The sequence below is a fragment of the Paraburkholderia sp. DHOC27 genome, from assembly GCF_003429005.1.
Taxonomy (GTDB): domain Bacteria; phylum Pseudomonadota; class Gammaproteobacteria; order Burkholderiales; family Burkholderiaceae; genus Paraburkholderia.
This window is the reverse complement of the sequence record NZ_QVQV01000001.1, coordinates 1,736,617-1,794,287: the sequence shown is the minus strand read 5'-3', so window position 1 is coordinate 1,794,287 and position 57,671 is coordinate 1,736,617. Positions and strand designations below refer to the sequence as shown.

Sequence of the window (57,671 nt, the reverse complement as noted above, 5' to 3'; positions counted from 1 at the left end):
CGAGCGTGATCGGCGTGGCGTCCTGCATGTGCGTGCGGCCGATCTTCACGATGTCCATCCAGTCGCGCGACTTCGCGCCGATCGAATCCCTTAATGCCGTGACTGCTGGGATCAGGCGCTGCTTCACGTTGATCGCCGCGGCCATGTACATCGCGGTGGGAAACGAGTCGTTCGACGATTGCGACATGTTCACGTGATCATTCGGATGCACCGGCGTCTTGCTGCCCAATGGCGTGCCCGCAATCTGGCAACAACGGTTGGAGATGACCTCGTTCACGTTCATGTTGAACTGCGTACCGCTGCCCGTCATCCAGACGTGCAGCGGAAACATGTCGTGATGCTGGCCAGCCAGAATTTCATCGCATACCTGAACGATGAGACGATGCTGGAGTTCGCCCAGACGCTTTTCATCGAGGTTGACGTTGGCCGCGGCTTTCTTCAGGATCGCGTAAGTGGTGATCATCTCGCGCGGCATCAGGTCGGGGCCAATGCTGAAGTGCTGCAACGAGCGTTGGGTTTGTGCGCCCCACAGTTTGTCGGCGGGTACGCTGACAGCGCCGAGACTGTCCGTTTCTTCACGAAAGCCTACCGCTGCATCCACGCCCGCGCCGGAGGCCGGGTCGGCGCCGCCGGCCGCGTCGGCATCGGAAAACGCTGCGCCGCTCGTCATGGCGAGCGAGGCAAGCAGAGTCGACTGCATCATTTGCCTACGGTTCATCTGCTTCCCCTCTTTGAATCGACACAGCACAACGTTGCCATGCGCGGTGCTCAGCGCTCGCCACTGTTCATCACGCAACCGCCCGCGTGTGCACCACCGGAAAGTCGATCACGGTCTGTGCGACCACGTTGAGATAGTTCGTGAGGATATTCAGCGCGACGTTCTGCACGATCTCGACAATCTGCCCATCGTCATAGCCGGCTGCCCTGACCGCGTTCAGGTCGGCGTCACTCACCGCGCCGCGCTGCTCCGCCACCTTGCGGGCGAACTGCACGGCTGCATCGGCCTTCGGGTCAGTGGAATGACCACCGCGATTCGCTTCCAGCTCGGTGTCGCTCAGCTTGTCGACGTTCTTGCCCAAAAAGGTGTGCGCCGACATGCAGTAATCGCAACCGTCGAACTGGGCGATGGCAATGGCAATCCGTTGACGTGTGGCGGACGGCAACGCACCTTTGGCGAGCGCGGACGCGAGGCCCAGATATCCTTCGAGGGCAGCCGGGCTGTTACTGACCATGCGGAACATGTTCGGCAATACCCCTAGCTGCTGCCTGACCTTCCGCAAGATGGGCTGCGAGGCTTCCGGGGCGGCTTCGATGGTTTCGGGCGTGGCGATTCTCGACATGGCAGGGTTCCTTTTCGTGGTTCAGGGGATCGTCGTCAATACGATGCACTGCGATGCGCAGTGGGCTCCGCCCGAAGCCGCGCATCACGATCCGGGCAAGCGCTCGATATGCACGCTACTTTCCGATAGAAATTTCCGGGTGTCTTGCACCACAGCATGGTAAATTTCACAAGGAAACGAACGGTCAAAGCCCTCCTCGTTCATGGCGGCGTAGTACACCGCTGCCGTCCGACACGCGCCGAATTTGCAGAAAAAGCGTGTCATCCCGCAAGACCGGGCCGCACCGTTGTGTGACACTCCGCTGGCGTTCCACGCCATGTCCAACCCGCTCACAGGCCCGCGTGAATAACCCTCTCATTTACGGCTTTGCGATTGTCGCAATCGACGCGGTAGTCTGGTCCCGCACCATGCCCCGCAACGAATCGGTGCGCCTGTTGTTGCGGCTGTGCCTGTATGCGGCACTCAGTGTCGTGCTGTTCGCGTCGGGGCTGAGCCCGTTTTCGCAGGCGCCCTACGCCGATTCACGCACGCTGCACACGCTCGGACAGGTGCTCGAAATCATCTGGTGGCTGACAGGTGCGCGGCTGCTCAGCATGGTGCTCGACACGCTGTTGCTGCCGAAGACGTGGCGTCGTCAGCGGCTCTTCGAAGATGTGTTCGGCGCGCTGGCGTTTCTGGCGGCGATTGTCGCCTCACTCGGTTTCGTGCTGGAGCTGCCGGTGCGCGGACTCGTCGCCACCTCGGGCGCGCTCGCCATCGTGCTCGGCCTTGCGATTCAAAGCACCCTGAGCGACGTGTTTGCGGGCATCGTCATCAATACGACCGAGCCTTATCAGGTTGGCGATTCGGTGTCCATCGACGGCACCGACGGCAAAGTGCTGGAAATGAACTGGCGGGCCACGATCCTGCTCTCGGGGCAAGGCAACATTGTGATCGTGCCGAACGCGGTGGCGGCCAAAGCCAAAATCACCAACAGCAGCCGGCCCACCGCACTGCACGGCGTGAGCATCACGCTGGAGGTCTCGCCCGAGGCGCGTCCCGGCGTCGTGCTCGAGGCGTTGAACCGGGCCCTCAAGGGTGTCCGCGCGGTGCTGCCCGACCCCGCGCCCTACGCGCTCGTGAAATCCGCGGGCACCCAGTCGCTCCAGTACGAAGCCACCGCCTACGTGGACGACATCGGCAAGAAGCTGGCGGTGACCAACGAACTGTACGATCTCAGCTACCGCCATCTCGAAGCGGCGGGCGTGCGGCTGCGGCCGCTCGGCACGCTGTCCGCCGCGCAGGACAACCCGGTAGCTGCCGCCGATGACGCCCGCGTCCGGATCTTGCGGCGCGTCGATCTGTTCGCGGGCCTGTCGCCTGACGAACTCGCGCAACTTGCGCCGCATCTCACCCGCCACGGGTTCGAGGCCGGTGAAGTGCTGGTCATGCCCGAAGTCGTGTCCGACAGCCTGAGCATCGTGGATTCGGGCGTGCTCTCCGCGGTTGCGCAGGAAGCCAGCGGCCCCGTCGAAATCGGCCGGCTGGGTCCAGGCGAATCCATCGGCGAGGCCGGACTGCTGGCCGGCTTGCCCGCGCGCGTCAAGGTGAGCGCGCTCACGGATGTGGTGATCTATCGCCTGAAAAAAGACGACCTGACGCCGATCCTCAAACGCAATCCAGAGATCGCGACCATGATGTGCCAGCTCGTGTCGCGCCGGCAGAAGACGCTCGACAAGATCGGTGCACCTACCCCTGTCGCGCATTCGGAGGAATCGCTGTTCGACTGGTTGCTCGATGGCGTGCGCAAGCTGCACGGTCTGACGCTTTGATGCTGGCGGTCTGATGCATGTTTGCGTGGGACGCAGGCTGACGCACCGACACCACGTGCGGCGGTCTCCGGTCCTCTGGCGCCGCATGACAAAGCGGGCCACGCCCGCCGCCGATCAGATCGACGCTTGACGTGGCCCGTTTCCAGGTACAACGCAGCTTCAGCTCGCGACTGTCTCGTCCAGCGTTTTGTAGTCGGTGTAGCCTTCCGCGCCGCCGCCATAGAAGGTTGCCTGATTCGGTACGGCCAGCGGCGCATCGCGGCGCAGACGCTCCACCAGATCCGGATTGCTGATGTAGGGCCGGCCAAACGAAACCATTTCCGCGTGCTCCGATGCCACCGCGTCGATCGCCATCTGCCGGTCATAGCTGTTGTTGGCGATGTATTTGCCGCCATACGCGGCATGCAGCGCCTTGAAGTCGAACGCGTCTGCTGCATTCACGCCACGCGTCTGCCCCTCGATACAATGCAGATACGCCAGCCCCAGCTTGCCGAGGCGTTGCACGTAAAACCCGTAGGTGCCCTGCGAATCGCTGTCCAACGGCGTGTCGCCCGCCGAGCGCGTGAGCGGAGAAAGCCGCACACCGACCCGCTCGGGACCCCAGATTTCAGAAACCGCCGTGATCACCTCCACCGGGAAGCGCGTGCGGTTTTCGAGCGAGCCGCCGTACTGGTCCGTGCGCTTGTTGGTGCTGTCGCGCACGAACTGATCCAGCAGGTAGCAGTTCGCGGAGTGCACCTCGACGCCGTCGAAGCCGGCCTCTTTGGCGCACCGCGCGGCGTTCTTGTAGTCCTCGAGGATGCCCGGTATCTCGTCGGTTTCGAGCGCACGCGGCATGGAAGGCGGTGCCTGCTTGCCCGTTTCCAGAAAAATCAGTTCTCCTGCCTGAATCGCGGAAGGTGCCACGGGCGCCGCGCCGTTTGCCTGCAGATCGACGTGCGACATGCGGCCCACGTGCCACAGCTGACAGACGATCTTGCCGCCCGCCTCGTGCACCGCAGCGGTCACCGGCTGCCATGCTTCGACATGCGCGTCGGTGTAGATGCCCGGCGTGAACGCGTAGCCGCGCCCCTGGCGAGAGATATTGGTGGCTTCGGAGACGATCAGGCCGGCGCTCGCGCGTTGACGGTAATATTCGATCGCGAGGGGCGTATGTACACCGTTTTTGTCTGCACGCGATCGCGTCAGCGGCGCCATTGCAATACGGTTGGCTACTTCGATCGCACCAATCCTCGTAGGAGAGAACAGGGCAGGTTCATTCGTCGTCGGCATGATAGGGGTTCCTTGCTCAGGGTTCGGAGAGTTGCAACGCGTGCTTACGCGGAGATGACACCCGCAACGTCCACCGCATGTACGACCGTAGCGGTTCGCTCAGCGAGCGTGTTGATGCGCGAGAGATAGTGCTGGAAGTGCGGCGTGGCGCGGTGCGCGGCCACCGCCTTGCCGTTCTGGTACAACTCGTCGAGCACGAAGCGGCGCGGAATGTCGATGTCCTGCCACAGGTCGTAACGCAGGTTGCCGGGTTCGGCGCGCGACGGCGCAATCATGCTGCGCAGCAGCTTTTCCAGTTCGCCTTGCAAGCCCTCTTTCGCCTCGAACACAGCCACGGTTTTTACGGGTGAAGTCACTTGGTTTTCTCCTCGAGAAAAGAGCGCGCTGGCCATCTGCGGCGTTGATCCGCAATGACGCGTCGCGCTCGCGCTAGTCGCCATGCAGTTGCATCATCAGCCTGCTCGTCACGTCGGTGACACCGGCAACCTGGCGGGCCGCGTCGACCGCCGCCTGTTCCTGCTTCTCGTCGAACACATAGCCCACCAGCACCACCGTGCCGGTTGCCGCGTTACCAAAGACCGAGATGTCGGCGTCGCCCACGGTTCGGTTGTCGTAAATCGCGCGTAGCACCGTTTTTGAAAAGCGGTGATTTTCGGCGCGCGTGGCCCGCTTTCCGCCTGCATTCATCATGGCAGGGTTGTTCATGGCAGCATTCGCGGCTACGTTCGATGAAGCCGGAACCTGCGCAGATAGCGTCGTTGACGTCAGCACCGCCACGACCGTTAGGCCTGCCAGGAGAAGCGTTTGAATCTTCGTCATCGCATTACCTTTCACGTGGCAGCGAGATTCGCGTTCGAACGACCCGCTACCTTTGCATGATCGTTCTGGTCCGGTCAATCCTGAAAGAATCGCGCTTTTGCAAACGTGCACGATCTCGCTTAAAGCCTGGCGTAACGAGCGCCGTCTGTTTAGCGGCAGGTGCGCCTGTCAATTGCGTCTGTCAATCGCGCCTGTCGCCGTGGCTTATAAGATATCAACGCCAACGCAGACGGGCGAGACCAACAATGGTTTCAGTTTCATTAACAAAGGTCGCCTTACCCTATACCTACGTTTAAGCACCCTCGACGCGCTCACAGCGCTTAGCGTGCAATGCGCGCCCCGGTCAATCGCCGTGCAATCCGAAAAGAAATACTGCCGAACAAACCTGACAATGAGAGCCGAGTCCAGAGCAAAAGGACCGTCCACCGTTTTCGTGTGCGTTCACCTACATATCAAGGAGCGTTGCAATGTCGCCAATCAAATATTTCATTCTCGCTGGACTGGTCGCCACGTCGCTGACGACCGTCACGTATGCCAATGCGCAAAGCAACGATGCATCGTCGAACGCGCCCGCTGCTGCGCCCAGCAAGAAAGCTATCCGGCAGCAAAATCACCAGTTGGAACGCAGCGTCCGGCATGCGCTGGCGAAGGCCAAGAACCTCGACACTTCGAATATCACTGTGCTGGCACGTAGCGGCGCGATCACGCTAGACGGCAGCGCGGTAGACGATGGGCAGATCCAGTTGGCGGAATCCACCGCCGCGTCCGTGAGCGGCGTGGCATCGGTCAAGAACAATCTGCACGTCCGCGAGGAAGGCCATTAATCCAGCCGTGGCGGCCTAAATGGCGTTTGGTGGTCCGTCAGCAAGACTCGCGGACCATCCCCTCTCATGTCTTTTCTCAGACTCCCGCCGTCGTTGATCTTGCATTAATGGGTTGGCCCGCTTCGTTAGTGCGTTACAAGCGTTCAAGACGCAGGCATCTTTGCGAACGAATGCGACGCAAACCCGGCCCTCAGCGTATCAGCGGCGGCGTGGCTCACTGTCCACGCCGCCGCATTCATTGGCCAACGGCCCGGATAGCACCAGGCCGTACGCGCTAGACCTTCTTCACCCACACGCCCTGCGCGTTGACGAACTCACGCAGTCCGAAGTGTGAAAGCTCTCTGCCATAGCCGCTCTTTTTCACACCCCCCACTGGAATGCGCGGATTCGACGCCGTGTATCCGTTGATAAATACGCCGCCGGTTTCGAGGCGCCGCGCAATTTCCCGCGCCTTCGTGAGATCGTTGGTCCAGAGATTGCCGCTCAGTCCAAATTCACTGGTGTTGGCCAGCCGAACCGCGTCGTCGAGATTCTCCGCCACCGTAATGGCCGCCACGGGTCCAAACACCTCTTCGTCGAATGCGGCCATGCCCGGCTCGACGCCGCCCAGCACAGTGGGCTGATAGAAATAGCCTGGACCGTCGATCTTGTTGCCCCCCAGCAGCAGTTTCGCGCCGCCGGCGATGGACCGCACCACCTGGTCATGCACGCCGTCGCGCAGATCACCCCGCGCGATGGGTCCGATGGTCGTCGCTGCGTCCAGTGGATCGCCCGCCTTGATCTTGCTGGCAGCGCTGACGTACTTCTGGATAAACTCGTCCGCGATGGGCTTCTCCAGAATGAAGCGCTTGGCAGCAAGGCAGACCTGTCCGCAATTCTGGAAGCGCGCCTCGATACCCACTTCCACGGCCTTGTCCAGATTCGCGTCAGCGAGAACGATGAACGGATCCGCACCGCCGAGTTCGAGCAAACTGCGCTTGGCGGCCCGGCCCGCAATCGACGCCACCGCCGACCCGGCGCGCAGGCTGCCCGTCACCGTCACGGCAGCAACACGCGGATCTTCGATCGCACGGGCCACGGTTTCGTTGTCAGCCACCATATTGATGAACAGGTTCTTCGGAAAGCCGCTGGCCTCATAGGCTTCCTGTAGCGCGTAAGCGCAACCAATCACATTGGGCGCGTGCTTAAGAATGAAGCCGTTCCCCGACAGCATGATGGGACCCGCGGCGCGCATGGCCTGCCAAAAAGGAAAATTCCACGGCATGACCCCGAGCACGGTGCCGATGGGCAGGAACGACACGTAGACCTGATCGGGTCCTTCCACCGGCGCGGGCTCGTCCGCCAGAATGGCCGGCCCATGTTCGGCGAACCATTCCACGGCAGAGGCGCATTTCTCGACCTCGCCCAACGACGCCTTGAGCGTCTTGCCCATTTCACTGGTGGCCAGCAAGGCAAGGCTTTCGGATTGTCGCCGGAAGGTGGCGGCAAGACGCCGGTAGCAGGCCACGCGCTCTTCCATTGATGTGGAGCGCCAGATCCGCGCCGCCACTGCGTTGTCCGCCAACACTTTTTCGACCTGCTCCGGCGACTGGAACGGATAGGTCTTGATCAACTCACCGTTAGAAGGATTGCGTGACACTGCCTCCATCTTGAGCTCGGATGCCTGATTCTGCATAACCACCTCCAGATCGTGAATGCTGCAACTTGTGCGTGTTGATACAGATTATTCAGGTATCCTACTTGCCAAGTTGCTTGAGTTTGGCCAGCAGAGCTTTCGCACCCGGCCCCGACGACGCCGGGTTCTGCCCTGTGATCAGTAACCCATCTTCCTGCACATAAGGTTGCCAGTCGGCGACGCTCGAATATTTCCCGCCCTTGGCCTTGAGTTCATCCTCCACCAGAAACGGTACGACCTTCGTCAGGCCCACCGCTTCTTCCTCGGAGTTGGAGAAGCCGGTGACCAGCTTGCCTTTGACGAGCGGCTCACCGTCCGCCCCCTTCACATGACGCAGCACGCCCGGCGCGTGACAGACGAGCGAAACCGGTTTGCCGGCCGCAATCGTGCTTTCAATCAAACTGATCGACACGGGGTCTTCGGCAAGGTCCCACATCGGGCCGTGTCCGCCGGGATAGAACACGCCGTCGAACGCGTCGTGAGTCACGTCCGCGAGTTTCACGGTGCTCGACAGCGCAGCTTCCGCCTCTTTGTCCGCTACGAAGCGCCGCGTCGTGTCGGTCTGGTTGGCCGGTTCATCGCTCTTCGGATCCAGTGGTGCGCGCCCGCCCTTGGGCGACGCCAGCGTGAGTTGCACGCCCGCATCCTTGAACACGTAGTACGGTGCGGCCAGTTCTTCCAGCCAGAAGCCGGTCTTGCGACCCGTGTTGCCCAGTTGGTCGTGTGAAGTCAACACCAGCAGAATCTTCATGACTACCTCCTTGCCTTGGTCGTTTAGGAGCGTCGAGGACTGCCCGAATGGAACCGTCTTTTCGACGCGATGATCGGAACTTCGTAACGAACGTCTGCCGCGATGGCTGTGTCCCATGCATACGCATGAGTGCCCTTACGCATCAGACGGGAATGTCCGCAGCAGCGTTGGGATAACGGGGATACCAGTGATGTTCGACACCAAGGGTTCGAACGTCGTATTCGACGTCGCCCTGATAGCGCGGTGCGTACTTCGCGAAGGCCGCCTCGATCTCGCGCCAGCGCGCGCCGATCCGCACGAAGTTGAAGGCGTGCGACACGATGTAGAACTGGCCGGCCAGCAACTGCTTCATGACGATCTCGGCGTAGGTGTCGGTGGGCATGCCGTCCTGCGTTTCTCTCGCAAGTTCGGAACGCACGAGGCCCGGACAGATGAGCGCCACCTCGATGTGCTTCGGCACCTCTTCGCGTAGCGCCACCGTCATGGCCAGCACGCCGTGCTTGCTGACCACGTATCCCGCGCCTTCGGGAATTGCGTTGAAGAACGCGTTTTCCGAGCCAATGTTGTAGATGGCCGCCGGCGTGCCCTGCGCGATAAAGCGCTTGCCGAACACGGAGACGCCGTTCCATACGCCGAACAGGTTGACCGCAAGCACCTGTTGCACGTCCTCGGGCTTTGCGTCGATCACGGTCGAAGGAATCGGCCCAACGCCGGCATTGTTGACGATCACGTCGACGCGACCGAACTTCGCCCATGCGTATTCGGCCAACGCCTCGACCTGATCGCGCTGCGTGACATCGCATTCGAAAATATCCACTGCGGCGGCTTCCGGCTTTAGCGCCTGCGCAGCTTCCTCGAGGCGATCACGGTGGATCGCCGCGATCAGGATAGAGGCCCCGTGTCGGGCGAATTGTTTGGCGAGGGCGAAACCGATACCGGTTGCGCCGCCTGTGATGACCACCACCTTTCCATTGAAATCCTGCACAGCGTGTCCTCCGCGAGACCAACGGTTGCGGTTTCAGAGTCGCGGTGTCAGGGCCGCGAGCTCGCTCCGCACAGTGCATGCGTTGTTGCCGGGGCAGCGACGCACTGTATGAAGCAGGTCTCATTCTGGAGCACGAGGCGGGGACGCTTCTTTTCAAAAAGCGGGGAATTTGTTGTTTCGCACAGAAGGTATTGAAAGAATTCGTGGCATGCAGCGCGTCCCGATTGCGGCTGGAGACGCGCACCACTGCGCTACAGGCTGGCGAGCGCTTCGTTGATAAGCACACTGCCGCCGGTGAAACCGATCACCTTACGAGCCAGGTCCGCTTGCAGCGCGCGCAATACGACTGCGGCAACGTCTTCGCGCGCCAGCGCCTGATGCCGGGACGCCGCGTCCGACGTGATCTGGATGGTGCCGACGCCGGGGTCCATGGTCAATGCGCCAGGCCGCAACACAAGGTAGTCGAGTCCGCTTGCCACCACGTAGTCGTCCGATTCGCGCTTCATCTGGGCGTAGTGCCGCAGCGCTGCGGGAGCCTGTTCGGGATCGTACGCGGCCAAGGCGCTGATTACGATGAGGCGGCGCACGCCGAGCCGTTTCGCGTAGTCCGCGGACGCGATGACCGCATCGCGATCAATCTGGCGTTCCTGCTCCGCGCCTTCGGATTCCGCCGAGCCCGCGGCATAAATGACGGTCTGCATGCCTTCGAACGCCTGCGAGAGATCGGACGTGAAATCGCCAATCACGGGCGTAGCACCGAGCTGCACGAATTCGTCGCGCTTCGCCGCGTTACGAATCAACGCACGGTAGGGCATGGCGGCGGCATGCAGTTTTTCAGCGATCAGCCGGCCCGTGCGGCCGCTTGCTCCGAGTAACAGGATGCTCATGTTCTTTCTCCTTTAACGTTGTGGGACCGTATGGTCATGTCACATGGTCCACACGCGCCGCCGCATTGCATGCAGGAACGCGCCAGCAAGAACTTTAAAGCATACCGTGACAAAGAGAACCGCAAACCGTCGTGCCTGCCCGGCGTGGTTTAGCATCGACCGTCGAGACTGGAATTCGCGGAGGGGCTTTCACACGTCGCCAGCAGCAAGCACAACCGCAGCCACATTCAGACCGTCACGACCTGCCCGGCCCGCTGCAAGCTCACGACGAACACGATCAGACCCGCCAGCGTCAGCACAAAACCCACCCACACCGTGGATAACAGGCCCAATCCTGCCCCGACCGCCGCGCCGCCCGCAGCCGCGCCGATCGCATTGGCCACGTTCAGCGACGCGAGGTTCATTGCTCCCATCAAGGTGGGCGCTTCCGGCGCGAAACGCGTCAGGCGAACCTGAATGGCGGGGATGGCCGTCATCATCGTGAGGCCGACGCCGAACAGCATCGTCATCAGCACCCACTCATGCGCACCGAAAACGGCCAGCACAGCCAACACCACGAGCGCGCAGCCATAGCCGAGAATCAGGCCGGCCGCAGCATGCAGATCTGCGAGCCGGCCGCCGATCAGATTGCCGATCGTCATACCGACGCCGAATAGCGCGAGCGCCACCGGAATGCGTGACGGGTGCAACGACGCCACATCCGTTACCAGCGGCCCGATAAAGGTGTAAACAGCGAAGATACTGGCCACGCCAATCGCCGCGACCAGCATGGTCGTCCACACGCGGGGTTTGCGTAGCGCGCCGAGTTCCTGCGCGAGCGGCCCCCCATTCAATGCCTCCGTGCGCGGAATCCAGGCCCACAGCGCGAGCAGCGCCAGCATGGCGAGCACGGCGACACTCACGTAGGTTTCGCGCCAGCCGAGATGCTGGCCAAGAAAGGTCGCCAGCGGCGCACCCACGATGGTGGCCACCGTCAGGCCGAACATGACGATGGCAAAGGCTTTCCCCGCACTGCCCTCGCCGACGATGTACGACGCCACCACCGCACCCGCGCCAAAATATGCGCCCTGCGGCATGCCGCTAATGAAACGTGCGACCGCCAGCATGCCGAGATTCATCGCTGCCGCAGACAGCAGATTGCCCGCGACGAACAGCGCCATCAGACACAACAGCAAATGGCGTCGATTGAGTTTCGCCGCCATCAGCGTGACCAGCGGCGCACCGATCACTACGCCAAAGGCGTAGGCAGTGATGGCGTCGGTTGCTTTCGCAAGGCTCAAATCCAGACTCGCCGAAAAAAGCTGGATGATGCCCATGCTCGCGAATTCCGAGGTGCCGATACAGAAACTGCCCAGCGCCAGGGCAAATAACGTCAGGCCACGCTTGCGCGCTTCGGCTTCTTTGGTGCAATGGACAGTGACGTGCTCGCACTGCATTTCGTAGGCTTTTTCGAGCATGGTCTTTTCCGCTTCGACGTGGGCACGTCTTCAAGATAGGCAGGCGGCCCTGAACGTGCCGCAGGCCGTTCGCATTGACAAGGCGCTCGATCGAGCAATTGCTGCGCGCCCGCTCGCGCGTTGCGCGCAAACGGCGCCCACCTCATTCAAATCATCCCGGTGTAACCAGCAGTTCCTTCGTCAAGACCTGCAGGAAATCCAGAAAGCAGCGCGTGCGCAGCGACAGCTTGCCGTGGCGATAGTAGACAGCGTGCACGGCCTGCAGATTTTCGGTCTGCAGATGCGGAATCACTTTGACGAGTCGCCTCGCGGCCAGATCGTGCGCGATCATGTAACCCGGCAGGCAGGCAATGCCCATGCCCTGCAACGTCAACTGGCGCAGCGTCTCCGCGCTGGAGGCGCTGAGCGTCGGCCTGACCGGCAACGCGCGGCCGCGCTCGTGCCGCACCGGCCACACATTCAGACAGTCCGGCTCGGTGAACCCCAACAGCGCATGAGTGGCCAGCGCCGCGACGGATTCGGGATATCCACGCAGCGCGAGGTACGCAGGACTCGCCACCACATGCGACTGACTCGCGCCCAGCGGACGGGCCCGCAAGGTCGAATCGCTCAGCGTGCCGATGCGAATAGCGATATCGGTATTCTCCGCGAGCAGATCCACATCGAGATCACTCGTGTTGAGTTGCAGCTCGATGTCGGGATACAGGCGGCTGAATTCGCCCACGCGCGGCGCGATGACGTGCAGCATGAACGCCGTGGCCGCATTGATGCGCAGCTTCCCCGCGGGCACGTTCAGGCGCGAAGCGAAGCGTTCCTCGAAGTCGCCCATGCGCTTCAGGATGTCGCGGGCGTCTTCCAGAAACACCACGCCCTCTTCGGTGAGGTGCATGCGGCGCGTGGTGCGGTTCAGCAGGGTCGTCGCAAACTTCTCCTCCAGCCTGGACAAGGTGCGGCTTACCCCTGAAGCCGCGATGTTGAGTCTTTGCGACGCGGCCTTGATCGAGCCCGATTCGACCACGCTCACAAAGACGGTCAGTTCCTCCGAGTTGGCCTTCATTGACGCGTCCCGTCGAGTCTAGCCTTCCCTGTCGATGGGCAGCGGCGCGTTGGCGCCCACCATGCCCTGCGCACGCATTTCGCGCCAGAAGTCGGCTGGAATCACTTCCTTCACTGCGGCCTGATCTTCCGCGATGCGATCAGGACGGCTCGCACCTGGAATCACCGCGGCGACCGCGGGATTGGCGAGCGAAAACTGCAGGGCCGCCGCCTTGATGCTCACGTTGTAACGCGCCGCAATGGCCTTGATCAGCGCTACCTTGGCGAGAATTTCCGGCGAGGCTGCCTGATATTCGAAATTCGCGCCGCCCGCCAGCACGCCCGAACTATAAGGACCGCCCACCACGATTTCCGCCTTGCGCGCCGCGGCGGCAGGCATCAGGCGCTGCAATGCGCGGTCGTGATCCAGCAGCGTATAACGGCCTGCGAGCAGAAAACCGTCGGGCTGTGCTTCTTCGAGATCCAGCGCCAGTTCGCAAGGCTCGACGCGGTTCACGCCAAGCCCCCAAGCCTTGATCACGCCTTCATTGCGCAGACGCGTGAGCGCACGAAACGCGCCTTTGCGCGCGGTATCGAAGACGGTCAGCCATTCGTCACCGTAGAAATCCTGGGCTACGTCATGCACCCAGACAATTTCCACGTGATCGGTCTTCATGCGCTTCAGGCTGTCGTCGATCGAACGTAACGTGGCGTCCGCCGAGTAGTCGTTGACGATCTTGTTCGGACGGCCAAATGCAAACACGCCGCTTTTCTCGCCCAGATTGCGGGCGCTGACGTCCTCGACTTCATCAAGGATCACGCGGCCCACCTTGGTACTGATCACATACTCGCTACGCGTGTGCTGCGCCAGCGCTGCGCCTAGACGGATTTCCGCGAGACCCGCGCCGTAGAACGGTGCGGTGTCGTAGTAACGCACGCCCTGCTGCCAGGCCGCGTGGACCGTCGCCTGCGCTTCTTCTTCGGGGATGTTGCGGAACATGTTGCCAAGTGGCGCAGTGCCAAATCCAAGCAAGGTTCCGGCGGGCAATTTATCCTTGATGCTCATTTAGCTGCTCCTGAGATTCAAACATACGCGCATTGAATGGCAAGGCATCGGCGACCCTTCGTGGATTCTCACCACCTGTCGCGCCGCTTTTTGCCGGCTGGTCTCGCCGCGCGAGCACCGGTGCGCTCACGTCTTCTTGATGATCTTTGGACTCCGAACTAGCCGTAATGGTCTAACTGCGACGTCAGAGGTGATTGTGGAGCAAGGCGGCACACACGCGTATTCTGTTTCCGCGACGATTTGCGCGTCCGCACGTTTTTGCAGGCCAGACGTATTAAATCGCGCGCGAGGCGTGCATGAGGCGTGTATGCGAGAAGTCAGCGCCCCGAACCCGCCACCGTCAGTTCGAACTGGAACGCCGCGCCGCGCGGCTCGTTCGGCTGGACGCGCAGCGTGCCGCCATGCGCTTCGATAATGGAGCGGCAGATGGACAGGCCCATGCCCATGCCGGTTGCCTTGGTGGTGTAGAACGGCTCGAACACCCGCTCGACGTCGGGAACGCCGATGCCTGGCCCCGTGTCGCTCACCGCCACGCGCACGCAGTCGGCACCGCACGCGCTCGTGGCGATCGTCAACTCACGCGCACCGTCGGGCGTACTGTCCATTGCTTCGACGGCGTTCAGCATCAGGTTCATGATGACCTGCTGCAACTGCACGCGGTCCCCTTCCACGGCAGGCAACGAACGCTCCAGCTCGGCGTAGACCGATACGTGCCGCTTCGCCGCTTCGCCGCGCGTGAGCGCAATGACTTCGCGGATCGCGTCGTTGATCCCAAAGTGCTCCTGGCGGGCCGGCTGTTTCTTGACGAGCGCCCGCAGTCGGCGAATAACGTCGTCGGCGCGATTGCCGTTTTTCACGACCCGTGCCAGCGAAGCACGCACTTCTTCGAGATTCGGCGGTGACGCATCCAGCCAGTGCGATGCGGCCTGCGCGCTGAACACGGCCGAAGCAATTGGCTGCATGATTTCGTGGCTGATCGACGCAGTGAGCTGGCCTAACGTGGCGATGCGGTTGGCGTGGGTCAGTTCGATTTCGATCTCATGGAAGCGCCGTTCGTTTTCGCGCGCAATCGCTTCCACGCGTTTTCGCTCGGTCAGATCGACGACGAAGGCCACCAGTTGCTCCGGCGTGCTGGCGAACGTCGCCGCGCCGATCATCACCGAAACGCGGCTGCCGTCCGCGCGGAAATATTCTTTTTCGAGCGGTTTGAGCACGCCGTTCTTGCGCAGCTCGGCAATCGCGCGCGTGTCCTCGTCGTGCCATTCCTCGGGGGTGAGCCGTGCGCAATCCACGCGGCCCGCCGCCAGATCGTCCCTGCTGTATCCGATCATGCTCAGGAAGGCGTCGTTGGCCTCGTAGATGGGCCCTTGCATGTCCCAGATGAACACGCCGACGATATTCGCGTCCACCAGCCGCCGAATCCGCGCTTCCCGCTCGGCGAGATCACGATACAGTCGCGAATTCTCCAGCGAGATGGCCGCTTGCGAGGCCAGCGGCTTGAGCACCGCCATGCGGCTCGTGGTGAACGCATGCGAGGCCAAGCTATTTTCCAGGTACAGCAAGGCGATGGGTTTGCCTTGATGCACCAGCGGCATGCACGCCACTGAATGCGTGGGATGATCGACGAAATAGCGGTCTGAAGAAAACTCGTGCTGCACCGATGCGTCGTTGAGGATCACATTCTCGTGCGTTCGCAACGCATACTGCGCCATCGAGACCGGCAAGCGGTCGAATTGCAGCGGTTCCCTGCGCAAATTGACCCTCACCATATCGCCCACCGTTTCCGCTTCGGCTTCGATATGCAAGCTGGCGTCATTCCCCACGATCAGCAGGCCGCGCCCCGCCCCCGCATGGGCCACCGCGGTACGCATGACGGTCTGGATCAGATTCTCCAGCACGATCTCACTCGAAATGGCCTGCGACACCTTGAGCACCGTCGCCATGTCGAGGTGTTCGACCGGTGCTTCGATGCTGCTCACCACCGGCTGCTTGTCGTTCTGGTGCGAAACATGCGGGTACAGTTCGTCGAGTTGCTTGAGCTTGCCCCGTGCACCCCAGCGCGAATACGCATGGCGCGCGTTTCTCAGGTACATCTCGGCGATTTCCGCCAACCCACGTTCCGCGTAGAAGCGTGCCGCGACCTGACAGGCCACCCCTTCGTTGTGGACGAAACCGTTGGTGCGGGCGGAACGGATGGCGAGATCGTAGAGTTGCTCCGCCTCGCTGAAGTCCCCCTGAATGCGGGCGATTTCCGCGCCAACCAGTGCGGCGCGGTTCTCGAAGTTTTCCGCGCAATGAAATGCCCAGATTTCCAGCTGCGCATGATGCGCGGCAAGCGCGCCCAGATGCGCGCGTTTGCCTTTGGCGTCGGCACTGTTCCAGCACGCAGCGTGACTCAGCGCGCCATAAAAATGAAACTCCGCGGTTTCGAACTGCGAAGTCGCGACCCACAGCAGGCGCTCGGCCTTCGCTTTGGCTTCCAGCGCTTCGTCGTATCGATCCGCGAAGTAGCGGGCCTGCAACTTGCGCGTCCAGTAGTCGAACGCAGGTAGCGCCAGACTGGCAGAGCTGGAGAGATTCAGCTCGAACTCTTTTTCGTCGAACTGCGCATCGTCGAACGAGCCAAAGCGCGGCGTGCAACCCGTCAGCGTGCGCACCAGCCCACGATACGTCGCGAGCATATAGCTCACCAGACGAAAGCGGATGCGGTCTGAAATGGCCACTGCCTTTTCGACTTCCACTTCCACGGTCCCGAGTGCATCGCCCACGGAGAAGAAGTTCTGGATCAGATCGCAGCAGGTATAGAGCGTGTAGGTGAGATCGCCCGTCTCATTGGCAATCTGGAACGCACGCTGTATCGGCTCACGGCCCTCGCGCACATGTCTCGCCCACGGCACCACGATGTTGCCAAACGAGGTATACGTGCGCGCCTTGAAACGCGTGAGATTGTGTTTTTCGACGAGACCGTAGCCCACCCGGCCGAAGCGATAGCCGGCTTCATATTGATCGAAGACGGGCCCCGCATACGTGGCGAGCCAGACGTAGGCGTAGCAGGATGCGTCGCCGTTGCCGTATTCGAGGCTCAGGTTGACCATGCGGCACAACACCAGCGCGCACAGGTTCTGATCCGTAAAGAAGGCGGGCGTGACGATTTCCGTCAGCACTTCCAGGGTATCGAGCACATCGGGATCGGCCAGCAGGGGTAGATCGATCAGGTCCTCGATCTGACGCCCGCCGAGCAACGCCGTGGTCCGGCCATATTCTTCCTGCACCGTCTGTTTCGCGGGATGCGGCGACCAGTCCGTGCCGGCTCGCCGCAGAAACTGCAGACAGATTTCGACGCTGCGTTCGCTCTGATCCAGCGTGGTGTACAGCGTGATCCGCAAACGCGTGACGAGCGCGCGGTCGTGATTCGTGTTGGCGCGCTGCTCGAGTTCGGACAGGCGCGTCTCCGCCGCCTGCATGCTGGCACTCAGCAGCTCGCACTCGGCCAGCAGATATTCGATGGAAAAGATCAGTTCGTAGTTCTGCTCCCAGTCCCGCTCCGACAGCAGCGCGCGCCCGGCCAGCAGATAGGTCAGCGCCGACGCATAGGCTGTCGAGGCCTTCGCGCGCCGTCCCGCGAGCAGGTTCAACGCGGCCACCTGCAAGCGTTCGGCACGCCGCGCAATCAGATGCGCCGCGCGATTGAACTGACTGACGATTTCGAAAATCGACTCCTCCAGTTGTGCGGCCGCCGTGTGCAACAACAGCAGCCGGCCGATGCGCAAGTGCATCTCGGCGCGCGCCTCCTCCGCGATCAGCAGGTAGGCCGCTTCCTGCACGCGGTCATGCAAAAAGCGGTAGGTGTTCTCCTTGCTGAGCACGAGTCCGCTGCGCACTGCATACGAAATCTCTTCGCGAATGTCTTCGTGCGACGCTTCGCAGATCGTCGCGAGCACGTCGAGCTTCGAGCCGTTGCCGATACTCGCGAACTTCTGCAAGGTGGCTTGCGTAGCGACCGGCAGACGAATCAGCTTGCTGATCATCAGGTCTACTACGTTCTCCGTATAACCTTTGGCGTTGATGCGGTTGAGGTCCCACATCCAGCGTCCGGCCGCGTGATCGAAACTCAGCAAACCCTCGTCAGCCAGTGAAGAAAAGAACTGCAAGGCAAAAAACGGATTGCCGCCGGTCTTTTGATGCAGCATGCGCGCGAGCGGCACGGCCTTGGTTGGCGGGCAATGCAGTGCGTCGGTCAGCAGTTGCTCCAGATGCGCACTGGCAAGCGGTGCGAGCAGAATCTCCTGCACCGGGGTGCCCGACGCGCGGATCGCTGCCAGCTTGCGCATGAGCGGATGCGTGGCGCTGACTTCGTTGTCGCGATACGCGCCAATCACCAGCAGATGACGCAGATCGCCGAGACTCAGCAGGTCTTCAAGGAAATCGAGGGTGGCTTTGTCGAGCCATTGCAGATCGTCGAGGAACAGTGCCAGCGGATGCTCGGCACGCGCGAACACAGAGATGAAACGCCGGAACACCAGATGAAAGCGCCGCTGCGCGTCTTGCGGCGAGAGCACCGGAACGGGCGGCTGTTCGCCAATCACCATCGTCAACTCGGGCACGAGATCGACGATCAGCAGACCGTTCGGGCCCAATGCTTCGCGCAGCGCCTCGCGCCACCCTGTCAATTCATGTTCACTTTTGCTGAGCAGCAAACGCACGCCCGCCTGAAATGCCTTGGCGAGCGTCGCATAAGGAATGTCGCGTTTGAACTGATCGAACTTGCCCACGAGAAAGATGCCGTTCTGTGGCACGAGCACCTTATGCAGTTCGTTCACCACTGCGGATTTGCCGACACCGGAATAGCCGACCACGAGGACGAGTTCGCTGGCACCGCCTTTCACGACACGCTCGAACGCGGAACGCAGCATGTCGAGTTCGACCTTGCGTCCATAGAGCTTCTCGGGCAACAGCAAACGGTCGGGGATATCGTATTGCCCGAGCGTGAACTCGACGATATGGCCATGCGCGTCCCAATCCGCCAGACAGTGCCGCAGATCGTGCGCCACGCCGCCTGCCGTCTGATAGCGGTCCTCCGCTGTTTTCGCCAGCAGTTTCATGACGATGGCGGAAATGGCCGGCGCCAGCGCCGGCAACAGGCTTTTCGGCGGCGCTGCCTGCCGTGCGATATGACAGTGCACCAGTTCCATCGGGTCCGTTGCGCTGAACGGCAGGCGCCCCGTCAACATGCGATAGAACACCACGCCAAGCGAATAGAGGTCGCTGCGCAGATCGATCGAGCGGTTCATCCGACCGGTCTGTTCCGGGGCCATGTAAGCGAGCGTGCCCGCAATGAACTGCGGCGGCTCCGGTGCCTGCCGCTCGCGTTGCAGCAGCGACGCGATGCCGAAACCGGTCAGACGCACGGCGCCACTCGTCCGGTTCACCAGAATATGCGTTGGATTGATGTCGCGATGCACGAGACCGCGCGCGTGAATCCGGCCCAGTGCCGTTGCGATGTTGACCGCGAGGCGCAGAAATTCAATGGGATCGAACGGCACCGCCAGCGATTCGAGCGGTTCGCCGTCCCAACCTTCGAGCATCAGAATGGTCTGGCCGCGATCGTGCAGCAGTTCCATCGGCCGCAAGGCGGCGGGACAATTCAGCACCTGCGCGAGGGAGCATTCGTGGGAAAGACGATCCATCACTTCAGGCGGTGGATGCGCCCGCGCGGGACGCACCAGCAACACCGATTCGTAGGTGCCGCCCTCCACCCGGCGACGCCCTCTGCAAACCACGTATGCGCCGTCCTCCCACTCGACCTGAAGCGGTTCGACTGCCACTGAATCCGGGGGCGAGGTCAGGAGGTTCAACGAACGATCCCTCAGAAGAGCGGGCCTCTTTTCAGATGGAGGCCGACCAGTCAATCAGCCGGCGGCGACATCCGTGCTTCGGTTAGAAGCGAAGAAGGAACCCATGCCGGTCGCGATGAAGTCATGCGGCTGCCGCAGCACGATGGAGGCAGAGTACACGACGCGACAGACTTTCGCGCCGCGTTTCGCAAACGCATCGCAAACGCATCGCAAACGCATCGCAAACGCATCGCAAACGCGTATTGCAAACTTACCGCGCCCGCAATCAACGCGCAACCAATGCCGCACGCGTGATGTGTCGCACGCTGCGAAGCCAGGGAAGTTTTGACGAAGCGCCGAAGCGGACGTGTTAGCGCGGCACGTGGAATGATGAATTCATCAGGAGAATAATGTGTCCTGTGCAGATGTACTGCACGCCGCCACGGCCTGGTCCGGCCTCACCCGCCATTGAAGAGCGCAAAGCGCTTCTGGCGGAACGCGCGAAGCCCCTCGTGCAGGTCGTCTGAATAGCGCAACCGGCTGAACTGCTTGCCCTCCAGTTCGATCGCGACGGTGGGCGGTGCATCCTCGATGTCGTTCAACAGCCGCTTGGCGGCGCGCTGCGCATGGGGCGAATAGACGAGCAGTTCGCGAACCAGCGCATCGGTCATGTTCTCCAGGTCGCTGTCGACGACGAATTCCGACGCGATGCCCCAATCGTAGGCGTGCGGTCCGGCAATCCGCCGTGCCCGCATGACAATGTCCTTGGTCCGTGCCATGCCCACCATCTTCTGCAGACGTGCCGTGCCGCCCCAATCCGCGACATGCCCCTGCTTTTGCGCGGGCAGCGCGTACAAGGTGGTCTCCGTGGCAATGCGAAAGTCGCAGGCGAGCGACAATTCGAAGCCCGGGCCAAAGCAGTAGCCGCGATTGGCGGCAATCACCGGCTTGCCACAACGCGCCGGGGCATCCATGTGCCAAGCCTGCTTCGATAGACGTTCCGCCGAACCCTCGCCCAGATCTTCGACGCTACCGCCGCTCGAGAAGTGTTCGCCTTCCGCGCGGATCACGATGACCCGGACCGCCGGATCGTCGTCCAGCGCCTCGAACGCGACACGCAACTGTTCCCGTTGAACCAGCGACACCAGATTGAACGGCGGCCGATCCAGAACGATGTCCGCGCGTGCATCGGTTTCGTCGAATTCGACGCGAAAACCGTCCAGGTCGGGCATCAGTCTGTGAGCGAGATGAACAGGCGGGGTCATCAATGATCCTCGTATGGCGTTTGTTGATCTATTTATCCGGACGCGCCACCGGGACGTAGCATGGCACGCTGGTATTAGAGTGGCATGCTTTGACGCAGGGCGGTCATTAAGCCTGGTTAATCGCGGTAAATCGGCCTGGCGCAAAACGGGCCGGGCACGCATCGAGGTGTGAACTCGCCCTGTGTTGTGCGAGGCCCGTTTCGCTGAACGGGCGCGCTGCCGTCTGCCGTTGGTTCGATGCGTGAGCGCTGACGTTCCCACATCGTGGGTAGTAACTGGACGTGCTCGGCATGGAAGGCTTTACTTCGCGCTTATTTCGCGTTTATTCCGGGTTTATTCCGTGACGCTCAGCGGACAGGTGCCCGTGCGCACACGCGATATCTGCGTGGTGGTTCGCAGCGTCACGCTCGTATTGGACGGTACGTCTTCGGTGATCAGGCAATGCGCGCCGACGAACACATCGTCGCCAATCTGGATGTTGCCGAACACGCTGGCGAACGCGCCAATCTGGACGCGATCGCCCAGGGTGGGATGACGTTTCGCTGCCGGATTGGCGGCAATGCCGGTCGCCCCGAGCGTGACCCCGGCCATCACGTAGCAATCGTCGCCAATGTGGGTCGTTTCACCGATCACGGTGCCCCACCCGTGATCCAGCACGAAGCGGCGGCCAATCTGGCAACGTGGATGAATTTCCGCGCCGGACAGCAGTTTGCCGCGACTGGCGACCACCAGTGCATGGAGGGCGAGTTCGTCGCGCGCGGCGGGATCCTGTTCGGACATGACGATCAGCGCGTGGGCGAGGCGATAGTGCAGCACCGCTTTGTATGAGGTGTATCCGATCAGGATGGCGACTGAAGAATGGCGTGCGGCGGGATCTTTCTCCAGGAAGGCGGCGAGGTCTTCCTGTGCGCTTGCGCAAGCCTGCTGGATGCAGGCATGGGCCCATGCAGTTTCGGCAAAGTGAGGCGGCGTGCATGCCATGAGCGCGTCACTCAGCAGACTCTCGACCGAAACGCCGCGCTCAGCGGCCTCACCTTGCGGCGCCTGCCCGATGGCGGGCGGATTTACAGGCGCGCTTGCAGGCAGATTCGCAGGCGGATTTACAGCCGCATCTCCAGGCGGGCTAGCCGGTGCATTCAGGCGAGACCAATCCAGCGCTCGCGGCCCAGGCTCTGGTGTAACGCATGAGACTTTTCTCATTTATTTTCTGTTTGAATAGGAAGTTATTTTTATATTTTGCATTCAAACATTCATGCCTTGGCCCGTGAAATTTCGCAAAGTCACGTAGGTGCTTTTCAGGCACGTCATTCCGCCCCGCGTGATGTTGATTCGTTCGTCTGATGAGCCCCCGGCGGCGTCAGCGTGATCGTGCAGGTCATGCCCATTGCCAGATGGATGTCATGCGGCACGTGGTCGAGATGAATGCGTACGGGTACGCGTTGCGCGAGACGCACCCACGTAAAAATCGGATCGACATTGGCGAGCAGTTCGTTCTCGCCCGTGGGGTTATCGCGATCCACGATACCGCTCGCGATACTGTCCACATGTCCTTCAATATCGACATCGCCGCCAAGCAGACGCACTTTCGCGCGATCGCCGACATGCACCCCCTGGATCTTCGTTTCTTCGAAATAGCCATACACCCAGAACGAATTGGAGTCGATCATGGCCATTCTCGCCACGCCGGCGTTCGAGAAATCGCCAGGGTAGAGATTCAGATTGGTGATGTAGCCGTCCGTGGGCGCCCGCACCTCGCTGCGCACGAGATCCAGACCCGCGGTTTCCCTGCGCACCAGCGCGGCTTTGAGGCTCGCCTGCGCCGCGACATACGCGGCCCGCGCGGCATCCAGCGCCGATTGCGACTGCTGCGACTGGAAGCCATAGTCCGAGCGCATTTCCTCCGAGACGACGTCGCCCGAGAGCTTTTCGCGCCGCGCTGCCTGATCGCGGCGCATCTTCGATTCGTACAGACTCGCGTTCATCAGCGACTCGCTCTGCTGCAACTGCCCGCGTGCCCGTGCGACGTCCGCATCGGCCTGGTCGATGGCGTAGCGGAAGCGATCGGGATCGATCACGAACAGCACATCCCCCTTGCGCACCCATTCGTTATCCTTCACGCGCACTTCTTTCACGAGCCCCGATACGTCCGTGGATAGGTTGATGACATTGGCGCGCACCCGCCCGTCACGCGTCCAGGGCGAGTACATGTACCGGTGCCAGATGGCGTGCATGAGGACGAGCGCCAGCGCCAGCGTGACCAGCGTCACTGCGATTCGAATCAAGGTCTGCCTGTTCATCTCCCGTCCCGTTGGCTCGAAGCAGGTTCCGGCCCGCATCCGGCGTTCATGTTCTATGCACCACCAGCGCTGCGCCGCAAAACAGCACGGCGAACAACGCCACCCTGAAAAGCCCCGGATGCCACGCGAAACGGTACGCACCCAGCCGCGCCAGCAGTAGATCCAGCACGATGAAAATCAGCACGCTCGCCACCAGCACGAGCAATAGAACCGGCGCGAAAAAGCCGAATAGATTGATCTCAACGGGCATCGCGTTCCCCTGACATCAAGTCCGCGGGTCGCGCGTCGACATTCGCGCCGCCGCCCAAGTCCTTCATCAGCAGGACCCACGCATCGACCCGCTGCGCCCGTATCAAGGCCACGTCCTGTTGTTGTTGCAGCATGACTTTCTGCGCGATCAGCACGTCGAGATATTCGGTGATGCCGCCCTTGTAGCCGAGCGCCGCCAGTTCATACGAGCGTTTTGCCGACTCCAGCGCCGCGTCGGCGGAGCGCTGCTGCGCTTCGACGGACTGCAGCAAGGTCACGTCCTGCGCCACGCTCTTCATGGCGGAGAGCACCGTGTCGTTGTATCTGAGTACCGCGTCGTCGTATTCCGCTGTGGCCACGCCGAAGTTGCCGCGCCGCCTGCCCGCGTCGAAGATGGGCAGCGAACCCGCAATGCCGACGCTATGTCCCACCGCGTCGCTGTTGATGAAATTGAAGAAGCCGCCGAACGGCGTCAACGACGCCAGCGACGCGCTCGCCACCAGATTGATGTTCGGATAAAAGTCGGCGTGGGCCGCGTCGACCTTCTTTGCGGCCTCGGCCGCGCGCCAGCGTTGCGCGACGACGTCCGCGCGATGGCCGATGATTTCCGCCGGCAAGTAGCTCGGCAAGGGCACACCCATGTCCGGCGGCAGCGAGGGACGCGTCAACGCATCGCCGAAACCCGGCCCTTCACCGACGAGGTAAGCGATCTGCAGACGCGCCACGGCGATCTCGTAGCGGGCGCGCAGAATGTCCGTCGTGCCGGCCTGATACTGCGACCTCGCCTGACTCGCGTCGATATCGCCGCTAATCCCTGCCTTGCGGCGCTGGATGGCAATCTCCATGTCGCGCCGCTCTTCTTCGTTGATCGACAGGTAGATATCGAGCAGCGTGTACTGCAACGCCAGTTCGGTATACGTGCGTGCTACCGCGGTCTGCAATTCGACCCGCGCAAACTGCGCGTCTGCCGCCGACGCCTGCACCTCGTTGAGCGCGCCCTCCTCGATGGCGCGGTTTTTCCCCCACAGATCGAGGTCGAACGACAGTTGCACGGCCGCCGAATTGTTCCAGACCGTCGTGCCACCCGGCGGTGACGGTGTGGCGTAACGCGGGAAACGCGAGCGTTCCAGATCTGCCGTGCCTTCGATCTGCGGCAGTTCGTCGGCGTGCAGCGCGCGGGCCTGCCAGATGGCCGCGGTGACGCGCGAATGCGCGATCGCGAGCGTGGGATTGCCTGCAACAGCCCGTCCCATCAGCATGTCGAGTTGCGGGTCGTGCCAGGTCTGCCACCATTCACTGGTCGGCCATTGGGCATCGCTCGTGGCTGCGCGCAACGCGTTGCCGGAGTCGAGTTTCGCCGGGTCGACGAACGAAGCCTCGGGTTTGATGCCCGCCCCGCTGATGCAGCCCGCCAGCACCGTCACCGTGATCCACGAGAGCAACGCCAGTCCGAGCCGACCACGCACGCATGCCACAACGACCTTCATGATGCGAGCTCCGGAGACCTCGCCGCGTTGCCTTCCAGATCAGTCAGCGCGGCGCGCGTCGAGTACAGCCTCGCGCGGACCTTCAGAAGCGTCGTACTGGTAGCCGGTGTCTGCGCCGGGTAATCGCCTGCGGGATTGGCTGCGGTATTTCCCGCGCTTCCGCGCGCGTTTTCATCAGCGGTTTTTCCAGCCTCATTGACAGCGGCATGCGTGGCGAGCACCGCGAGGCCACGCTCAGTGGCGGCGAGCGCAGCCTCGATGGAGGCGCGCTCCGGCTGCTGGGCGACCCGGTCCATCGCTGCCAGCCAGGCGCGCTGCGCGTCGTCCCATGCCGGCGGCAACGCATGCGTCTGCGGCGCGCCGAGATCGCGCACCTGCAGCAGCGTGTTCACCATCCACAACTGCCCGAAGGCCCATTGCGTCAGATTCGCCAGGTAGTCCTTCGAGACGAGCGGCACCGTGGTGATGCGCACGATAAGATCGCGCATCGCGGTTTCTATTTCGGCCGCGTCCTCGCGATCGACTTCGCCTTCCGCCGCATCCTGCACGAGTTCGCGAATACGCGTGGCGTAACGCTTCGCCAGCCGCTCGCCTTCGCGCGGCACCACCAGTGCGAAGGCAATCGCCGAGATGCCAATGCCCAGCAGCAGCGCGAAGGCGCGATCCAGAAATGCCGGCGGGTCGTACACCGCCACATTGGTCGGCGTCAGCACATAACAGAAGTAGATGTTGATGCTGCTGCCCAGCGCGACGTAACCCGGTATTGCCGCGAGGTAGCCGCCAAGAAATATCACCACGCCGAAACACAGTGCGAGCACGCTGACATCGCCAAACAGCGGCATCAGGCTGAAGTTCACGATGAACGCGACGATGCACGCGATCAGACAGCCGCCGAAGGCCTGGCGGCTCGCGGATGCCGGCGACGGGATGATCGAGAAAAAGCCACTCGTTATCCCCGCCGAGACGACCGCGCTGTAGCCGGCGGTCCACCCGGACAGCAGCCACGCGGCGCCCACCACGGCAACCGCTGTCGTGGCCCGCAAGCCGGATGCAAGCGCCATGATGCCGCTGGTATGGATTCGCACGCTGCGCATGAAGGCAATGGCGTGCACAATGGATTGCTTGAACGGCACACTGGGTGGATCGAGCACGAGCCTGCATGCGCCACAAAATTCAAGCAACGAGGAAGTGGCCAGCCAGGCTTCCGCACCGCCCATTTCGATGACACGGTCGTTTTCCGCTTCGTCTGCGTGCGCCTGTACCTCGGCGGGCAGCGCTCGTTCAAATGCCTGCAGACGCGCTTCGAGATGATCCAGACCATCTTCCGTGCCCGGCGCATCCGTTGCGGGATCGCCCACCACGTCGGCCAGTCTGGCGAAAATCGCCTCGACCCGTTCGCGGCCTTCGAACTCCGTCGTCGCAGCGATCTGCCTCGCGCGATACACCGCATAGATGCTGGCGATCGTATTGAGGAAGGTGCGATCCAGCGTCAGCAGCGCCTCGTCGCGCAGCCGCATATCGGGCTCTTCAAACACGGCCGCCGCGCGCAGCCCTTCAATTGCCACGCTTTCGTTCACGAGACTCAAATAGCGGTCCATCGGCGCATTCAACGGAGCGCCCAGCGCGGCGGCGCGCAATGCCGTGACGAGCGAGGACAACGCGGTATCGCGCCATTTCGTGAGGGACGGTACGACTTTTTGCGGAAACACCAGCGCGCTGACCAGACTGCCGGTGCCCACGCCGATCACGACTTCGCTCAAGGTCTCAATGACATTGAAGATGACGTCATAGGGGTTTTGCCAGTCGGATAAGGTCGTAATGCAGGCCACGTACCCGGACAGCACGAACGCATACGACTGATAGTTCTTGTAGTACGACGACCCTGCTACGCAGAAGCCTATCCATAGCGCGAGGCCCGCGAGGAAAAACGACGGCGCCTGCGCAAACAGGCCGATCAGCATGAGGCCAATCAGGCTCCCGCCACAGAAGCCGATGCCGCGATAGAACGCGCGGGCGATCACCATGCCGCTTTGCTGTTGCAGCGACACGATGACGGCGGAAACCATCGCCGTACCCGGACCACGCAACTCCAGCCGCATGCTGATCAGCATGGCGAGGATGACGGCGAGCGCGCCCTTCAATGCGTGCAACAGGCGTGGAAAATCCTCGCTTCGATAGACGACGAATTCTTCACGCAGACCCTGCAGGTTCGTAACCATGTCTGTGGACCTCGATCAGTCATCCGTCTGTTAGTGTTCGTCGATGCCGCCAGGTGCCCACCGGAAGCCGCAGTGTGTTCGATACTACAGCGTAAGGACGCTGGCACTCTTTCGACAATCAACGGGGAATTGCCGATGCAAACTATCCTCCTTAGCGGGTGGGACATGCATGGCCTGGCGCCTGAATTGTTGAGTGCGTGGCAATGAGCCGGCGTGCGATCAGGAAAGACAAGCGTTCGCGCCAACCCGACAATGCGGTGACACTGCACGGCACCGGATAGACGGGCCGGCACCCCGTTGGCCGCGCTGCCAACGGGGCTGTGGTCTGCGTCCCATCGAGGTGTGGCGTGGTCCGGCGTGGTCTGCGCGTCAACTGGAGGTGCACCATGAAACGAACGATTGCCGCTGTGCTGTTCGTCACAGCGTCGGCCTCCATGATGTCGTCCGCGCAAGCCAGCGGCTACGGACCCGCGCCGTTCTATCATCCCGATGCGGGTTCGACCTTCCCGCGCCATCGTCATTGTGCGAAGACGGTTGGTACTGCGAATGGTACGCAAAGCGCGACGGATACCGGTGGCGTGGCCGGCTGGACGGCACAGTCCGGCGAAGCTGCAACGCCGCCTGTTGGCGTGTCGAGCGGGCCAAAGCAATAACGTGGCGCACACGTGATGCACGGCAATAACCCGTAGCGTCTTCGTCACGGGTTCGTCTGCAAATCAACGTATTGCGTGTGCCTGGGCCTGGACACAGCGCAGACACGCTGCGACCTTGCAGGGCCGCGCGGGCCTGGCGACAGCCGCTCCGTGCCGCTGGCGAAACATGACGGCAGCGCTGCTCCAATGCAACAAGGTTTTTCCGCTCTCGCAAACCTGAAAAAATAGTTGTACCGTTAGACATTTAGCGACGCATCGGAGCACGGCGACATGTCGAGTGAGAAGAAGGCGCGCGCCATCGCGCATCCGGCCGTGACTTCAGAGACGCCCCGCGAGGCCGACCTGCGTGAGGTGCAGTGCGCACTTTCCCAGGCGTCTCGGGTCGCCGCCATCGACGCGCTGGTGGCCTCCATCGCCCATGAGATGAGCCAGCCCCTGAGCGCCATCGACGCATCGTCCAGCGCCGGCCTTCGTTGGCTTCAGCGCGATGCACCGAACTTCGAAGAAGCCATCATCAGTCTGGAAAAGGTGCGCAGTTGCGCGATGCGCGCGCGCAAGATCATCGACGAGCTGCGTTCGCTGACGAGTCATCTGAAAACACCCGCCGAGACCTTCGACCTCCATTCCGCCATCCGCGAAGTGGTTCAACTGTCCCGTGCGCGCCTCGACGAGCTGGATGTCGAAGTGGTGTTCGCCGGCATGAGCACGCCGTGTTACGTGATGGGCGACCGCGTGCAGATCCAGCAGGTGGTCGACAATCTGCTCGTCAACGCGCTCGAAGCAATGGCTGGAATGAGCGGCCGGGCGCGTGTCATTCACATCGCGTCCGTGGAGGCGGACAACGAAGTCGTCATCTCCGTGACGGATTCGGGACCAGGTCTCGCGCCAGGTTGTGAAGAAACGCTGTTTCAGCCCTTCGTCACGAGCAAGCCCCACGGCGTGGGCATGGGCTTGCCGATATGCAAGCGAATCGTCGAAGCGCACGGCGGCACGATGTGGGTCGACAAGATGCGCCCATTCGGTTTGCGGTTTACTTTCACGCTCGACAAAGTCGCCACAGATAGCGGCGCCGCTTGAGTGTGCGGTTATTCGCGCAGGCCTCGCGCGCTGCTGGGCGAATTCGAAGCCCGCATCGATCAGCCCTGCAACGGACTCGCGCTCACCACTTCGAGTCCAAGCAGCTTGGCTTTCTGGAAGAACTCAGTGAGCGTCCTCGCGCCGAGCCGTTTCATGCTCTCGCCGCGATAGATCTTCACCGTGATTTCGCTAACGCCCAGTTCATCGGCGATGTGGTTGACCGGCATGCCGCGCGCGAGGCACTGCATCACCTGTTTTTGCCGTGGCGTGAGTGCCAGCCAGCAATCGCGCAGGTCCTGCAGCGCGCTTGCATTGCAGAGCCGCAGCCGGTCCTGCTCGACCGCTTCGGCAATGGCTTCCAGCAGGTCCTGATCGCGCAGCGGCTTGGTCAGAAAATCCACCGCGCCGGCCTTCATCGCCTTGACGGTCATGACGATATCGCCATGACCGGTAATGAAAATGACCGGATGCGGCACACTGCGCCGCGACAACTCCTGTTGCACCATGAGGCCGCTAAGGCCTTTGAGTCGAACGTCGAGCACGATGCACGCGGGCCCTTTGCTGACCGGACCATTGGTCAGGGCTTCGATCAGTGCTTCACCATAGGAATAGATATTCGCCTGCATGCCGACGGATCTCAGCAGTTGCCCCAGCGAATCCCGCATGTCTTCATCATCATCCACGACGAAGACCGTCGGCGCTTCGCAACTCGCTCGCTCAGCCAGATTGCCATTCACTGTCGTGTCCTCGAAAACCCACTACCTATAATATAGTCGCGCGCCCACGGCGAGGACATTCGGCTGCGAAAATTGACGACAAATAACGCGGGTATTGCGGATATTGTTTGAGCGTCTTTTTAAAAGCGCTTTGCCAGGTATCGCATCATTGCGTGCGGCCGCGCATGCCATGCCATGCCATGCCATGCCATGCCATCGCCGTTCCGGCGGCGGGTGGCTGATGCCGGCGCGAGGGCGAGTCATGAAGAGCGGGGATGACGGCGACGCAGCGACGCAGCGGCGCAGCGCGTGTGCTGAGCGCTAGTCTGCTGGTCGAATATGACACGCCTTCGACCGACTATAGTCCATATTGTCGCCACCTGCCGAAAGGTTCGGCAGTTCGCCATTTGCCATTGCGGTGGCGTGCACGCAGCCGGTGCATTGTTCGCCTGAAAGAGGCTCACGCGGGTAGCGCAGCTAGCGCAGATGCCGCATGCGAGTGCAGCACCTGCGCCCCTGTCACTCACTCACGCTTCGCGCAGGTCCTTGACCAGCGGCTCCGCCACGGCCAACGCCACCTCGCTGTCGTTGCATTGCACGCCACGCGGCCCGTAGAGCGTCTCGCACGCCACGTACGCATCGACCGCGGCGGCCAGCACCATCGCGCTGACGTTGCGCGGCGCGGGACGCGCGGGACGCGGCCGGAAGATGTCGTCGCCGGGAAGGATCGGCGCGCCGCTCATCGCACAGCGGCCCGACACGCGCGCCCGGCCGGCCACCCACAACTGCTCGCGATAACAGCACTTGGTCGAATCGCGCCAGTCGAGTGTCACGGTCAATGCGCTGGGACGATCGACCACGCGCACGAACGGCCCCCAGCGCGAGGAGCACTTCTCCGTCAGCGTTCTGTGTCTGGCCCAGTCGACCGCTTCGTCGATGACGGGTCGAACACCTGCGGGTAAAGACAGAAGGTCAATTGTGCGCGTCCACGGGTCGACGGCGTTTGCATCTTGCAGCATCTGCGCCTCCTTTCAACAGATACGTTTCCCACGGCTATCCACCCCGACCTGCGCATCGAATGGCATGCGTCGAGGGGAGCAGCAGGTTCACGATATCGCTGTGTGAGGCGACGGACCAGCCCTACAATGGGTTGCGACTCGGTGAAAAAACCTCGCGAACCCTATACTTTGGTTTAGGGTGAACGCGTCCTGCGAGGAGACGCGGCGCTCAGGTTCATGAGCGACGTGACGGCGTGCGCGGCTTGAGCCCGAGCAACTGCGCCTGGCCCACCAGATCCACCACCGATTGCGCGCCCAGCTTGCGCATGACCTGGCCGCGATGCAGCTTCACAGTGATTTCACTCACATGCATCTCGTAGGCGATCTGCTTGTTGAGCAATCCGGCGAGCACGAACTCCAGCACCTCACGCTCTTTGGGCGTCAACGATTCATAGCGGCCGCGCAGTTCGGCCGTGGACGACTCGAACGAGAGACGCTCGGCGTCGCGCCGCAAGGCCTGCGTGACGGCGTCGAGCATTTCCTGCTCGCGCACCGGCTTGGAGAAGAAATCCATCGCGCCCGCTTTCATCGCCTTCACCGACATTTCGAAGTCGGGATAGCCCGTAATGAAGAGGATGGGGATATGCGGCGCTATTTTCGTAATGGACTGCTGAAACGCGAGACCGCTCTCGCCGCGCAGGCGCACGTCGAGAATCAGGCAGCTTGGAATGTTCTCGCGTCGGGCGTCGACGAATTCATGCGGCGAGTTGAACACCTCCACGCGATGACCGACCGAGCGTAGAAGGCTGCCTAGTGATTGTCTGACGTCTTCGTCGTCGTCGATGATATAGACGATTGATGGGGGGAGAGACCCATCGTCACCCGAAGCCGTTTTCGTCGTGGTTGTCATCCGACTCCTCGTTAGCCCACGCCTGGTGTTATAGAAAGCTTACCGGTCAAGCATGACAGGCAGCGCATGCAAGCTCCGCATGTAGCCTGCGCGCCCCTGCTCTCATTGTAACGGCTGCACGAAACCGCGGCCCGCTTTCGCGGCCTGCGGCCCGATGCTTCGTTCGACTCATTTCAGCGCGCTCGCTGCAACGTTGGGTGGCCCACATAACTTATACCAACGTATGGTTATCCCCGTGATTCTTTGGAATTATCCTGAAGAAAGAAAATCTCATAACCCACCGGGTTGCCGCGGTTCGTTCGCGGGGCCTGTCCGAGGGACCGCGTGACTCCTGCCGCTCTTGTGTCCATAGTGGAAGACGACGAATTGGTTCGGGAGGCAATCGCAAATCTTATCCGGTCTATCGGATGGGAAGTGCTGTCGTTCGATTCCGCCGAAGCATTTCTCGATTCAGGCGCCGCGCGCCGCACGCGGTGCCTGATCTCGGACGTCACCATGCCGGGCATGTCCGGCATTGCCATGCATGCGCATATGCTGGCCACCGGCCACGCTCCGCCGACCATCTTCATTACCGGCTACCCTTCCGCGCAGGATGAGACGGTGGCGCTCGCCAACGGCGCGCTCGCGTACCTGCCGAAGCCCGTCGATTCCAACGTAATACTTGCCATCGTCCAGCAGGTAATCGGGCCGCCCTGAAACACGTATCGACACAGTGAACACGTTACGCCATAAAACGTTTGCGTGGCAATCGCCGCAGGGCAAATACAAAGGAACCCTATACATCGGTATAGGGTGCAGACAACCGCTTGGGCTTTAGCGATACCGCAGTAGGATTTCTTCAGTGGACGGCTCCCGCTAGTATGCGCCTAGTGAGAGCACCAGCTTGCCCGCTGCACCGATGGCGCGATCGCCGTCTCCGCCCTCATGGAAAGTCCCGCATCGAACCTTCGCAAAACCAGGCGCGGGCAGCTCAAGCCGGTTTGCGCCTGACTATAAAAGGGTGACCCTGATGGATGCCAATGCGCTTGATCTGTCACGGCTGCAGTTTGCCTTCACGGTAGCCGTTCACATCATCTTTCCGGCGCTCAGCATCGGGCTTGCCAGTTTTCTCGCCGTTCTCGAAGGCTGCTACTTCAAAACGGGCAAGCCGCACTACAAGGTGCTGTGCATGTACTGGGCGAGAATCTTCGCGGTGGGCTTTGGCATGGGGGTGGTGTCGGGCGTGGTGATGGCGTATCAGTTCGGCACCAACTGGTCCGGCTTTGCGCGCTTTGCCGGACCGATCACCGGTCCGCTGCTCACCTACGAAGTCATGACCGCTTTCTTTCTCGAAGCGGGCTTCCTCGGCATCATGCTGTTCGGTTGGGAAAAAGTCGGACCGAAGGCGCATTTCGCTGCGACCCTGCTGGTCGCAACCGGCACGCTGATCTCGACCTTCTGGATTCTCGCGTCCAATAGCTGGATGCAAACGCCACGCGGTTTCTCGATCCAGGACGGCCATGTCGTTCCCGAAAACTGGCTCGCAATCATCTTCAATCCTTCGTTTCCCTACCGCCTCGCGCATATGACGATGGCCGCGTTCATCGTGGCCGCGATGGTTGTCGCCGCGACCGGTGGATGGCATCTGCTGCGCGGCCGACGCGACCCCGAAGTGAAGACCATGTATTCGATGGCGCTGTGGCTGCTGCTGTTTCTCGCGCCCATCCAGGCTTTCGTGGGTGACCAGCACGGTTTGAATACGCGCAAGTATCAGCCTGCCAAGATCGCCGCCATTGAGGGACTGTGGGAAACGGAAAAAGGCGGCACGTCCCTCAATCTGATCGGCTTTCCCGACATGCAGGCTGAAGAAACGCGCTACGCGATCAAGGTGCCGCATCTGGGCAGCCTGATTCTCACGCATAGCTGGGACGGCGAGATTCGCGGCCTCAAGGAATTCCCCAAAGAAGACCGCCCGAATTCTTCGGTGATTTTCTGGACCTTTCGCATCATGGCGGGCCTCGGCATCGCGATGATTCTGCTGGCGTTGCTCGGCGCACTGCTGCGGCGCGGCGGCAAACTGTATGAGTTTCGCCCGTATCAATGGCTCACGGTCATCATGGGACCTGCCGGCGTCGTTTCGCTGATTGCCGGCTGGATTACCACTGAGGTGGGGCGTCAGCCGTGGGTGGTCTATGGCGTGCTGCGCACCAGGGACGCCGTATCGCCGCTGACGGCGCAAAGCGCGGGCGTCTCGCTGCTGATCTTCGTCATGGTCTATTTCCTGGTGTTCGGCACCGGGCTTTACTACATTCTCAAACTGATTTACGCGGGCCCGGGTGTCGCCACGGACGAGACGCCTGTGTTCACACCCGTGGACCCGGCGGACGCCAGCGGCCGTCGTCCGCTCGCTGCCGCGGCCCGGTAGACAACCGCAGGCAACCGCAGACAGCCACAGAAAATCGCAGACCACAACGCACATAACGCTTCATCCACCGAGGAGTGGGACATGGATGTCACCGTGGTATGGGCTTTCATCATCGCCCTTGGCCTCTTTATGTACATCGCGCTCGACGGCTTCGACCTGGGCGTCGGGATGATCTTCCCGTTCTTTCCGGAGAATCACGAACGCGACGTGCTGATGCAAAGCATTGCCCCTGTATGGGACGGCAATGAAACGTGGCTGGTGCTCGGCGGCGCGGCGCTGTTTGCCGCTTTCCCCACGGTCTATTCCGTCGCGTTGTCGGGACTGTATCTGCCGATCATTTTCATGCTGGTGTGTCTGATCTTTCGAGGTGTGTCGTTCGAAGTGCGCGGCAAGGCGAACCGCACGAAGAATCTCTGGAGCCTTTCCTTCATTTGCGGCTCGGCGGGTGCTGCGTTTTTTCAAGGGGTGATTCTGGGCGCCTATCTGCACGGCATTCCCGTCACCAACAGCGTGTTCTCCGGCGATCCTTTTTTCTGGGTCTCGCCTTTCAGTTTCTTTACCGGCATGGGCCTGATGGTGACGTATGCGCTGCAAGGCGCGACCTACCTGGTCATGAAAACGGATGGCGATCTGCAGGAGCGTCTGCGTGCGCTGATCTGGCCGCTCACGCTGGCCTTGCTGGGTTTTGTCGTCGCCGTGAGTATCTGGACGCCGTTGACGGACGCGCAGATAGCGGCACGCTGGTTCGATTCGTCGTTCCGCTACCGGCTTTACCCCATTCCGGTGCTGGTCGCGCTCGCCACGTTTCTGATGTACAACGCGACGCGGCGCAAGCTGGATATCGCGCCCTTCGTGCTGTGCCTCGTGCTCATTCTGCTCGGCTACATTGGTTTGCTCGTCAGCATCTGGCCGTTCGCCATTCCGAACAGCATGACGCTATGGCAAGCCGCCTCGCCGCATTCCAGCCAGGTTTTCGCACTGGTGGGCGCGGTCGTCATCATTCCGGTCATCGTGGTGTATACGACTGCCGGCTACTGGATCTTTCGCGGCAAGGTGCAGCCGGGCAGTTCGTACCATTGAGGGAGTAACGCGTTATGGCCAGTTCGTCGCCTGATTCTGAACTCACGGTCGGCAAGCGCATGATGTGGTTCGTCATACTCTGGCTGGTCGGCTTTGCGGGCACTATGCTGCTCGCCCTGCCGTTTCATTTGCTGGTCGCTGCGGCGATGCATCACTGATGTACGTCACTACAGTGCGTGAACCGCGCATCTTCGCGGAAGCGCGACCGTGGCGTTGCGGTGATGTATGTGACTAGCCCCCTTTGCTTCCTGGCCCTTGCTTTTAGCCCGGTTGTTCGCACGCGTCTCGTATAACGCGTCGTCTCTTACGCGTTGCGTCACACTCACCGCCAACGCAAATTCGCCCGCGCCGCTGCCCTCTTCGGGGCAGTCAGGCGAGCGTCAGCCACTCTGCAGATTTCTTGCCTCACAGGCTGAAGCTGCTGGTATCGCTTTTCCACGGTGACACCGAGTACGAATCCGGCAGTGACACATCTGCGCGGCTCATGCGCCGCCCCGGCATGCTGCGCGTGGTGGCATGCTTGGCACGCCAACGGTGCGGCGTATCGTCCACATGGCGGCGAAACACCGTCGTAAAGTGCGCCTGGGTGCGAAAGCCGACGCTGAAGGCGATATCGGCCACGGTCGAGGTGGTCGTGGCGAGCAAGGTCTGCGCGTGTTCGATACGTCTGCGCAGCACGAACGTGTGCGGCGAGATGCCGGTGGCTGCGCGGAAACGCGCGGCAAAATGCATCGGCGAAAGACCCACGGCCGCGCCCAGTTCAGCCAGCGTCAGACTTTGATCGATTCGCTGGTCGATAAACTCGACCGCCAGCTTCACGCGCCATGCTTCGAGCGGCGACACGGACGACACACGCGCCGGCTTGACGTTCGCACGCGACGCCATGATTTCCAGCACCCGAGCGAGGATGGAAAGCGTAATACCGTCGGCGTACATCGAACTCGTCGAAGTGCGACCATGTACGGTGCGCAGCAACGTTGCCGTCAGCTTGGTGACCACTGAATCGCGCACGTGCAGCGGCGCCGCCGAGAGCAACGCCGTAATGCCCGTCACGTCACCCTGATCGAGCCATTCGGTCAACCAGTGCGACGGCACGTGGATATGCAGAAAATCAGTGGGCGTCTGGAACGCACCGCCAATGGCAAAACCGGACGGCACGACGAGCGCCGCACCACGATCGATGATCCCGTCAAAAAAGGCCTCGCCGTTCGCCGACAGCGTCACCAGAGATTGACGCAGACACAGTGCCACCAGAATCTGTTCCTGCTCGATACGGGCATCCCAACTTCTGGGCGCTTCACTCGCCCACCGCGACACCGAAATCATTTCGGCGCGCACGCGGTCCTCGCCGCTGAAGTGCCAGTTCAAACCCGGCGCGCGCATTGGCTGCTGGGCGCCGGACACAACGGAACTGTCCGATGCGGTTGCCGCAGCCGCGGACTCTGAAAGTGCGGGCCCCGGATGGGCAGCCGCTGATGCTGGTTCGGTATATCGACCAATGACAAGAGACTCTTGCATGGACCCTCCCTCGCTCACCCAATAGCGCCAGTTCGCCTCGCATGTGCGAGGCACGGAACACCTCGCGGGCCGCATTCGCAGAGCGCAGCAGGAACGCGAGGATGTCTCCACACGATAGCGTCCGCGGGATGGGACCGGTAGTCTACGGCGGTATGGGACGGTGCAGCAGAATCTTCCGCATACTATACGAAGGTAGGGGGTCGACGCCGTGGCAACGCAGGCGAGGCATTCATGCGGGTGCCTGAGCGGTGGTTGTTGTGGTAGTGGCGGTGGCGCTGGCGGCATCGGCACGCTCGAAGCTTGCCGCCTGCTTTTGCGCGTCGTAGCGGCACACGATGCGCATGCCCTCCGCCACCTCGCCGCTCAACATCGCCTTGGCGAGCGGATTCTCGACCTGCTGCTGAATCTGCCGGCGCAGTTCGCGCGCGCCGAACTCCGGACGATAGCCTTCGGTTGCGAGGTGCTCGACAATCGAATCGTCGAACACCAGCGCGATATCCTGACTGCTGGCGAGCCGCGCCACGCTTTCCAATTGCAGACGCACGATATGGCGCGTCTCGTCACGGCCCAGCGAGCGGAACAGAATGATGTCGTCGATACGGTTGATGAACTCCGGCCGGAAATGTTGCCGCAGCACGTTCATCACGCCGCCCTGCAACGATACCGGGCCCGCCTGGCTGAGAAACCCGGGACCCGAGCGGCTTTGTCCGGCAATCACGTCCGCGCCCAGATTGCTCGTGGCGATGATGAGCGTATTGCTGAAATCGACCACGCGGCCCTTGCCGTCCGTCAAACGTCCATCGTCGAACACCTGCAGCAGCACGTTATACACATCGGGATGCGCTTTCTCGATCTCGTCGAGCAGGATCACGCTGTATGGCCTGCGGCGCACGCGTTCGGTCAACTGGCCGCCCTCGTCATAGCCCACGTAACCCGGCGGCGCGCCGATCAGGCGAGCCACGGTGTGGCGCTCCATGTATTCGCTCATGTCGAAGCGCAGCATGGCGTCTTCGTCGCCGAACACGACTTCGGCCAGCGCCTTCGCAAGTTCCGTCTTGCCCACCCCCGTTGGCCCGAGAAACAGAAACACGGCCGTGGGCCGACGCCGCGCCTGCAAGCCGGCACGTGAGCGGCGCACCGCGTCGCTGACGGCCACCACCGCCTCGTCCTGGCCGATGACCCGTTGATGCAACCGCGCTTCCATCTCGAGGAGCCGCTGTTTCTCTTCCGCCGTGAGTTGCGCGACCGGGATGCCGGTCAGCTTCGCGACGATCTCCGCCACCTGCGTCACGCTCACGTGCGACGTATTCGTGCCCACGCTCTGCTTCCACGCGTCCGTCGCGTTGTTGAGCGCCTGTTCCTTCGCGCTGATTTCGCCGTCGAGTTCCTGCGCGCGCGCAAACTGCCTGCGCGAGGCTGCGTAGTCCTGTTCGCGACGCAACTGCTTCAGTTCGGCTTCGAGTTCGAGCACCGCGGCGGGTCGCGAGGTCGAGGCCAGATTGACGCGCGCGGCCGCCTGGTCGATCAGGTCAATGGCCTTGTCGGGCAGAAAACGCCCGGAAATATAGCGGTCCGAGAGTTCGGCCGCGCCCACGATCGCATCGTCCTGAATGGTGACCTTGTGATGCGCTTCCAGCTTGTCCCGTAGCCCTCGCAGAATGTTGATGGTCTGTACCACGCTCGGCTCGGGAATCAACACCGGTTGAAAGCGCCGTTCGAGCGCCGCGTCCTTCTCGATGTGCTTTTGATACTCGGCGAGCGTCGTCGCGCCGATCAGGTTGAGTTCACCACGTGCCATCGCCGGCTTGAAGACATTAGCTATATCGAGGCCGCCTTCATTGCCGCCCTGTCCCGCCCCGACGATGGTGTGCACTTCGTCCACGAACAGCACCAGCGAGTCGCGGCTCGCCAGCGCCTCGTCCACGACCTGTTTGACCCGCTCCTCGAATTCGCCGCGATACTTCGCGCCCGCGACGATCGAATTCACATTCAATTCCACGAGCCGCTTGTTACGCAACGACTCGGGCACGTCGCCATTCACCATGCGTTGCGCGAGACCCTCCACCACCGCCGTCTTGCCGACGCCCGGCTCGCCAATCAGGACCGGATTGTTCTTGCGACGGCGCGCCAGCACTTCGACCATCGTCTCGATCTCGCTCGAACGGCCGATCACCGGGTCGAGCGTGCCCTCACGCGCGAGCGCAGTCAGATCGCGGCTGTGTTTGTCGAGTTGCGGCGTGCGTGACGGTGGCCGCGCCGTTGCCGACCTTTCGTCCTGGCCGGACGCGAGCAGCGTCTGCTGCGTCAACGCCTGAGATTTGACGCCCAGCCGCGCGAGCAACTGCCCCGCAAAACTGTCGGGCACTTCCGCGAGACCAATGAGCAGGTGCTCCGCCCCGACATAACTCTGGCGCAGCAGCCGCGACACCACGAAGGCGCGTTCCAGTGCGCTTTTCAGGCGTGGCGACACGCCGAGCCGCTCATTGGCTGGCGGTGCCGCGCGCTCGATCTTTTCCGCGTTCGCGTCGATATAGCCGCGAACCTCAGCCGCCTTCACGCCCAGCGCATCCAGCATGGCCGCCACGTTGGCGTTATCCGCCAGCACATACAGGAGATGCTCCGTATCCACTTCGCGCCGCCCCCATTGCACCGCCACTTCCGCTGCACGCTGCAACAGTTCGCGCGCCAGATCGCTGAAGTGCTGTTCGATGCTGACGGCCTCCGTACCTTCCACGGGCTCGTGCGAACCATCAGGCGGTGGCTGCGTATCGCCCAGTCCGTCCGGAACCTGACCGCGAAACAAAGCCTCCAGCGGCGAGATCGAGCGCTGGTGCCGCGTGATCTGCGCGTAGTGGTAATCGCAGACGTCGAGCACCTGGCGTCTGCCGTTTTGCAGCACCGCCAGCCGTACCGACGCGGGTCGCACCCCGCAGATATCGCAAAGTAAGCGTGCCATTGTCCAGTTGTCTCCGTACAAGAGAAGGCGAGGCGCACCACGCGCCCTCATCAAGTTGAACTCAAGGGGAGAGGCCCGTTTTGCAACGGATGGTTTTTTTGCCCGCTGCCGGCGGCTCGTGCATCGCGATGCGCCTGACCGGTAAGCCTCGCTGAAAAGCTTCGTCCTGCTTATAGCACGCTGTCTGTTTGCCACGTCGAGGCGGGTTTGGATCGAAAAAGCGCATGTCGAATTCGAAACGCACGCGCGCGCAAACGGTATTTCTTCTGTTCGATAAGCCCCGGCGACGCCTGCGCCGTGCGTTCCGGAAATACGCCGCAGCAGGAATCGGTAAAGATGTGCGGTGAGTTGTCAGCGTTGCGCAATCGACAGGACATCGCATGACGTTGCCGATGCCCTGCGCCACCGATACGGGGAACCTCCATGGATAGCATGACCCGTCGTCAGTTCCTCAAGATCTCCGCCACCACCCTGGCGAGTTCGAGCGTCGCGTTGCTGGGCTTCTCGCCGCACAACGCGCTGGCAGAGGTTCGACAGTACAAATTGAGCCGCACGACCGAAATCCGCAACACCTGCACGTACTGCTCGGTGGGATGCGGCGTGCTGATGTACGCGCTGGGCGACAACGCCAAAAACGCCAAGGCGAGCATCATCCACATCGAGGGCGACCCCGATCATCCCGTCAATCGCGGCACCTTATGTCCCAAGGGCGCGAGCCTGCTCGACATCGTGCACAGCAATGCGCGGCTCACCGTGCCCGAGTATCGCGCGCCCGGCTCCAACGAGTGGGTGCAGATTTCGTGGACCGATGCGTTCGATCGCATTGCCAAACTGCTCAAGGCCGATCGCGACGCGAATTTCATTCACAAGACGGACGACGGCAAGACCGTCAACCGTTGGGTGACCACCGGCTTTCTGGCCGCCTCCGCTGCGAGCAACGAGGCGGGGTATCTGACGCACAAAGTGGCGCGCAGCATGGGGATGCTCGCGTTCGACAACCAGGCGCGCGTCTGACACGGCCCGACGGTGGCAGGTCTTGCCCCGACGTTTGGCCGCGGTTCGATGACGAATCACTGGGTCGATATCCGCAACGCGGACGTGATTCTCGTGATGGGCGGGAACGCGGCCGAGGCGCACCCGTGCGGTTTCAAATGGGTGGTCGAAGCGAAGGCAAATCGCGGCGCACGCCTCGTCGTGGTCGATCCACGTTACACGCGCACCGCGTCCGTGGCGGATTACTACGCGCCTATCCGTACCGGCACGGACATCGCGTTTCTGGGCGGCGTGATCAACCATCTGCTGACCACAGGCAAGATTCAACACGAGTACGTGCTGAACTACACCGACTTCAGCTTCATCGTGCGGGAGGACTTCGCGTTCGCCAACGGTCTTTACTCGGGCTACGACGCGGAAAAGCGCACCTACGACAAAACCTCATGGGACTATGAGCGCGGCGCGGATGGCTACGTCAAGACCGATCCCACCCTCGCGCACCCGCGCTGCGTCTATCAGCTCATGAAGCTGCATTACGCGCGCTACACGCCGGAAATGGTCGAGAAGATCTGCGGCACGCCCAAGGAGAAATTCCTCCAGGTGTGCGACATGCTCGCCAGCACGGCCGTGCCGGACCGTGCGGGTACGCTGCTCTATGCGCTTGGGTGGACCCATCATTCCGTTGGCGCGCAGATCATCCGCACCGGCGCGATGGTGCAACTGCTGCTCGGCAACATCGGCATTTCCGGCGGTGGTGTCAATGCCTTGCGCGGGCACTCGAATATCCAGGGGCTCACCGATCTCGGCCTGCTGAGTGAAATGCTGCCCGGCTACATGGTCTTGCCCACGGAGGAAGATCAGGACTACGAGCGCTACATCAAGCGGCACACGCTGGAACCGTTGCGTCCCAACCAGCTTAGCTACTACCAGAACTATCCGGCCTTCTTCGTCAGCATGATGAAGTCGTGGTGGGGCGACGCGGCGACGAAGGAAAACAACTGGGCCTTCGATTACCTGCCCAAATACGACAAGACGTACGACGTGATCCAGAACGTCGAACTGATGACGCAAGGCAAGATGACGGGCTACGTCTGCCAGGGCTTCAACATGATCGCCTCGGCACCGGACAAGGCCAAAGTCTTCGACGGGCTCTGCAAGCTCAAGTGGCTCGTCATCATGGACCCGCTCGCCACCGAAACCTCCGAGTTCTGGAAGAACTTCGGCGACTATCACAACGCCGATCCGGCGAAGATCCAGACGGAAGGGTTCCGCTTGCCGACCACCTGCTTTGCGGAGGAAAACGGCTCGGTGGTGAGTTCGTCACGCGTGCTGCAATGGCACTGGAAAGGCGCCGAACCGCCCGGTGAAGCGCTGGCCGACGCCGAGATCATGTCGAACATCTTCACGCGCATCCGCGAGATGTATCGCACCGAGGGCGGCGCATACGCCGATCCGATTCTCAATCTGACCTGGCCGTATGCCAATCCGGAAAGCCCCACGCCGGAAGAACTCGCAAAGGAGTACAACGGCACGGCGCTCGCCGATCTCGCGGACAACGCGAACAACGGCGGCACCACGCTCAAGGCCGGGCAGCAGCTTTCCGGATTTTCGCAGTTGCGCGACGACGGCAGCACCGCGAGCGGATGCTGGATTTTCTGCGGCGCTTGGACCGAAGAAGGCAACATGATGGCGCGGCGCGATAACAGCGACCCCACCGGCATTGGTCAGTCGCTGGGGTGGGCATGGGCGTGGCCTGAAAACCGCCGCATTCTGTATAACCGCGCGTCCTGCGATATCCACGGCAAACCCTTCGACCCAACCCGCAAGATCATCGAGTGGGATGGCAAAAAATGGACTGGCGCCGATATACCGGACTATAAGGATGACGAATCACCCTCGCTCGATATGGGTCCGTTCATCATGAACCCCGAAGGCGTGGCGCGTTTCTTTGCGCGCGACCAGATGAACGAGGGGCCGTTTCCCGAGCACTACGAGCCCTTCGAAACGCCGCTTGGTTTCAATCCGCTGCACCCGGATCATCCGGATGTGACCAGCAATCCGATTGCCCGGGTCTTTCCATCGGACCGCCTCAACTTCGGCAAGGCAGCGGACTTCCCGCATACCGCGACCACGTATCGCCTCACCGAGCATTTTCACTTCTGGACCAAGCATGCGCGCCTGAACGCGATCATCCAGCCGCAACAGTTCGTCGAGATCAGCGACGAGCTTGCGGCCAGCCTCAACGTGGTGGCCGGCGACACCGTCAAGGTCTCCTCGAAGCGCGGCTACATCATCGCGATCGCGGTCGTCACCAAGCGCATCAGGCCGTTGATCATCGACGGCAAGACCGTGCACACCGTCGGCGTGCCGCTGCATTGGGGCTATAAGGGGCTCGCCAAGCCCGGTTATCTGGCGAATACGCTGACACCCTCCGTGGGCGATGGCAACACGCAGACGCCTGAATTCAAGTCGTTTCTCGTCAAAGTCGAAAAGGTTTGAGGTCTCTTCATGTCAATGCAATCGCTGGACATCCGGCGTCTTTCCGCAACGACCGTTCCGCCTACGGGTGATCGCAGTCCGGTCACGGGGACGGTTGCCAAGCTGATCGACGTCTCCAAATGCATCGGCTGCAAGGCATGTCAGACCGCGTGCATGGAATGGAACGATCTGCGCGACGAGATCGGCGACACCATCGGCGTGTACGACAATCCGCGCGATCTGTCCGAGCATTCGTGGACCGTGATGCGCTTCTCGGAGTACGTCAACCCGAAAGGTGACCTGGAGTGGCTGATCCGTAAAGACGGCTGCATGCATTGCGCCGACCCCGGATGCCTGAAAGCGTGTCCGTCGCCTGGCGCGATCGTGCAGTACACCAATGGGATCGTGGATTTTCACGAGGAAAACTGCATCGGCTGCGGCTATTGCATCGCCGGGTGTCCGTTCAATATTCCGCGTCTTTCAAAGAGCGATCACCGCATGTACAAGTGCACGCTGTGCTCCGACCGCGTTGCCGTCGGACAGGAGCCCGCCTGCGCCAAGACCTGCCCCACCGGCGCGATCATGTTCGGCACCAAGGAAGATATGAAGCAGCAGGCCTCCGACCGCATCAAGGATCTGCAGGACCGGGGCTTCGAGCACGCCGGCCTGTACGACCCTGCTGCGGTGGGCGGCACGCACGTGATGTACGTGCTGCATCACGCGGATCAGCCGTCGCTGTATCACGGTTTGCCGGACAAGCCCCGCATCAATCCGATGGTGACGATCTGGAAAGGCATCGCGAAGCCGCTGGCATTGGCGATCCTCTTCCTCACCGCCATCACCACGTTTTTCCACTACGTGAGGATTGGTCCCAACACCGTGCATCAGGCCGATGAAGACGCGGCCCGTGCCGAGATCGAAGCCGCGAAGGAGGAACAGGATGAGCACCCCCAAGGATAAGGATGACCGTAGACACCTGATCGAGCGCTACAACCCGAACGAACGCACGATTCACTGGATCACGGCGATGAGCTTCGTGATGCTGGCGCTTTCAGGGCTGGCGCTGTTCCACCCGGCTTTGTTCTGGCTCTCGGCGCTGTTTGGCGGCGGCCAGTGGATGCGGATTCTGCACCCGTTCATCGGTCTGGTGATGTTCTCGGCGTTTTCCGGCCTTGCGCTGCGCTACTGGCATCACAACCTGATTGAATGGACCGACATTCAATGGCTCATGCATATCCTCGACATTCTCAACAATCGTGAGGAAGGTGTGCCGGAGGTGGCGCGCTACAACGCGGGGCAAAAGATGCTGTTCTGGACCCTGCTGCCGTGCATGCTCGTGTTGCTCGGCTCGGGCATCGTCATCTGGCGACGCTATTTCTCAGGCTACTTTCCGATCGACGCCATTCGCCTCGCCGCGCTCGCGCATTCCGCGGCGGCGTTCGTGCTGATCACCGCGATCATGGTGCACATCTATGCCGGCATCTGGATTCAGGGCACTTTAGGCGCGATGTTGCATGGCTACGTGACGCCGGGATGGGCCAGGAAGCACCACCCCAGATGGTTCCGCTCGATCGTGAAGTCACGCAAAGTGCAGTGAGACCGCGTGAAAGCGCGGCACGGCATGCCGTACATGCGCTCCGTTCACTGCATGACACGCGCGATTTTTCGCGTTCGAACGCGCACGGGCACGCGCGATACGCCGATGCTATGGTTGGCGTGTGTCATCCAGTGTCACTCATCGTGCAACAGACGGAACATGGAACGCGCCTATCCGTACCGGGGTTATTCGATCAAGGTTCGCGCTGAGCCGCAGATCGAACCCGCCACGCTCAGCGATCCATTTCACGCGCTGGGCTTCGTAAGCGTCGTGGAAATCCTCAGTGCCAAGGGACCGATGGACGCGTTTCCGCGGCTACATCTCACGGAGGCGAATGGTCATGGCTTTCTCACTTGCGATGAGGCGCTCGCGCACGGCTTCACTGCCGGTCAACGCCTCGTAGATGACCTGCGGCAGACCAGTGCCTAGCCTCGTCGTTCAACTAAAGGAGCTGCCATGAAAGTGCCAGGCATGCTGTTCATGATCGCGCTGCTGCCAAGCGCAGCGCCGGCCGAGGCGTATTCCGTCAAAACCTACCAGGCCTCTGGTGGCAGTCGCATCGAAGCGTGCACGCTGGTGAAGCAAAATGCGCTCTCCCAGGCCGGTGAGACCGCGCATGGACGCATGACGAAAATCAGCGCCTGCAAATGCGACATCCAGGGCAGAGCCGGCGTTCCACAGAAGTGGCAATGCCAGGTACAGACAATCCACGCAAAATAGGCCTGATTGCAGGCGATGTCATGGGCAATTGAGCGGCGCTTACACGCCGCCCCCACACCGCACGAGGCCTAAACCCGGCTCGCCAGCGCCGACAACGCCGCCAGCAAACTCTGCGCGTCGTGCTCGCCGGTATACAGATGGTTATTGATGAACAGCGTCGGTGTGCTGTTCACGCCGTTGCGTAGTGCTGCGCTGAAGTCCTCCTGAATGTGCTCGTCGTCATCGCCTTCGAGCGCCGCTTTCAGGTCGCGAGCGGGCAGATCCAGTTCCTCCCAGTATTGCGTGAGCGCCCGATCGTTCAGGACCGCCTGGTTCTCGTACAGGACGTCATGCGCTTCCCAGAACTTGCCGAAGGCATCCGCGGCCTCGGCGAACTCCGCCGCGTGGAGCGCGTGCGCGTGCACGTCGGTGAGTGGAAAATGGCGGAACTCGAAACGCAATTGCGGTCCGAGGGCCTGCTGCACTTCCTTGATCACCGCGTACATCGAGCCGCAATACGGGCATTCAAAATCACCGTATTCCACGAGTGTGACGGGTGCGTCCGCAGGCCCCTGGACGTGATCATGTTTGCCGACTGGTGGAGAAAGCAGGTTCATGGGTCCAACTCCGTGGAAGGATGCAATGGAGCACGCGCTCTTTACACGAGGCGTGGCAAATGAGGAGATCGGGCCGGCAGCGCCAGTGGCGTTGCCGGCCAACCCGTCTTGAACGGTTGCGTGTCCTGTCGAAAAGATTAGGTCAGATCGCCGCATCCGAACAGCTATCCGCTGGGATGGACGGCCTTCGAACACCGCGTGTTTCTTATACTTTTGTATAGGGTGCTGGCCGACCACAGAACCGGATCAGGACTTCGAATCGTCTACCACGTCCACGGCCTGCACGACGATAGCGGTCCGATCCGCAAGCGTGTTGATGCGCGAAAGATAGTGCTGAAAATGCGCGGTCGCGCGGTGTGACGCTACGGCATCGCTATTCAAGTACAGTTCGTCGAGCACGAAGCGGTCACGCTTGTCGACGTCCTGCCACAAGTCATAGCGCAGGTTGCCCGCTTCAGCGCGCGAAGGGGTCGTCATGCCGCGCAGCAGCGTTTCCAGTTCGGCTTCGCTACCCGCTTTGGCTGACAGTATCGCGACGATTTTTACGTTCGAGGTCAATTCGCATCTCCTTCATGATCGACGCCCGCGTGTACGGCCGGGCCTGGGATAACACCTGCGCCGTCCTCGTTGCTCAACATCTTTGCTCAGCGTCTTCGCTCAGCAATCAGGACTGGCAGGAATGTCCGTCATGTTAAGACATCGGATGATGTTGCGCTTGAGCAGCGCGCAAGGGTTCAGACGCACTCCTCGCCAGCAACTGGCGCTCGCCCAGCACCGCGTGCAGTTGCGCCACCACGGCCGCCCCTTCTCCCACGGCGGCCGAGACGCGCTTGACCGAGCCAAAGCGCACGTCGCCAATCGCAAACACGCCGCGTACGCTGGTTTCGAACGGGTGACGCGTATCTTCCTGACCGTTGCGTGCGTCATCGCCGGTCAGTACGAAACCTTTGCCTTCGGTTTTGACACCGCAGTCTCTAAGCCAACGCGTGTTGGGCTCGGCACCCGTGAACAGAAAGAGGTGTCGGACACTCAAGGACAGCGGACCATGCGGGCCATTGCCGCTGACTTCCGCTAAACCGCCAGCATCGTCCGTGAGCGAATTGACGTCGATCTCCGTATGCAGCGTGACATTGGGCAAACGCGTGATGCGGTCGATCAGATATTGCGACATATGCTCCTGGAGACTGTGCCCTCGAATGAGCACATGGACGTGCCGCGCGTGCGACGCTAGATAGACGATTCCCTGTCCCGCGGAATTGCCGCCGCCCACCACGGCCACGTCGAGTCCTCTGCACAGTTTCGCCTCTACCGGCGAGGTGCCGAAGAATACGCCCCGCCCCGTCAAACGTTCGAGGCCCGCTATGCTCGGCTTGACATAAGCGGCGCCGGAGGCAATCACTACCGTGTGCGAGGTAATCCGGCGTTGATCGTCCAGCTCGATCTCGAGCGGTATGCGGTCGCAACACAGCGTGTTGATACGCGTGGGAATGGAGATGTGCACGCCGAATTTCTGTGCCTGCACGAAGGCCCGCCCCGTGAGCGCCTGGCCTGAGATGCCGGCTGGAAAGCCGAGATAATTTTCGATGCGGGCGCTCGTGCCGGCCTGACCGCCGGGTCCCCAACTGTCGAAAATCACGACCGACAGACCCTCCGACGCAGCATATACCGCCGCAGCGAGACCCGCCGGCCCGGCACCGACGATGGCGACGTCGTACACATGCGCGGGGTCCAGATCGGGCAGCCAGCCAAGATGGGTTGCCACCTGGTTCACATCCGGCGCGCGCAGCACGGTGCCATCCGGACAGATGACGATTGGAAAGTCCGCTTCGGTGGCGGAGATGCGCTGAAGCAGCGAAAGGGTCTCGGGATCCTCCCGTGCGTCGATCAGCGAGTACGGATACGAATTGCGCCTCAACAAATCCTGCAGCGAGATCAGGCGCGCTTCCGTGGAGTCGCCAATCAATACCGGGCCGCTGCCGCGTTCGATCAGGCCGGAGCGGCGCAGAATCAAGGCACGCATCACCTTCTCGCCAATCTCGGCTTCCATCACCAGCAGTCTGCGCAAATCTTCGGGTTGCACCACGATAGCGAGACTGTCTTCCACGACGATGCCGTCGCCCAGGCTCGGATGGCCGAACAATTGCGCGATTTCGCCAAGAAACTGCCGGGGGCGATACTCGAATACGCGATGCACACGCCCAACGGCATCGCGCCGCACGACCCGCACGTGACCCTTCAGCATGATGACGAGGCCGGGGCTGGGGCGGCCCATCGTGAACATCACGTCGCCGGCCCGCCACTGCGTCTCTTCACCAAACGCCCGCGTGCGTTCAATCTCACGCTCCGTCAGGAACGGGAACATCTGCTCCTGACGGCTGGAGAGCACGGAAAACGCACCGTCTGATTCCACAGGATTGACGAAATGAAGCTCAGGATTACTGATTTCATCAGCGCGCAGGTCGGCGTGTACCCACGTCGACTCTGCGGGCGTGGGATTGTCCGCCTGACGCGGCAAACCATCGGCGGAGTTACCGTCACTATCCATAGCGTGTCTCTTGAGAAAAACATTGCACGAAATTTTTCAACGGGTAGCGACGGCACGCCGTGGCCTTCCCGACCTAAACAAACGGATCAGGTGGGCATATCCGAGAACTGCGGCACGTCGAGATGTTTGGTCCAGACGAGACGCCGTTTAGTGAACATTTCCAGTACCGGCGTGATGCCAGCGGGATTGTCCAGGCTGCCAATGGTGACAAACACCGTACCGGGAAAGCTTTCGAGGTCCGTCGAAAACAGCCGCGCGCCGCACTCCGGACAGAAGTTCCGGTCGAGCCCTTTGCCGGATTCGGCCACGTAATGAAACGCCTTCGGATGGCCGCTCAGCAGCGTGAAATCGTCTTCTGGAATGCCGAAGAAGGTGGCCATCGCACCACCCGACGACTTCTGGCAATCCTTGCAATAACAATCCGCGATGAAGGTGGGATCGGTATTGAACTCGAACTTGACCGCGCCACAGGCGCACTGACCAGTGTGTTTCTTTGCCATGATTGCTGGACCCGTAAGAAGTGAACGGGGGATGTGCAACGCTCGGCATGCTGCACGGCCCCGCCCAACTGATGTGACGAAAACGTTAGTGGAATTCGCGCGATCGTGTACGCGCCGGTGCGTACCGGCAAAGCGTGCCAGGCGGCAAAAGGCCGGAAAGTGCCGGGTACGTTACCCGGCACGATCAGCACGCACGGGCAGGCATCAAAGATCGAACTTCATCACGGCCCTGCCGACGATCTCTCCAACCCGCAGCCGGTTGATATAGTCATTGAGTTCGTCGAACGCGAAGGTCTTGACCGTGTGGCGAATCTTGTTCTCCGCCGCGAGCGCCATGACTTCCGTCAGATCGGTGTTGTTGCCCCAGAACGAGCCATGCAGCGTTTGCTCGCGGGACACGCGGGGAAACAGCGGAATGTCGATGCGATCGCCCACCAGTCCCACGTCGACGTAATGCCCGCTGATGGACAGCAGGCTCATGGCGAGCTGGATCATCTCGGGCGCGCCGGCACAATCAATGGCGGCATCGAGGTCCTTTCTGCCGGTGGCCGCATTGAGTTCCGCGGCGATATCCGCTGAAGACTTGCCCTTGATATTGATGACGTAGTCGGCACCGTACTCCTTTGCGATGGCGAGCTTCTCCGGATTGCGTGCGAGCGCCACGACGCGTGCGCCCGCGCCGAGAATCCGCGCGTATTGCACGGCGTAGCTGCCCAGACCGCCAACCCCGAAGACGCCCACCAGCCGGTCGGGACCCAGCGCGCCCGCATCGCGCAGCTTCTTGAGGCCGCGATACGGTGTCAGCCCCGCATCCGTGAGCGGCGCGAGCGTTTCGAACGGCAGACGTTCGTCCACCTTGATCAGATAGCGGGCCGGCACCGGCAGGAACTCGGCAAAACCACCCACGGGTCCAAAGCCCGGCCAACGCACGTTGGGACAAATGTGCGTGTTGCCAATCTGGCAATGGCGGCATATGCCATCGCCCCAGCCAGGTGCGACCACGACGTGCTGGCCCTCCTTGAAGCCGGCTGCCGCGGGCACGATGTCGCCGATCTGGTGGATGACGCCGGTGATTTCATGGCCTAGCGTGATGGGTGTCGGGATATCGGCGTATTTGCGGAAATAACCGTCGATGAGTTGCACATCGGAGCGGCACATTCCGCACGCCTTCACCTGAACGAGAATTTCATCGGGCTTGATGTCTGGCACCGGAATATCCTCGAGGACGAGCGGTTGCCCATATTCATGCATGCGCGCTGCTTTCATAGGTGTGTCCTTTCCTGTGTTCGAGTGAAACCAACCATTGGGATTTCAAAACCGCCCTCGCTCTTGTTTAGGTATCCTTTTTATGTAGCGCGTGATATTTCTCTGATCACGATTTTCTTATTGATCGAGCGCCGCGATGGCCGCCATCGCCACCTCGATATCCTGTTCGACGGTGCCCGCGCTGGTGCCCACGGCACCGATGATGCTGCCGCTCGCGAAGACCGGAATGCCGCCACCGAAAATCACCACCTTGCCCGCATTGCTTTCCTGAATGCCAAACAGCGGTTTGCCCGATTGCGAGAGGGTCGCGAGATCGGCGGTTGCGGTGTCGAAGATTCTGGATGTGGCCGCCTTGTCGATGGCGAGGTCGATACTGCCGATCAGCGCACCATCCTGGCGAGAAAACGCAATCAGATGACCCCCCGCATCCACTACGGCGATGTTGTACGCAATGCCGAGGCTCGTGGCTTTCGCTTCTCCGGCAGACACCATGCGTTTGGCGTCATCGAGCGTGAGGGTTTGATAGGTTCGTGGCATCGCGTTCTCTCCGAAATCAAAATGGAACCAAGCTAATGGATTGCAAGAAATCGCGAGCGGTGCGCGTGGGGGTGTGCAAGGCGTGGGATCTGGCAAGGCAACGCAAAGCGCGCGGCGAGCCTGGAACGCGCACGCACTGTGGGAGAGCAACGCAAGGAACGGAAAAGGCTTTGGACTGCAGCGGCGCACGAACCCGGCTATGATGTCAGCCGGCAATCATCCTTCCAACCCATGCCCGGAGAATGTCCGCATGATTCATGTTTTCGCCCACATCACCGCCAAACCCGGCCAGCGTCCGGCCATTCTCGAACTGTTCAGGAAGAACCTGCCGGCCGTGCTGGCGGAAGCGGGTTGCATCAGCTACGACGCCGTCGTGGATGTGCCCGAGTTCGGTGGCTTCCAGGCGCCGCTAGGCGACGATACGTTTGCAGTGGTGGAACGCTGGGAAAGCGTCGAAGCCTTGCGCGCGCACGCCGTCTCGACGCATATGGCCGAATACGCGCGCAATACCGGTCCGTTCATCGCGCAGCGCGCTATTCACGTACTGCACGCGGCCTGAGTATCCGGGTCGACCACGCGTCAACCACGGTTCGACTGAAACGAGCCGTGCGTCGCAAGATCAGGCGCGTGGCTTCTGGATATACGCGTCGAACGCCTGCTTGTAGTCCGGATGCCAGCGCGAAAGCGGCGGCCGGTTTTCGACGATGTCGCCCGCCGCCCACAGAATGCGTCGTTCATCCAGCGAGCGCGGCACGTCGTTGTCGGGACAGAGAATATAGAAGTCGTTGGCGTCGAGCCGCTCCATCATGAAGTCGACGGTCTGCTCCGGTGTCCAGGCAGCAGCCGGCTTTTCGGTGCGACCATGTGCGGCCAGACTGGTGAAGACGAATCCGGGGATCAGCAGGTGGGCGCTGATCTGGCAATCCGCTGTGTTGCGCAGTTCATGCTGCAACGCCTCGGTAAACGCTTTGAGGCCCGCCTTGGACACGTTATAGGCCGGGTCGCCTGGCGGTGTGGTGATGCCCTGCTTGGAACCGGTGTTGATGACGAGCCCTGGACGGCCGCGCGCAATCATGCCGGGCACGAAGATCTGCGAGCCATGAATGGCACCCCACAGATTGACCGCCAGCACACGCTCCCAGTTCGCCTCTGGGCCGAACACATTACTGCCCGGCTGAATCCCGGCGTTGTTCATCAGGATGTCGGCGCCGCCGAAGCGTTCCTGCACCGCCGCTTCGAGACGGCGCAGATCGTCGACACGGCTGACGTCGGTCTCGAAGGTCATCACTTCGCTCGCCCCGCCGGCCGGCCCGCTCTCGATCGCCTCCACCGCGCGCGCGAGACGCTCGGCGCCTAGATCCGCAATGCAGACACGCAGTCCGAGGTCCGCGAAGCGTCTGGCGGCAGCGAGGCCGATCCCGGCAGCACCGCCGGTAATGACCGCAACCGATCCTGGCGTGAAAGCAGCATGTGTCATCTGTAGCCCTTGCTGGTTCGTTGAGGCGGAACGCCGCCGTTATCCGGCGGCCTGAATCGAGGCAAATGGTTGAATCGAATGGCTGGATCGAAGGGATGAGTCAAATGTTGGGCAAACGAGCCCGTCATGCCCACTCTCCGTTCATGTTAACCCTTTTGCAGCGCACCGTTCTGCCTGACCGGCACATCTTTACGATGCACTCAATACACGGCCTGCGGCCACATAGCCTCACGAAAATACCCGCGCCGATCAAAGTGGGTAAGATGAACGTGCCGCAATGTCCCTGCCCGGGGCATTTCGCAAACTGCGGCCAGCGCTGTGGCCAAGATTGTGGCCAAAGTTGTGGCCAAGATTGCGGCCAACGTTGCGGCTAGCCTCGCCCATACGACCCCGCCAGTCCCTGTAGCACGGAGCCCAGCAATGATGAATCTCAGTGCATTGGATCTCTCGCGTCTGCAATTCGCGTTCACCGTCTCGTTTCATATCATCTTCCCGGCCATGAGCATTGGCCTTGCCAGCTTCATTGCCGTGCTCGAAGCGGCGTGGCTCAAAACCGGGAAGCCGCACTACAAGACGCTGTGCCTGTTCTGGTCGAAGATCTTCGCGGTCGGCTTCGGCATGGGCGTGGTGTCGGGCGTCGTGATGGCTTATCAGTTCGGCACCAACTGGGCGGGCTTTTCGAAGTTCGCGGGGCCCATCACCGGGCCGCTGCTCACCTACGAAGTCATGACCGCGTTCTTTCTCGAAGCGGGCTTTCTCGGCATCATGCTGTTCGGCTGGGATCGGGTGGGACGGCGCGCGCATTTCGGCGCCACGCTGCTGGTCGCCATCGGCACGCTGATTTCGACCTTCTGGATTCTCGCCTCCAATAGCTGGATGCAAACCCCGCAGGGCTTCTCGATCGAAAACGGCCATGTGGTCCCGCTCGACTGGTTCGCGATCATCTTCAATCCGTCGTTTCCGTACCGGCTCGCGCATATGGCGATTGCCGCATTCATCGTCGGCGCGCTGGTGGTGGCAGCAACGGGCGCGTGGCATCTGCTGCATGGCCGGCGCGATCCGGCCGTCAAAACCATGTTTTCGATGGCGCTCTGGCTGTTGCTCGTGCTCGCGCCCGTGCAGGCCGTGGTGGGCGATCAGCACGGCCTGAACACGCGCAAATATCAGCCCGCCAAGATCGCGGCCATCGAAGGACTGTGGGAGACCGAGAAAGGCGGCACGTCGCTCAACCTGATCGGCTTTCCCGACATGCAGGCCGAAGAGACGCGCTACGCCATCAAGATTCCGCATCTGGGCAGTGTCATCCTGACTCACACCTGGACTGGCGAGATTCGCGGCCTGAAAGATTTTCCGAAAGACGACCGGCCCAATTCGTCGATCATCTTCTGGACCTTTCGCATCATGGCGGGCCTCGGCATGCTTATGATCCTGCTCGCGCTGATCGGTCTCATCCTGCGCAGACACGACAGAATCTATGAGAGCCGCCTGTACCAGCGCGCCATGCTGGCGATGGGCCCAGCCGGCTTCATCACGTTGCTCGCCGGCTGGATCACTACCGAGGCGGGCCGCCAGCCGTGGGTCGTCTACAACGTGTTGCGCACCGCGCAGGCCGTGTCGCCTGTCACGCAACAGGACGTGGGCGTCTCGCTGATGATCTTCGTGGTCGTCTACTTCCTGGTGTTCTGCACCGGCATCTATTACATCCTCAAACTGATGCGGCTCGGTCCGCCGCTCGACGACCTTGCCCCTCCCGTGCCCAGCGGCAACGTGAACAGCAGTGGCCGCCGCCCGCTTGCGGCGGTCGAATAATCCGGCACTGCCTGCGCCAACTCATCTGAATCGGAGCACCGTATGGATGTCACGATAATCTGGGCTGCAATCATCGCGCTGGGGCTGTTCATGTATGTCGCACTGGACGGTTTCGATCTGGGCGTGGGCCTGATCTTTCCGTTCTTTCCCGAGGAAGACGAACGCGACATCATGATCAACACCATCGCGCCGATCTGGGACGGCAACGAAACCTGGCTGGTACTGGGGGGCGCCGCGCTGTTTGCCGCGTTTCCCGAGGTCTATTCGATCGTGTTGTCCGCGCTTTATCTGCCCATCGTCACGATGCTCGTATGCCTGATTTTTCGCGGCGTGTCGTTCGAAATCCGCGAGAAGGCGACGCGCACGAAAAACCTCTGGAATCTGGCCTTCGTGGCAGGCTCGGCGGGCGCCGCATTTTTTCAGGGCGTGATTCTGGGTGCCTATTTGCAGGGTATTCCGGTAGCCGACGGCGTGTTCGCCGGACCTTCGTTCTTCTGGCTCACGCCCTTCAGTCTGCTGAGCGGCTTCGGCTTGATGGCGACCTATGCCCTGCTCGGCGCCTGCTGGCTTGCCATGAAAACCGACGGCGATTTCCAGCAGCGCCTGCACGCACTGATTCGTCCACTCACGCTGGTGCTGCTTGCCTTCATGGTGGTCGTCTCGATCTGGACGCCCCTGACGGATGCCAAGATCGCCGCGCGCTGGTTCGCTTCAGGGCTGCTGTACCGGCTCATCCCCGTGCCGTTTCTGGTGATCGTCACCGCACTCTTCATGCTGCGCGCAGTCAGACGCCGCTATGACACGACGCCGTTTCTGCTCGCGCTGCTGCTGGTGCTGCTCGGTTATATCGGACTGCTGGTGAGCATCTGGCCGTATGCGATTCCAAACGTGATCACGCTCGACGAAGCCGCTGCGCCGCGCTCGAGCCAGCTTTTCACGCTGGTCGGCGCTGTGATCATTCTTCCGATCATTCTGATCTATACGACCGTGGGCTACCGGGTGTTCAGAGGTAAAGCCGTAGCGGGCGCGAAATATCACTGAGACTGTTGGTAGCGGATTGCGCGAGCAGCCAAGCCAGGAGTTGTGTCAGGAGTTGAGCCATGCGATTCACGAGACTGTTGACGATGCTAAGACCCCACCCCGCCGTGGCGATGGCGGCGAGCCCGCAGGAAAGCGCGCCTGCGGGACGCCACCGCGTGCTGTGGTTCATCGCGCTGTGGTGCGCCGGCGTGATGGGCGCAGTCCTGCTGGCGCTGCCGTTTCGACTGCTGATGGATGCCTGCATGCAATGACGGCGCCACGCAACCAACGCCGCGGTTCGCGGTGCTTCGCTTACACCCGTGCGAGGTATTGATGCACGGCCTGAATCGCTGCCGCGCCTTCGCCCACCGCAGCCGCCACGCGCTTGACCGAGCCGTACCGCACGTCGCCGGTACAGAAAATGCCCGGCCGGCTGGTCTCCAGATCATGCGGCGGACGCTCCGCGGTCCACGCCTCGCCGGTATCGGCGCCCGTCAGCACGAAGCCGTCCTTGTCGAGCGCGACGCACTCGCCGAGCCAGCGCGTATTCGGCTCGGCGCCGAGAAACAGGAACACGTGACGCACGGGCTGATATTCGATCTCGCCCTGCCGGTCCCAGCGGATGCCTTCGAGCCGCGCCTCGCCGCATAGTTCGATGATGCGCGTACGCGTATGCAGCGTGATGTTGGCCGCGGCGTCGATGCGCCTGATCAGATACGCCGACATGCTCGCGCTGAGGCCGTCGCCGCGCACCACGACGTGCACCCGCCGCGCAAACCGCGCGAGAAAGACCGCGGCCTGACCCGCCGAATTGCCGCCACCCACCACGATCAATTCTTCGTCGTTGCAGAAGCCGCCTTCCATGAAGGTTGCGCTGTAGTAGATGCCGCGTCCTTCGAAATGCTCGAGGCGCACGAGGTCCGGCTTGCGATAACGTGCCCCCGTTGCGATCACGACGGCGCGCGCGAACACATCCTCGTCATGGTCGAGGCCGATGTGAAACGGCTCGCTTTCCTTGCAGTCGATGCTCAGCGCCTCGATGGGCACGCCCACTTCCGCGCCGAACTTGCGGCACTGCGACAGGCCACGGCCGGCGAGCGCCTGACCCGAGATGCCGGTGGGAAAGCCAAAGTAGTTCTCGATCTTCGAACTGGTGCCGGCCTGGCCGCCCGGTGCCTTGGCATCCAGCACGGCCACCTTCAGCCCTTCGGAGGCGGCGTACACCGCTGCCGCCAGACCGGCGGGCCCGGCGCCCACCACCACGAGATCGAAGTGTTCGCCATCCAGGCGGTCGGGGCTGAGGCCGATTGCGTCCGCCACGGCGCGATGACTCGGCCGCGTCAGCACCGCGCCCTGCACGGTGACCACCACCGGCAGATCGGCTTCGGTCACGCCGTAGCGTTCGAGCAGTTGCGGCGCCTCGGCGTGCTCGACGATGTCGAAGTAAGCGGAAGGCTGACCATTGCGGCTGAGAAAATGGCGCAGGCGCAGCGTGGGCGCCGAGGACGTGCTGCCAATCACCATCAGGCCGACCTGCTGGCCCTGGATGAACGCGACCCGGCGCAGAATGTACGCGCGCATGATGGTCTCGCTCAACTCGGCCTCGGCGATCACGAGCGCATGCAGCGAGTCCTCGTCGATGACGATCACCTCGCATTCTTCCAGCGCGCGCGTGGTGGCGACCGCCGCGCGCCCGGCGAGCGTGCCGACCTCGCCCGTGAAACTGCCGGGTCCATGAATGCCCAACGGCTGCGGCCCTTGCACCGATGAACGGGTTGCCGCAATCGTGCCGGACAGAATAGCGTACATGCCGGTGTGGCGGTCGCCTTCGGAATAGAGAATGTCGCCGGCCTGGAGCTTGCGGCGCTCGCCGTAGCGCTCCAGGATGGCGAGCTGCTGTTCGCCCAGCGTGGGGTAGATCTGGTGGTAGCGGCTGCCGCCGGACGACAGCTCACTGCCCTTGCCTGACGTGTCTTGGTTCATGGCGGATTCCATCGAGTCAACAGGGGAATCGTCGAGGTGGAACGGCTGCATCCACGGTGGCTATGATAGCGCCACTGGCGAGGGGGTCAGCCTGGTGGACTTCAGTTTGTCCGGCTTCAGTTTGTCCGGCTTCAGTTTGTTCGGCTTCACTTCCTTCGACTGCGCAGCCCGCCATTTCGACGCCATCCACGCATTTCAATACCACGGAGTCCGAATCAATCGAATTCCATGCCGCCGTTGTCGCGTAGTTCGCGCAGGCGGCGGATCTGTTCGGGCAGAATGCGCCCGAGCGACAAAGGCGGCAGCGCGTCCACGGCGAAGAAACCCTCGGCGTCGGTTTCCACGCCAAAGATGTCCGCTCGCCTGTCTTCGATGTTGCCTTCGATGTTTTCTCCGCTACCGTCCCCGCCGGCAGCGAGCTTGCCGAGAAACACCAGCTTCCAGATGTTGAAAACCGAGGGCGGATGCGCATGCCTCGGCATGTCCCAGATGGCCAGCAGGCGCTCGATGGTCACCGTGTAGCCGCTTTCTTCGCGCACTTCGCGCATGGCGTTTTCCGCGGGCG

50 protein-coding genes (2 of these 50 only partly in view) are annotated in these 57,671 nt (G+C 61.8%); 17 read left to right on the top strand and 33 right to left on the bottom strand.

The features are described from left to right. Both D0B32_RS07850 and D0B32_RS07845 read right to left on the bottom strand, forming a co-directional pair. Positions 1 to 718, bottom strand: the 5' portion of a protein-coding gene (locus D0B32_RS07850; protein WP_181969738.1) for a lyase family protein. It extends 812 nt beyond the left edge of the window; 718 of the gene's 1,530 nt are visible here — the first part of the coding sequence; it begins with the start codon at positions 716 to 718; its stop codon lies beyond the left edge, outside the window. Between the two features lie 70 nt (positions 719 to 788). Further along, positions 789 to 1,340 carry a carboxymuconolactone decarboxylase family protein gene (locus tag D0B32_RS07845; protein WP_117333284.1) on the bottom strand — a complete coding sequence of 184 codons (552 nt, stop codon included), beginning with the start codon at positions 1,338 to 1,340 and terminating at the stop codon, positions 789 to 791. A 341-nt stretch (positions 1,341 to 1,681) separates the two neighbouring features. Between D0B32_RS07845 and D0B32_RS07840 the strand changes: the two genes are divergently transcribed. After that, positions 1,682 to 3,151, top strand: a complete 1,470-nt coding sequence (locus D0B32_RS07840; protein WP_117333283.1) for a mechanosensitive ion channel family protein — start codon at positions 1,682 to 1,684, stop codon at positions 3,149 to 3,151. A gap of 159 nt (positions 3,152 to 3,310) precedes the next feature. On the opposite strand, the gene D0B32_RS07835 is transcribed toward D0B32_RS07840, so the two are convergent. From D0B32_RS07835 to D0B32_RS07825, 3 genes are all read right to left on the bottom strand, one after another. Then, positions 3,311 to 4,423, bottom strand: a complete 1,113-nt coding sequence (locus D0B32_RS07835) for an alkene reductase (RefSeq protein WP_117333282.1) — start codon at positions 4,421 to 4,423, stop codon at positions 3,311 to 3,313. Positions 4,424 to 4,467: 44 nt separating this feature from the next. Beyond that, positions 4,468 to 4,779: a putative quinol monooxygenase gene (locus tag D0B32_RS07830; protein ID WP_117333281.1), complete on the bottom strand. Its 312-nt coding sequence runs from the start codon at positions 4,777 to 4,779 to the stop codon at positions 4,468 to 4,470. Between the two features lie 73 nt (positions 4,780 to 4,852). Further along, the gene (locus tag D0B32_RS07825; protein WP_147329502.1) at positions 4,853 to 5,257 is read right to left on the bottom strand and encodes a BON domain-containing protein; all 405 of its coding nucleotides are present in this window, start codon (positions 5,255 to 5,257) and stop codon (positions 4,853 to 4,855) included. A 452-nt stretch (positions 5,258 to 5,709) separates the two neighbouring features. On the opposite strand from D0B32_RS07825, the gene D0B32_RS07820 reads away from it, so the two are divergent. Beyond that, the gene (locus D0B32_RS07820; RefSeq protein ID WP_117333279.1) at positions 5,710 to 6,066 is read left to right on the top strand and encodes a BON domain-containing protein; all 357 of its coding nucleotides are present in this window, start codon (positions 5,710 to 5,712) and stop codon (positions 6,064 to 6,066) included. Positions 6,067 to 6,340: 274 nt separating this feature from the next. Here D0B32_RS07820 and D0B32_RS07815 read toward each other — a convergent pair whose 3' ends face one another. The 14 genes from D0B32_RS07815 to D0B32_RS07745 all read right to left on the bottom strand — a co-directional run bounded on the left by D0B32_RS07815 (position 6,341) and on the right by D0B32_RS07745 (position 27,273). Beyond that, the gene (locus tag D0B32_RS07815) at positions 6,341 to 7,741 is read right to left on the bottom strand and encodes an NAD-dependent succinate-semialdehyde dehydrogenase (protein WP_220444911.1); all 1,401 of its coding nucleotides are present in this window, start codon (positions 7,739 to 7,741) and stop codon (positions 6,341 to 6,343) included. A gap of 61 nt (positions 7,742 to 7,802) precedes the next feature. Further along, entirely contained in the window at positions 7,803 to 8,492 is a 690-nt protein-coding gene (locus D0B32_RS07810; RefSeq protein WP_117333278.1) for a type 1 glutamine amidotransferase domain-containing protein, read from the bottom strand. Between the two features lie 142 nt (positions 8,493 to 8,634). After that, entirely contained in the window at positions 8,635 to 9,477 is an 843-nt protein-coding gene (locus D0B32_RS07805; protein ID WP_117333277.1) for an SDR family oxidoreductase, read from the bottom strand. 251 nt (positions 9,478 to 9,728) lie between these two features. After that, entirely contained in the window at positions 9,729 to 10,364 is a 636-nt protein-coding gene (locus D0B32_RS07800) for an SDR family oxidoreductase (protein WP_117333276.1), read from the bottom strand. A 227-nt stretch (positions 10,365 to 10,591) separates the two neighbouring features. After that, complete coding sequence (locus D0B32_RS07795; protein WP_117333275.1) at positions 10,592 to 11,821, bottom strand: MFS transporter; 1,230 nt, start codon at positions 11,819 to 11,821, stop codon at positions 10,592 to 10,594. A 151-nt stretch (positions 11,822 to 11,972) separates the two neighbouring features. After that, entirely contained in the window at positions 11,973 to 12,878 is a 906-nt protein-coding gene (locus D0B32_RS07790; protein ID WP_117333274.1) for a LysR family transcriptional regulator, read from the bottom strand. Positions 12,879 to 12,896: 18 nt separating this feature from the next. Then, complete coding sequence (locus D0B32_RS07785; protein ID WP_117333273.1) at positions 12,897 to 13,922, bottom strand: aldo/keto reductase; 1,026 nt, start codon at positions 13,920 to 13,922, stop codon at positions 12,897 to 12,899. Between the two features lie 317 nt (positions 13,923 to 14,239). After that, positions 14,240 to 19,777, bottom strand: a complete 5,538-nt coding sequence (locus tag D0B32_RS07780) for an ATP-binding sensor histidine kinase (protein ID WP_259294909.1) — start codon at positions 19,775 to 19,777, stop codon at positions 14,240 to 14,242. A gap of 437 nt (positions 19,778 to 20,214) precedes the next feature. Then, on the bottom strand, positions 20,215 to 21,021 hold the full coding sequence (locus D0B32_RS07770; RefSeq protein ID WP_117333270.1) for an enoyl-CoA hydratase/isomerase family protein: 807 nt from the start codon (positions 21,019 to 21,021) through the stop codon (positions 20,215 to 20,217). A gap of 333 nt (positions 21,022 to 21,354) precedes the next feature. Then, entirely contained in the window at positions 21,355 to 22,002 is a 648-nt protein-coding gene (locus D0B32_RS07765; protein ID WP_117333269.1) for a serine O-acetyltransferase, read from the bottom strand. Positions 22,003 to 22,325: 323 nt separating this feature from the next. Further along, positions 22,326 to 23,318, bottom strand: coding sequence for an HlyD family secretion protein (locus tag D0B32_RS07760; RefSeq protein WP_117333268.1), 993 nt, complete (start codon positions 23,316 to 23,318; stop codon positions 22,326 to 22,328). A 46-nt stretch (positions 23,319 to 23,364) separates the two neighbouring features. Beyond that, positions 23,365 to 23,568, bottom strand: a complete 204-nt coding sequence (locus D0B32_RS07755; RefSeq protein ID WP_117333267.1) for a DUF1656 domain-containing protein — start codon at positions 23,566 to 23,568, stop codon at positions 23,365 to 23,367. Beyond that, entirely contained in the window at positions 23,558 to 25,054 is a 1,497-nt protein-coding gene (locus D0B32_RS07750) for an efflux transporter outer membrane subunit (protein ID WP_117333266.1), read from the bottom strand. Before D0B32_RS07750 ends, D0B32_RS07755 begins: the two co-directional genes overlap by 11 nt. Then, complete coding sequence (locus tag D0B32_RS07745) at positions 25,051 to 27,273, bottom strand: FUSC family protein (protein WP_117333265.1); 2,223 nt, start codon at positions 27,271 to 27,273, stop codon at positions 25,051 to 25,053. Before D0B32_RS07745 ends, D0B32_RS07750 begins: the two co-directional genes overlap by 4 nt. 386 nt (positions 27,274 to 27,659) lie before the next feature. Here D0B32_RS07745 and D0B32_RS07740 point away from each other — a divergent pair, with 386 nt between their 5' ends. Next, positions 27,660 to 27,926 carry a hypothetical protein gene (locus tag D0B32_RS07740; RefSeq protein WP_117333264.1) on the top strand — a complete coding sequence of 89 codons (267 nt, stop codon included), beginning with the start codon at positions 27,660 to 27,662 and terminating at the stop codon, positions 27,924 to 27,926. Between the two features lie 270 nt (positions 27,927 to 28,196). Next, positions 28,197 to 29,003, top strand: a complete 807-nt coding sequence (locus D0B32_RS07735) for a sensor histidine kinase (RefSeq protein WP_117333263.1) — start codon at positions 28,197 to 28,199, stop codon at positions 29,001 to 29,003. A 59-nt stretch (positions 29,004 to 29,062) separates the two neighbouring features. Here the strand turns inward: D0B32_RS07735 and D0B32_RS07730 are convergent, their stop codons facing one another. From D0B32_RS07730 to D0B32_RS07720, 3 genes are all read right to left on the bottom strand, one after another. Next, entirely contained in the window at positions 29,063 to 29,740 is a 678-nt protein-coding gene (locus tag D0B32_RS07730; protein WP_259294908.1) for a response regulator transcription factor, read from the bottom strand. A gap of 506 nt (positions 29,741 to 30,246) precedes the next feature. Further along, on the bottom strand, positions 30,247 to 30,738 hold the full coding sequence (locus D0B32_RS07725; protein ID WP_117333262.1) for a DUF3331 domain-containing protein: 492 nt from the start codon (positions 30,736 to 30,738) through the stop codon (positions 30,247 to 30,249). 214 nt (positions 30,739 to 30,952) lie between these two features. Then, positions 30,953 to 31,627: a response regulator transcription factor gene (locus D0B32_RS07720; RefSeq protein ID WP_117333261.1), complete on the bottom strand. Its 675-nt coding sequence runs from the start codon at positions 31,625 to 31,627 to the stop codon at positions 30,953 to 30,955. A 324-nt stretch (positions 31,628 to 31,951) separates the two neighbouring features. Between D0B32_RS07720 and D0B32_RS07715 the strand changes: the two genes are divergently transcribed. From D0B32_RS07715 to D0B32_RS32480, 4 genes are all read left to right on the top strand, one after another. After that, positions 31,952 to 32,323, top strand: coding sequence for a response regulator transcription factor (locus D0B32_RS07715; protein ID WP_117333260.1), 372 nt, complete (start codon positions 31,952 to 31,954; stop codon positions 32,321 to 32,323). A 313-nt stretch (positions 32,324 to 32,636) separates the two neighbouring features. Next, positions 32,637 to 34,031, top strand: a complete 1,395-nt coding sequence (locus tag D0B32_RS07710) for a cytochrome ubiquinol oxidase subunit I (RefSeq protein WP_117333259.1) — start codon at positions 32,637 to 32,639, stop codon at positions 34,029 to 34,031. Between the two features lie 81 nt (positions 34,032 to 34,112). Next, positions 34,113 to 35,111, top strand: a complete 999-nt coding sequence (cydB, locus tag D0B32_RS07705; RefSeq protein WP_117333258.1) for a cytochrome d ubiquinol oxidase subunit II — start codon at positions 34,113 to 34,115, stop codon at positions 35,109 to 35,111. Between the two features lie 14 nt (positions 35,112 to 35,125). Further along, a complete protein-coding gene (locus tag D0B32_RS32480) occupies positions 35,126 to 35,269 on the top strand; it encodes a hypothetical protein (protein ID WP_181969760.1) in 144 nt (47 codons plus the stop codon). 247 nt (positions 35,270 to 35,516) lie between these two features. On the opposite strand, the gene D0B32_RS07700 is transcribed toward D0B32_RS32480, so the two are convergent. Together D0B32_RS07700 and D0B32_RS07695 are read right to left on the bottom strand one after the other, a co-directional pair. Further along, positions 35,517 to 36,629: a helix-turn-helix domain-containing protein gene (locus D0B32_RS07700; protein WP_181969737.1), complete on the bottom strand. Its 1,113-nt coding sequence runs from the start codon at positions 36,627 to 36,629 to the stop codon at positions 35,517 to 35,519. 229 nt (positions 36,630 to 36,858) lie between these two features. After that, complete coding sequence (locus D0B32_RS07695) at positions 36,859 to 39,585, bottom strand: ATP-dependent Clp protease ATP-binding subunit (RefSeq protein ID WP_117333256.1); 2,727 nt, start codon at positions 39,583 to 39,585, stop codon at positions 36,859 to 36,861. Between the two features lie 423 nt (positions 39,586 to 40,008). On the opposite strand from D0B32_RS07695, the gene fdnG reads away from it, so the two are divergent. The 5 genes from fdnG (at position 40,009) to D0B32_RS07670 (ending at position 45,373) form a co-directional block, all read left to right on the top strand. Then, entirely contained in the window at positions 40,009 to 43,077 is a 3,069-nt protein-coding gene (gene fdnG / locus D0B32_RS07690) for a formate dehydrogenase-N subunit alpha (protein WP_117333255.1), read from the top strand. Between the two features lie 9 nt (positions 43,078 to 43,086). Continuing rightward, positions 43,087 to 44,016 carry a formate dehydrogenase subunit beta gene (gene fdxH, locus D0B32_RS07685; RefSeq protein WP_117333254.1) on the top strand — a complete coding sequence of 310 codons (930 nt, stop codon included), beginning with the start codon at positions 43,087 to 43,089 and terminating at the stop codon, positions 44,014 to 44,016. Next, a complete protein-coding gene (locus D0B32_RS07680; protein WP_117333253.1) occupies positions 43,997 to 44,653 on the top strand; it encodes a formate dehydrogenase subunit gamma in 657 nt (218 codons plus the stop codon). The genes fdxH and D0B32_RS07680 overlap by 20 nt, the downstream gene beginning before the upstream one ends. 159 nt (positions 44,654 to 44,812) lie before the next feature. Then, entirely contained in the window at positions 44,813 to 45,082 is a 270-nt protein-coding gene (locus tag D0B32_RS07675; RefSeq protein ID WP_117333252.1) for a hypothetical protein, read from the top strand. 42 nt (positions 45,083 to 45,124) lie between these two features. Continuing rightward, a complete protein-coding gene (locus tag D0B32_RS07670; RefSeq protein ID WP_147329501.1) occupies positions 45,125 to 45,373 on the top strand; it encodes a hypothetical protein in 249 nt (82 codons plus the stop codon). Positions 45,374 to 45,441: 68 nt separating this feature from the next. Here the strand turns inward: D0B32_RS07670 and D0B32_RS07665 are convergent, their stop codons facing one another. The 6 genes from D0B32_RS07665 to D0B32_RS07640 form a co-directional block, all read right to left on the bottom strand. Then, on the bottom strand, positions 45,442 to 45,969 hold the full coding sequence (locus D0B32_RS07665; protein ID WP_117333250.1) for a DsbA family protein: 528 nt from the start codon (positions 45,967 to 45,969) through the stop codon (positions 45,442 to 45,444). Between the two features lie 246 nt (positions 45,970 to 46,215). After that, on the bottom strand, positions 46,216 to 46,527 hold the full coding sequence (locus tag D0B32_RS07660; protein ID WP_117333249.1) for a putative quinol monooxygenase: 312 nt from the start codon (positions 46,525 to 46,527) through the stop codon (positions 46,216 to 46,218). A 133-nt stretch (positions 46,528 to 46,660) separates the two neighbouring features. Next, entirely contained in the window at positions 46,661 to 48,514 is a 1,854-nt protein-coding gene (locus D0B32_RS07655; protein WP_117333248.1) for an FAD-dependent oxidoreductase, read from the bottom strand. An 86-nt stretch (positions 48,515 to 48,600) separates the two neighbouring features. Further along, on the bottom strand, positions 48,601 to 49,014 hold the full coding sequence (locus D0B32_RS07650) for a GFA family protein (protein WP_117333247.1): 414 nt from the start codon (positions 49,012 to 49,014) through the stop codon (positions 48,601 to 48,603). A gap of 204 nt (positions 49,015 to 49,218) precedes the next feature. Beyond that, a complete protein-coding gene (locus tag D0B32_RS07645) occupies positions 49,219 to 50,280 on the bottom strand; it encodes an NAD(P)-dependent alcohol dehydrogenase (RefSeq protein ID WP_117333246.1) in 1,062 nt (353 codons plus the stop codon). A gap of 117 nt (positions 50,281 to 50,397) precedes the next feature. After that, on the bottom strand, positions 50,398 to 50,817 hold the full coding sequence (locus tag D0B32_RS07640; RefSeq protein ID WP_117333245.1) for a heme-binding protein: 420 nt from the start codon (positions 50,815 to 50,817) through the stop codon (positions 50,398 to 50,400). Positions 50,818 to 51,067: 250 nt separating this feature from the next. On the opposite strand from D0B32_RS07640, the gene D0B32_RS07635 reads away from it, so the two are divergent. Then, positions 51,068 to 51,376, top strand: coding sequence for a putative quinol monooxygenase (locus D0B32_RS07635; RefSeq protein ID WP_117333244.1), 309 nt, complete (start codon positions 51,068 to 51,070; stop codon positions 51,374 to 51,376). Between the two features lie 60 nt (positions 51,377 to 51,436). Here D0B32_RS07635 and D0B32_RS07630 read toward each other — a convergent pair whose 3' ends face one another. After that, entirely contained in the window at positions 51,437 to 52,294 is an 858-nt protein-coding gene (locus D0B32_RS07630; protein ID WP_117333243.1) for an SDR family NAD(P)-dependent oxidoreductase, read from the bottom strand. A 423-nt stretch (positions 52,295 to 52,717) separates the two neighbouring features. Between D0B32_RS07630 and D0B32_RS07625 the strand changes: the two genes are divergently transcribed. The 3 genes from D0B32_RS07625 to D0B32_RS07615 are packed head-to-tail and all read left to right on the top strand — an operon-like array spanning position 52,718 to position 55,395. Continuing rightward, positions 52,718 to 54,103: a cytochrome ubiquinol oxidase subunit I gene (locus D0B32_RS07625; RefSeq protein ID WP_117333509.1), complete on the top strand. Its 1,386-nt coding sequence runs from the start codon at positions 52,718 to 52,720 to the stop codon at positions 54,101 to 54,103. A 42-nt stretch (positions 54,104 to 54,145) separates the two neighbouring features. Continuing rightward, positions 54,146 to 55,144 carry a cytochrome d ubiquinol oxidase subunit II gene (cydB, locus tag D0B32_RS07620; RefSeq protein ID WP_117333242.1) on the top strand — a complete coding sequence of 333 codons (999 nt, stop codon included), beginning with the start codon at positions 54,146 to 54,148 and terminating at the stop codon, positions 55,142 to 55,144. 59 nt (positions 55,145 to 55,203) lie between these two features. Further along, positions 55,204 to 55,395: a hypothetical protein gene (locus tag D0B32_RS07615; RefSeq protein ID WP_259294907.1), complete on the top strand. Its 192-nt coding sequence runs from the start codon at positions 55,204 to 55,206 to the stop codon at positions 55,393 to 55,395. A 40-nt stretch (positions 55,396 to 55,435) separates the two neighbouring features. On the opposite strand, the gene D0B32_RS07610 is transcribed toward D0B32_RS07615, so the two are convergent. After that, the gene (locus D0B32_RS07610) at positions 55,436 to 57,106 is read right to left on the bottom strand and encodes a cyclic nucleotide-binding domain-containing thioredoxin-disulfide reductase (RefSeq protein WP_117333241.1); all 1,671 of its coding nucleotides are present in this window, start codon (positions 57,104 to 57,106) and stop codon (positions 55,436 to 55,438) included. A 215-nt stretch (positions 57,107 to 57,321) separates the two neighbouring features. Beyond that, positions 57,322 to 57,671: the 3' portion of an NUDIX hydrolase gene (locus D0B32_RS07605; RefSeq protein WP_117333240.1), read on the bottom strand. 331 nt of this gene lie beyond the right edge of the window; only the last 350 of its 681 coding nucleotides appear in the window; its start codon lies beyond the right edge, outside the window; it ends in the stop codon at positions 57,322 to 57,324.

Excerpts from the sequence above, each read along its gene's own strand:
- D0B32_RS07845 (WP_117333284.1), bottom strand. The coding sequence starts at position 1,340 with ATGTCGAGAATCGCCACGCCCGAAACCATCGAAGCCGCCCCGGAAGCC.
- D0B32_RS07835 (WP_117333282.1), bottom strand. The coding sequence starts at position 4,423 with ATGCCGACGACGAATGAACCTGCCCTGTTCTCTCCTACGAGGATTGGT.
- D0B32_RS07820 (WP_117333279.1), top strand. The coding sequence starts at position 5,710 with ATGTCGCCAATCAAATATTTCATTCTCGCTGGACTGGTCGCCACGTCG.
- D0B32_RS07815 (WP_220444911.1), bottom strand. The coding sequence starts at position 7,741 with ATGCAGAATCAGGCATCCGAGCTCAAGATGGAGGCAGTGTCACGCAAT.
- D0B32_RS07810 (WP_117333278.1), bottom strand. The coding sequence starts at position 8,492 with ATGAAGATTCTGCTGGTGTTGACTTCACACGACCAACTGGGCAACACG.
- D0B32_RS07800 (WP_117333276.1), bottom strand. The coding sequence starts at position 10,364 with ATGAGCATCCTGTTACTCGGAGCAAGCGGCCGCACGGGCCGGCTGATC.
- D0B32_RS07795 (WP_117333275.1), bottom strand. The coding sequence starts at position 11,821 with ATGCTCGAAAAAGCCTACGAAATGCAGTGCGAGCACGTCACTGTCCAT.
- D0B32_RS07790 (WP_117333274.1), bottom strand. The coding sequence starts at position 12,878 with ATGAAGGCCAACTCGGAGGAACTGACCGTCTTTGTGAGCGTGGTCGAA.
- D0B32_RS07785 (WP_117333273.1), bottom strand. The coding sequence starts at position 13,922 with ATGAGCATCAAGGATAAATTGCCCGCCGGAACCTTGCTTGGATTTGGC.
- D0B32_RS07770 (WP_117333270.1), bottom strand. The coding sequence starts at position 21,021 with ATGACCCCGCCTGTTCATCTCGCTCACAGACTGATGCCCGACCTGGAC.
- D0B32_RS07765 (WP_117333269.1), bottom strand. The coding sequence starts at position 22,002 with ATGGCATGCACGCCGCCTCACTTTGCCGAAACTGCATGGGCCCATGCC.
- D0B32_RS07760 (WP_117333268.1), bottom strand. The coding sequence starts at position 23,318 with ATGAACAGGCAGACCTTGATTCGAATCGCAGTGACGCTGGTCACGCTG.
- D0B32_RS07755 (WP_117333267.1), bottom strand. The coding sequence starts at position 23,568 with ATGCCCGTTGAGATCAATCTATTCGGCTTTTTCGCGCCGGTTCTATTG.
- D0B32_RS07750 (WP_117333266.1), bottom strand. The coding sequence starts at position 25,054 with ATGAAGGTCGTTGTGGCATGCGTGCGTGGTCGGCTCGGACTGGCGTTG.
- D0B32_RS07745 (WP_117333265.1), bottom strand. The coding sequence starts at position 27,273 with ATGGTTACGAACCTGCAGGGTCTGCGTGAAGAATTCGTCGTCTATCGA.
- D0B32_RS07740 (WP_117333264.1), top strand. The coding sequence starts at position 27,660 with ATGAAACGAACGATTGCCGCTGTGCTGTTCGTCACAGCGTCGGCCTCC.
- D0B32_RS07735 (WP_117333263.1), top strand. The coding sequence starts at position 28,197 with ATGTCGAGTGAGAAGAAGGCGCGCGCCATCGCGCATCCGGCCGTGACT.
- D0B32_RS07725 (WP_117333262.1), bottom strand. The coding sequence starts at position 30,738 with ATGCTGCAAGATGCAAACGCCGTCGACCCGTGGACGCGCACAATTGAC.
- D0B32_RS07720 (WP_117333261.1), bottom strand. The coding sequence starts at position 31,627 with ATGACAACCACGACGAAAACGGCTTCGGGTGACGATGGGTCTCTCCCC.
- D0B32_RS07710 (WP_117333259.1), top strand. The coding sequence starts at position 32,637 with ATGGATGCCAATGCGCTTGATCTGTCACGGCTGCAGTTTGCCTTCACG.
- cydB (WP_117333258.1), top strand. The coding sequence starts at position 34,113 with ATGGATGTCACCGTGGTATGGGCTTTCATCATCGCCCTTGGCCTCTTT.
- D0B32_RS32480 (WP_181969760.1), top strand. The coding sequence starts at position 35,126 with ATGGCCAGTTCGTCGCCTGATTCTGAACTCACGGTCGGCAAGCGCATG.
- D0B32_RS07700 (WP_181969737.1), bottom strand. The coding sequence starts at position 36,629 with ATGCAAGAGTCTCTTGTCATTGGTCGATATACCGAACCAGCATCAGCG.
- D0B32_RS07695 (WP_117333256.1), bottom strand. The coding sequence starts at position 39,585 with ATGGCACGCTTACTTTGCGATATCTGCGGGGTGCGACCCGCGTCGGTA.
- fdxH (WP_117333254.1), top strand. The coding sequence starts at position 43,087 with ATGTCAATGCAATCGCTGGACATCCGGCGTCTTTCCGCAACGACCGTT.
- D0B32_RS07680 (WP_117333253.1), top strand. The coding sequence starts at position 43,997 with ATGAGCACCCCCAAGGATAAGGATGACCGTAGACACCTGATCGAGCGC.
- D0B32_RS07675 (WP_117333252.1), top strand. The coding sequence starts at position 44,813 with ATGGAACGCGCCTATCCGTACCGGGGTTATTCGATCAAGGTTCGCGCT.
- D0B32_RS07670 (WP_147329501.1), top strand. The coding sequence starts at position 45,125 with ATGCTGTTCATGATCGCGCTGCTGCCAAGCGCAGCGCCGGCCGAGGCG.
- D0B32_RS07665 (WP_117333250.1), bottom strand. The coding sequence starts at position 45,969 with ATGAACCTGCTTTCTCCACCAGTCGGCAAACATGATCACGTCCAGGGG.
- D0B32_RS07655 (WP_117333248.1), bottom strand. The coding sequence starts at position 48,514 with ATGGATAGTGACGGTAACTCCGCCGATGGTTTGCCGCGTCAGGCGGAC.
- D0B32_RS07650 (WP_117333247.1), bottom strand. The coding sequence starts at position 49,014 with ATGGCAAAGAAACACACTGGTCAGTGCGCCTGTGGCGCGGTCAAGTTC.
- D0B32_RS07645 (WP_117333246.1), bottom strand. The coding sequence starts at position 50,280 with ATGAAAGCAGCGCGCATGCATGAATATGGGCAACCGCTCGTCCTCGAG.
- D0B32_RS07640 (WP_117333245.1), bottom strand. The coding sequence starts at position 50,817 with ATGCCACGAACCTATCAAACCCTCACGCTCGATGACGCCAAACGCATG.
- D0B32_RS07635 (WP_117333244.1), top strand. The coding sequence starts at position 51,068 with ATGATTCATGTTTTCGCCCACATCACCGCCAAACCCGGCCAGCGTCCG.
- D0B32_RS07630 (WP_117333243.1), bottom strand. The coding sequence starts at position 52,294 with ATGACACATGCTGCTTTCACGCCAGGATCGGTTGCGGTCATTACCGGC.
- D0B32_RS07625 (WP_117333509.1), top strand. The coding sequence starts at position 52,718 with ATGAATCTCAGTGCATTGGATCTCTCGCGTCTGCAATTCGCGTTCACC.
- cydB (WP_117333242.1), top strand. The coding sequence starts at position 54,146 with ATGGATGTCACGATAATCTGGGCTGCAATCATCGCGCTGGGGCTGTTC.
- D0B32_RS07615 (WP_259294907.1), top strand. The coding sequence starts at position 55,204 with ATGCGATTCACGAGACTGTTGACGATGCTAAGACCCCACCCCGCCGTG.
- D0B32_RS07610 (WP_117333241.1), bottom strand. The coding sequence starts at position 57,106 with ATGAACCAAGACACGTCAGGCAAGGGCAGTGAGCTGTCGTCCGGCGGC.